We start from the raw sequence: 45,488 nt of genomic DNA, 5'->3' as shown, positions 1-45,488 counted from the left end.
GCGGGGGACCGACCACGTGCTGGGTGGTCAGCGTCCCGCCCATGACCAGCACGCGGCCGTCGCCGTCCAGCACCACGTACGGCACCGTCCAGGCGCAGTACGAGCGGAAGTCGGCGTTGCGCAGCCCGGCCCGGGCGAAGAGGGTGAGGTCGTAGGCGGAGGAGACCTGGCCGTCCATGTCGTAGCCGTCGGGGGAGACGACCTTGGTGTCGCGGGCCTGGAGGGTCCGGGCGCGCTCCTGCATCTCGGCGACGGTCCGCTGGATGCCGCCGTTCATGTGGGAGAGGACGTGGACGGCGTCGTTGCCGGAGCTGAGGAAGACGCCCCGCCAGAGGTCCTCGACCCGGTACGGCAGGTTCTCCTTGACGCCGACCAGGCTGCTGCCGGTGCCGAGACTGGCCAGCTCGGCCGTGGTGACCTTGTGCTCCAGCGCCCGGTCGAACTTGGGCAGCACGGTGTCGGCGAACAGCATCTTGAGGGTGCTGGCCGGCGGCAGCGGCAGGTGGGCGTCGCGGGCGGCGAGCACCTCGCCGGTGGCCGCGTCGGCGACCAGCCAGGAGCGGCCGGTCAGGTCGGCCGGCAGCGCGGGCGCCCCGGCCAGCGGCGCGAACTGGACGGACGGCAGGCCGAGCCGCGCCCCGCCGACGGCGGGGACGGAGTCCTGGGCGAGGGCCGACGGGGCGGCGACGGTGACCAGGAGGGCGGCGCAGGCCGAGGCGCGGGCGGCGGTGCGGGCGGCGGTGCGGACCGCGGTGGACGCCGCGGTGGAGGTCGCGGTCCCGGCGGCGGAAGACTTCGGCGGCACAGAGGTGGGGAACACACGGCGAACGTACCCGCGCCGCCGCCGGGCCGCCGGGCCTGCTGCTCCGTCCGGAGCCCTCCGGAGCCTTCCCGAGCTCTCCCGGACGGTGCCGTGCGGTACGGGAGGGACGGCCGACGACTTTGGTGGCGCCGGCCCGCACCGAAAGTCGGATGTCCGGCCGGCGGCGGGTTCCTAGGCTCGGTCGCATGAAGACCCTGCTCGGCTACCTCGGTTCCGTGTTGATCGTCGGCGGCGCCTCCGGCCTGCTGTCCACCTGGATCTCGGGCTTCCGGCTGTTCGGCTTCGTCCGGGTCCTGGTGCCGACGGGCCACGAGATCGCCGGCTACGCCGCCCTGGTGGTGCTCGGCGTCCTGCTCGCGCTCCCCGCCGCCCGGCGGGGTTAGAAGACATCTCATTTGGAGAGCCGGCGGAATCCGCTCAGCCAGGCCACGGTGCGCTCGACTATCCAGCGGTGGCGGCCGAGACGCTGGGAGGGCTCGATTCCTCGGCGGGCGATACGGGTCGGGATCTGCCTGCGGCGCAGGTAGGAGCGGATGAAGCGGTGGTCGTCGGCTTTGTCGGCGTGCAGGGGTGCACCGCGGCACCGAGAGGCGGTTGGCCCAGTCGAAGACGGTCATGGGACCGGTGACGTCGAGGGTTCCCATGTCGTCCGGCACGAGGAAGAGAGCGTTCCGGTTGTTCGTGGAAGGTCATGCAAGCCTCTTGCAGTGCCGAACACCAAGCTCAGCGGACGACAACAGCCCCGCGAGGCAATGGCTTCCGCGGCGACCTGGGCCGATCAGGACGGATATCCCACCCCTGAGGTCATCCGGCCCCTCGAACCTTCCGAACAAGCCGTGAGCGACGGAAAGCTGGGATTTGCCCAGGTTGCCCAGGTTGCCCAGGTTGCCCGGGGTGGCAGGGCTGCCCCCAGCTCCTTCCCGGCCCGGGACTCGGGCGGGGTTCCTCCGTCCGCGACGACCACGTAGCCGCCAAATACCCGTCAGGTCGGCCGGGACTTCACCGATTGACCGGCCGCCCAGGGAACATCTCCATCAACAACAATCAACAACAGCAGGGAACTTCAGTTGAAACCGACCATCCCTCGCCCTGCCCGAGTCCTTACCGCCGGACTCATCGCCGCCGGGTCCGTGATCTTTCCCGCCGCGCCCAGCGCCTTCGCCGCCGACACAAGCACTGTTCCCAGCTCGGCGACAGCCCCGGAGCCTCCTGAACGTTCCTCCGGCGGGAGCTCGACATTCGACGGAGCCCTGGCCGAGCCGGGCGCGACGACCACGTTCTACCGCGACACCCTCTGGCAGCTGACCCTCCCGGCCGGCTCCACCGTCCACACCACCCAGGAGGGCGGCATCCAGTTCGTCGACGCCCAAGGCACCGTCACCGCCCGGTACGCCCCCACATCCGTGACCGATACCTCGGGGACCCGCCACCCGATAACCTGGACCTTGAACGGCACCACGATCCACCAGCACGTCGACCTCACGGCCGGCTCCGTCCAGGGCCACCCCGACCCCGCGCTCAGCCCCCAGTCCCGCGGCTTCTGGGACTGCGTGGGCGAAACCGGCAAGGCCGGCATGGTCGGAGGCGCCGTCACCGGTTGCGTCGCCGGAGCGGAAACCGGATGTGCTCCCGGTGCGGCCGTCGGCGGCTTCGCCGGTGGACTGGGTGGCGTGGCCACCGGGCTCTTCAAGTGCTGACCGGCTCCCGCGCAAGGAGTGCCGCCTGATGGATGCTGACCCGAGCGAGCACCGAGATCGAACCGCCACGATCCTCGCAGTAACCCTCGCCTCCACCACATCAGCGGCCGTATCCCGCAGCCTCTCCGGCGGTCTCGGCCTTCTCCTGACCATCGCCATCGGCGCGGCGGTGGGCCTGCTGACGCGCTGGACACTGCACCAGGCTCGGCTTCGAGACCATCTTGACGGCGACGACCAGCACAGCTAGGAGCTGTCCGGCCCATCATGTGACTGTCGCATGGTCGGATCGTTGTCCTGCTGTATGGGGCGGGGTGAACGCGGCGATCTGTCGGACGCGGAGTGGGAGCGGTTGCGGCTGCTGCAGCAGGTCCAGGCCACGGCTGACGCGGCCGGGGAGATCGACTGGGACGTCTCGGTGGACTCCACCATTGTGCGCGCTCACCGGCACGCCGCCGACGCACGCACCGATCCGCCGCCGGCCCTCGCCAGTTCAATAGGGGACGAGATGGTGGAACACCAGGACGAGGCTCCGTGGCAGAGCCTCGTCGGTCGACTGGTGGAGGTGGTGCAGGAGGCGAGGGACTGGGGCGTAGTCACCCGTCCGCGGTGGCCCCCGCCGCGATGCCGTCGAGCAGGACGGCGAGTCCGGTGCGGAAGGCCTCGCGGTGGGTGTCCTGCGGGGCGCCGCCCCCGGTGCTCCGCAGGGCGACGAGCAGGGGGAAGCGCTGCGCGAAGTCCGGTGCCAGTTCGGCGAGTCGGGCGGAGCGGGTGGCCCACCAGTCCTCGTCGGAGACTCTGGTCGCGGCGGCCGCGCCGCGGGCGTCGGCGGTGGTGGCGGCCTGGCCGCGGATGAACTGCCAGAGCGCGGCGACCGCCCCGCGCAGTCGCGACGGTGCCAGGCCGGCCGGTCGCAGGGCGCGCAACAGGGCCTCCATCGCGGCGAGTTCGGCGGGGCCGAGGACGGGGCGGGCCTGCGAGACCTGGAGCACCCAGGGGTGGCGCAGGTAGCAGGCGTACAGGTCGTCGGCCCAGGCGGCGACGGCTTCCCGCCAGCCGTCGGCCGGGGCGGCGACCCCGGCGGCCTCGGTGACCCCAGCGCCCTCGGTGGCCCCGGCGGCCTCAATGGCGAGTTCGGCGAGCGCCCGGTCGTGCATCAGGTCGAGCAGTTCGGCCTTGCCGGGCACGTAGGTGTACAGCGCCATCGCGGTGCGGCCGAGCCGTTCGCCCACGGCGCGCATCGACAGCGCGGCCATGCCCTCGGCGTCGGCCACCGCGATTCCGGCGGACACGATCGCCTCCACGCTCAGGCCCGGCTTGGGGCCGCTGCGCCCGGCACGCGGCTCCTCGGGTGCGCCCCAGAGCAGGGCGAGTGAGCGGTGGGCGTCGCCCTGCCCGGCGTAGACGGTCATCCGGCATCTCCTTATGGCGTAAAGTATCGCTCCGACGGCAACTCTTTATGCCGTAAGCTTACCAATCGGAGGGGTTTCGCGATGACAATGCCCGTCACCTTCGTCGAGGTCGTCGAGGTCCACCGGATCACGCCGCGCACCGCCCGGATCACCTTCGCCGCCGAGGAGCTGCCCGACACCGTCGGCACCACCCCCGACCAGCAGCTCAAACTGTGCTTCCCGCGCCCCGGGCAGCGCGAGCCGCGGCTGCCGGCCCGGCAGGACGACCCCATGGGCTGGTACCGGGCCTACCTGGCGCTCCCCGAGGCCGAGCGCCCGCTGATGCGCAGCTTCACCCTGCGCGGCCGGCGCCCCGGCACCCGGCTGGTGGAGATCGACTTCGTGCTGCACGGCGACACCGGTCCGGCGGCCGCCTGGGCGCTGCGGGCCGCGCCGGGGGACCGGCTCGGGATGGTCGGCCCGTCCGCGCTGTACGCCCCGAAGGTGCCGTTCGCCGAGGCCGCGGCGGCCGCCGACTGGGTGCTGCTGGCCGGGGACGAGACCGCGCTGCCGGCGCTGGCGACGCTGGTCGGGGCGCTGCCCGAGGGGGTGCGGGCGTACGCGTGGATCGAGGTCGCCGACCGGACGGAGCGCCAGGACCTGGAGAGCCGCGCCGTGTTGGCGGTGGAGTGGCTGTACCGCGACGGCGCGGCCCCGGGCGCCCTGCTGGCCGGGGCGTTCCGGGACCGCGCACTGCCCGGGGGTGAGCCGTTCGTCTGGCTGGCGGGGGAGGCGGGGGCGGTCCGGGCCGTGCGCCGGCTCCTGGTGGAGCGGCACGGGGTGCCGAAGGCGGGCATCGACTTCACCGGCTACTGGCGGCACCGGCTGACCCAGGACGACGCGCCCACCGCCGAGGACCTGGCGGACGCCCGGGAGCGGTCGGCCGGGTACTGACCCGGGGGAACGGCCGGATCCGCCCAGGGCCGATCGGCTGAAAGATACGGATTCGGCCCGATTTCCTCCCGGAATTTTACTGATTGATGGTCAACTTTACTTTCTGATGGGGATTTACCCCCTTGTCGTGATCCTCTCAGGTGCGTTGGAATGCGTCAGCTATCCATGTGACGAGAGGATTTATATGATCGGCTGGCGGAAAACCCAGCTGGCGGCGGCCGTCACGGTCACCGCCGCGTCCATGGTCCTGAGCCTCGGGACCATCGCGAGCGCGGCCCCGGCCCCCGAACCGCAGAACGCCCGGGCGGCGTCCTCGGACGGGCCGCCGGTGCCGGTGATCGTCATCCTGAAGGACCAGGTCGCTGACGCCCCGGCCGACCACGGCCACCTCGGCGCCCGGCAGCAGAAGACCGCCGACGCCCAGGCGCCGCTGCTGAACAAGGTCAGGGCCGGCGGCGGCACCGATATCAAGAGCTTCGTGGTCGGCAACGCCTTCTCGGCCACGGTCAGCCCCGCGCTGCGCGACCGGCTCCAGGCCGACCCGGCCGTCGCCAGTGTGGTCGCGGACGCCCAGGTGAAGGTCGCCCCGGTGGCCGCCGCCAAGGCGAAGGCCGCCCAGGACGCCGCCGGTGCCAAGGCACCCAAGGCCGACGCCGCTCCGCAGGCCGTTTCGGGCAGCAACGGCCAGGCGGCGGAGGAGAACGCGACCAACACGGTCTGCCCCTCCGACCCGGGCAAGCCGCTGCTGGAGCCCGAGGGCCTGTACTCGACCCGGGCCGTGACCGGCAACGGCAAGCCCGGCGTGGAGGACCTGGCCACCGGCAAGGGCGTCAAGGTCGCCTACATCGCGGACGGTCTCGACCCGAACAACCCGGACTTCATCCGGGCCGACGGCTCCCACGCCGTGGTCGACTACCAGGACTTCGCGGGCGACGGCTGGGACGCGCCGACCGGCGCGGCGGAGGCCTTCGGCGACGCCTCGGCGGTCATCGCCCAGGGCCGCCAGGTCTACGACGTCTCCGAGTTCGTCAACTCCTCGCACCCGCTCCCGGCCGGCTGCAACATCCGCATCCGCGGCCTCGCCCCGGACGCCGACCTGGTCGCGCTGAAGGCCGGCGGCGAGATGATGTCCAACTCCTCGATCCTGCAGTCGATCGACTACGCGGTGCGGGTCGCCCACGTCGACGTGCTGAACGAGTCCTTCGGCGGCAACGTCACCCCGGACAGCGGCGCGCACGACACCATCTCGCTCTTCAACGAGCAGGCCGTCAAGGCCGGTGTCACCGTCGCGGTCTCCACCGGCGACGCCGGGATCAGCGGCACCATCGGCACCCCGGCCACGGACCCGTCCGTGATCGCGGTCGGCGCCTCGACCGACAACCAGAACTACCAGCAGACCGGTTACGCGGCCTCCCAGTTCTCCAACAAGACCTGGAGCGACAACCGGATCTCCGCGCTCTCCTCGGGCGGCTTCACCCAGGCCGGCCGGACCGTCGACCTGGTCGCGCCGGGCGAGTCGGACTGGGCGCTGTGCACCCCCGACACCGCCAAGTACACCGACTGCACCGGCTACAACGGCCGGCCCTCGCCGATCCAGCCGTTCGGCGGCACCAGCCAGGCGGCCCCGTTCGTCACCGGCGCCGCGGCCCTGGTCATCCAGGCCTACCGCGACACCCACGGCGGCGACTCGCCGTCCCCGGCACTGGTGAAGAAGTTCCTCACCGGCACCGCCGGCGACCTCGGCCTGCCGGCCGAGGAGCAGGGCGCCGGCCTGCTGAACGTCCGCGCCGCCGTCGAGGCCGCCCGCGGCTACGACGACGGTGACGGCACCGACGGCGCGAGGACCGTCGTGGTCGACACCGGCCAGGTCGACATCGCCGGGGCTCCCGGCTCGACCCGCACCACGGACGTGTCCGTCACCAACACCAGTGACACCACCCAGACGGTGAGCGCCTCGACCCGTAAGTTCGCCCCGCAGTCGGGCGACCAGCAGACCGTCCAGCTCGACCCGACCTCCAAGGACACCTTCAAGTACGCGACCAACGGCGCGGACTGGGTGCAGAAGCAGGTCAAGTTCACCGTCCCGGCCGGCGCCGACCGGCTGGCGGCCTCGATCGCCTGGCAGGGCGCCTCCAGCCCGGTCGCCAACGGGCCGGTGGTTCGGATGACGCTGCTCGACCCCTCGGGCCGCTTCGAGACCAACACCCGTCCGCAGGGCGGCGCCACTCCGGCGAACTTCGGCCTGGTGGACGTCCCGCACCCGGTGGCCGGCGAGTGGACCGCGATCCTCTACACCCCGGCGGGCAAGGCCGGTTACAGCGGCGCCGTCCAGCTGGGCACCGCCACCGAGCGCGCGGTGCCGGCCGGCGCCGTGAGCCCGAGCACCACCGACCTCGCGCCGGGCCAGACCAAGACCCTCAAGGTCCAGCTCACCACCCCGGCCACCAGCGGCGACTCCAGCGAGGCCGTCCTGGTGTCGGGCTCCGACGGCCGCACCACCAGCGTCCCGGTGGTGCTGCGCAGCCTCGTCCCGGTCAGCCAGGGCAAGGGCGCCTTCACCGGCACCATCACCGGCGGCAACGCCCGCAACGTCTCGCCGACGCAGAGCTTCTCGTACGCCTTCGACGTCCCCAAGGGCCAGCGGGACCTGCGGGTCGGCGTGACCGTCGCCAAGGACCCGAAGCTGCTCATGCAGGGCGCGCTGATCAGCCCGAACGGCACCCCGGTCGACATCGAGGGCAACGGGCAGTTCGACGCCCAGGGCAACCTGTCCGGCACCGGCAACGGCGTCTCGGCCACCGCCGTCAACCCGGCCGCGGGCCGCTGGCGGTTCGTCCTGAACGTGCTCGGCCCGGTCAGCGGCCAGGAGCTCGCCCAGGACTTCGCCGGCACCGTCGCGTTCAACCAGAACCAGGCCACCGCGGCCGGTCTGCCGAACGACGCGCACACCAGGCTGGCGGCCGGCAAGCCGGTCACCGTCCAGGTGAACTACACCAACAACACGGTGGCGACCCAGCGGATCGCCGCCGACGGCCGGCTGGACCGCCGGGCGGACCTCCCGCTGGTGCCGCAGGGCGCCTCGGCGACCGTCAGCCTGCCGCTGAGCCTCAGCTCCGCGGTGCCGTCCTTCCTGGTGCCGCCGGGCACCGACCGGCTCAAGGCCGTGGCGGCGTCCTCGACGCCGGCGCAGATCGAGCTGAGCGCCACCACCGGCTCGCCGGACCTCTTCGGCGACCTGAAGAAGGCCCAGGACGGCTCGACCGTCTCGGTCGTGACCGACAACGGCACCGCCGAGCAGCCGGTCGTCCCCGGTACCTGGGGCACCTTCGTCCAGCAGATCGGCCCGTTCGGCAACGGCGGCGCGCCGACCGGCACCTCCACCATCACGGCCACCGCGCACACCCAGGCCTTCGATCCGGCACTGACCTCCAGCACCGGTGACCCGTACGCCGCCTCGGTGGACGCCTCGGCTGCGGCCGCCACCCCGGTGACCGTCGCCCCCGGCGCCACCGGCTCGCTCCAGGTGACGCTGACCCCGACCGGCCCGAAGGGCAGCACCGTCAAGGGCGTGCTGTACCTGGTGTCCGGCCCGACCGGCGTGGCCACCGCCAACAACGCCCTGAACACCACCGGTTCGGTGCTCGCGGCGATCCCCTACAGCTACACGGTGAACTGACCCACGAGCGGTTCGCTCCAGGCACAGGACGCGCCCGAGGCCGTCCCGGATTCCCGGGGCGGCCTCGGCCGCGTCCACCGGCCGGGCCGGGAAGGGGTTCCGGGGCCGGCCGGCTGGGCAGGGTCGGGAGTGAACGAATGTCTTCACCGGATGGGGAGTTGCGAGTTGAACGACGCGATCAAGCACGGCGAGGTCGAGGTGAACGGCGTCCGGCTGCACTACGCGGAGCAGGGCGAGGGGCCGCTGGTCCTGCTGCTGCACGGCTTCCCGGAGAGCTGGTACTCCTGGCGGCACCAGTTCACGCCGCTCGCCGAGGCCGGGTACCGGGTCGTCGCGCCGGACCAGCGCGGGTTCGCCCGCAGCGAGCGGCCCGAACGGGTGGACCAGTACACCCTGCTGCACCTGGTCGGCGACGTGACGGCGCTGATCGGCGCGCTCGGCGAGGAGCGCGCGGTCGTGATCGGACACGACTGGGGCGCGCCGGTGGCCTGGGCCACCGCGGCGCTGCGGCCGGACCTGGTGCGCGGGGTCGCCGGGCTGAGCGTGCCGCCGCTGCCGGTGGGCGGGCCGCCGCCGCTGGAGGCCGCCCGGGCGGCCTTCGGCGAGGGCTTCTACCAGGTCTACTTCCAGGAGCCCGGCCGGGCCGACGCCGAGCTGGCCGCGGACGTCCGGGCCAGCCTGCGCCGCATCCTGTGCGGGAAGTCTCCGGACGGCACGCCGCGGGTGTGGGTCGTTCCCGAGGGCAAGGGGCTGCTGGACGGCATCCCGGAGCCGGAGCGCCTGCCGGACTGGCTCACCGAAGCGGACCTCGACGCCTTCGAGGCCGACTACGCGCCGCACGGCGGGAAGGCCTTCACCGGCGGGCTCAACTGGTACCGCAACCTCGACCGCAACGCCGAACTGCTGGCCGCCTTCACCGGGGTGACGGTCGACGTGCCCGCGCTGTTCGTGGTGGGGGAGCAGGACCTCGTCAACGCGATGGTCCCGCGCCCGGTGCTCGACCACCTGCTGAGCCGGGTGCCCCGGCTGCACGGCCACGTCCGGCTGCCGGACACCGGGCACTGGACGCAGCAGGAGCGTCCGGCCGAGGTGAACGCGGCGCTGCTGGACTTCCTGGCGCACCTGGACAAGTAGCCGCCGTACCCCTCCGGTCCGCCCCCGCCGCCGAGCCGCGCGCCGGGGGCGGGCCCGCCGAAGCCCTAGACGGGCAGCAGGCGGGCGATCAGTTCGCCCAGGCGGCGGGCGTTGCGGCAGGAGTGCATCTCCACCACGCCCGCGTAGGCGAGGGCGGCCGAGTCTCCGGTCGGCCAGAGCGAGGGCTGTTCGGGGTTGAGCCAGAACACCCGCCGGGCCCGGCCGGCGATCCGGCGCAGCGCCTCCAGGTTGGGGTCGCGCCGGTTGTTCCTGGCGTCGCCGAGGACCAGCACGCAGGTGCGCGGGCCGACGGCGTCCAGGTGCCGCTCGGCGAACTCGCCGAGCGCGGAGCCGTAGTCGCTGTTGCCGTGGTAGCCCGTCACCTTGGCCTCGGCGAGGATCCGGGCGGCCAGCCGGGCCGGGTCGTCGCCGGCCCGGAGCAGGCCGGTCACCTCGGCGGTGCGGTTGACGAAGGCGAACACCCGGACCTTGCTGAACTGCTCGCCCATCGCCTGCACCAGCAGCATGGTGAAGTCGGCGAAGCCGGCGACCGAGCCGGAGACGTCGCACAGCAGCACCAGCTCCGGGCGGGCCGGGCGGCGCAGCCGGTACGCGGGGCGCAGCGGTACGCCGCCGGTGCCCAGGGAGCGGCGCAGGGTACGGCGCAGGTCGATCTCGCCCCGGGCGGCGCGGCGGCGTCGGGCGGCCAGCCGGGTGGCCAGTTTGCGGGCCAACGGGTGGACGGTGCGGCGCAGTTCGGCGAGCTGGTCGCGGCCGGCGTACAGGAAGTCGACCTGATCGGCGGTCGGGGCGACGGCGCGTTCGGCGATCCGCTCGGGGCCGCGCAGCTCGGCGACCCGGCGGCGGGCCTCGCCGGCCGCCATGGCGCGGAAGTCCCGGATGCGGCGGCGGACCTCGTCGGCGAGCACCCGGTCGGAGAGGTCGGGGGCGTCCTGCCGCTCGCGCAGGGCGGCCAGGACGCGGGCCAGCAGCGTCTCGGGGGAGAGCCGGCCGAGGGCCTGCTGGGCGGACCAGCCGTCGGATCCGGGCGTGGCAGCGGCGCCGTACCGGCCGAAGGCCTCCACCACCTCGCCGGCCAGCCGGGCCTGGGCGGCGCGGTCGTCGTCGGCGAGGGCGGCGGCGAGGCGCTCGCGCAGCTGCTCGCGCAGCGGGTCGGGGCGGCCGAAGCGCGGCGGTTCGGGGGCGTCGGGGACGGGCGGCGGGTCGGCCCGGACGGCCTCCGGGGTGCCGACCCCGAGCGGGAAGAACAGGTCGAAGGCGGCGTCGAAGACGGTCCGCTGACCCTCCGAGCGCAGCAGGGCGGCGGCCAGGCCGGCCCGCATCCGCTCGCGGTCGGCGAAGCCGAGGACGTCCAGGACGGAGGCGGCGTCCACCGTCTCGGCCGGGCCGATCCGCAGGCCGTGCCCGCGCAGGGCGCGGACCAGGCCGGTGAGGCGGGCGGCGGTGTCGGCGCCGGCGGGCGTGGTCACGCGAGGGAGAGCTTCCGGGCGGCCTCGCGGACGTCGTCCTGGTGCTTGAGGATCACCCCGAGGGTGTCCCGCACGACCCTCTCGTCCAGGGTGCCGGCGCCCAGGGCGAGCAGGGTGCGGGCCCAGTCGATGGTCTCGGCGACGGACGGGGCCTTGCGCAGCTCCATCGCGCGCAGCGCGTTGACCACCCGGACCAGCGACTCGGCCAGCGTGTCGTCCAGCCCGGGCACCTTGAGCCGGACGATCCGGCGCTCCAGCTCGGCCTCGGGGTAGTCGAGGTGGAGGAAGAGGCAGCGGCGGCGCAGCGCCTCGGAGAGCTCGCGGGTGGCGTTCGAGGTGAGCAGGACGAAGGGGCGCCGGCTCGCGGTGATGGTGCCCAGCTCGGGGACGGTGACCTGGAAGTCGCTGAGCACCTCCAGCAGCAGGGCCTCCACCTCGACGTCGGCCTTGTCCATCTCGTCGATCAGCAGCACGGTCGGTTCCTCGCCGCGGATCGCGGTGAGCAGCGGCCGGGTGAGCAGGAACTCCTCGCCGAAGATGTCGGTGCGGGCCTCCTCCCAGCCCTCCTCGCGGCCGGCGGTGATCCGCAGCAGCTGCTTGGCGTGGTTCCACTCGTAGAGCGCGCGGGACTCGTCGATGCCCTCGTAGCACTGGAGCCGGACCAGCCGGGCGCCGCCGATCGCGGCCACGGCCTTGGCGAGTTCGGTCTTGCCGACCCCGGCCGGGCCCTCGACCAGCAGCGGCTTGCCGAGCCGGTCGGCGAGGAAGACGGTGGTGGCCACGGCGGTGGAGGCCAGGTAGCCGGTGGCGGCCAGCTGTTCGGCGGCGTCCGCCACCGAGGTGAAGAAGCCCGTGCCGTTGTCGCTCATCAACCCGCCCCGTTCCGGTTCGCCGTCTCCGTGCGGCGCCACCCTACCGGCCGGTCACTTCGCTGTCTCGGGAGTGCGGCGTGCCGCGTCGGGGCGGGCAGGCGGGCCTGGTGCGGCGGGTGCGGGTGCGGGTGCGGGTGCGGCACGGCGGCGTGCGGTCCCGGTGAGGGTGCCGCACGCCGCCGCCGTCTGTCGTCCGTCGTCACGCCGGGCCGCGCGGGCCCGGGTGTCAGTTGACGAAGAGGACCGGGCTGCCGGCGACGGAGCTGTCGACGACCGGGCCGTAGGTGGCGCTGAAGTAGCCGGTCGAGAAGCACAGGCCCGGGCCGGAGACCAGGGTGAACGGCTGGCCGGAGAAGCCGATGGTGTTGCCGGTGTTCGAGGTGGTGCCGTTGATCCCGGTGCTGTTCTGGTAGTTGCAGCTGATGCTGCCCAGGATGGTGTTGAGCACCACGGTGGTGCCCATCGGGCCGGCGGCGCCGGGGGTGAGGGCGACCGGGTTGCCGGGGGCGTCGCTGACCGTGTTGGTCCACGGCAGGTTGGTGACAGTGATGCTCTTGACGCCCGTGACGCCCACGACGTTGGAGGTGCAGGACCCGAAGGTCTGGGTGTCGAGCCGCTCGACGGCGCTGCCCGGGGCGGCCGGGTTGGCGGTGACGGTCGCCGAGAAGGAGGAGGCGGCGCACTTGACGCCACTCGTCCCGGTGGCGCTGCTGTAGAAGGTCGCGTAGGTGCCGGAGACCAGGTTGGCGGTCAGCACGTCGCCGACGGCGACGGCCGGGCCGCTGGAACTGCCGGTGGTCAGGACTGCCGAGCCGGCGGCCTGTGCGGGGGCCACGGCCGCGCCGGTGAGGGCGAGCGAGGCGAGGGCGGCGGTGGCGAGGGTGCGGCTGATGCGCATGAGGGTGCCTCTCTCCGTCCGGTGGACGGGTGGGGGAAACCCCGCGTGCGGGTGTGGTGGTGTGCACGGCGGGGGAGGTGCATGGCGTGCCTGGGGCTCGTACCGGAAGGGCTCGTACCGGTGGCCTCGGCTCGACGGTTCTTCGGCTCGACGGCTTCGGCTCGACGGCTTCGGCTCAGGCCGAGGGGCGGGCGGGCCCGGCGCCACGGGCCCGCCCGTACGGTACGGCGGTGCGGTCGTACGCAAGGAGGGGCGTACGGCGGTGCGGCCTTGCGGTGGAACTGCGGTGCGGTGGTGCGGCCTTGCGTACGGACAGCGGCGTGGAACACCGCGGTGCCGCGCGTTCGGTCGGGGACGTGCGGCGCCGTGGCGGCACGTCGACGGCTGCCACCGTCGCGGTCCCGCCTCCGCCGTGCTCCCGTGACCTGGGCGTTTCGCCCGGGCCCGGCGGAGCCCCCGGAGGTCCCGGCCGGTGAGGGCCTGCTCGCCCACCGGTTGGAAACCTGTCAGTGTTGTAAACCCGGTGTTACGTCAATGTCAATACAGGACACAGGAGTTGGTGATGGACCAAAACTACCTCCGCGGAGCCGACGTGGTCCTGCTGCCGGGTGCCCGGACCGGCCGTGATCCGGCCCGCTCGATCAAGCCGGGCCCGCGCCGGCTGCCCGCCGGCGTGGTCGCCGCGACCCAGCGCGAGCGGCTGCTGGACGGCCTGGTGCAGACCGTCGCCGAACGCGGCTACCAGCACGCGACGATCAGCGACATCTGTCGCGCGGCGGGCGTGACCAGGCCGGTCTTCTACGAGCTGTTCAGCGGGAAGGAGGACGCCTTCCTGGCCGCGCACCGGTACGGCACGGGTGTGGTGATCCGGCGGATGGCGGAGGCCTTCGCGGCCGAAACCGACTGGTGCCGGGGCATCCGCAAGGGGCTCGGCGTGATGCTCCAACTGCTCTCCGGTACACCGGCGTTCGCGAAGATGGCGGTGATCGAGATCGAGGCGGTCGGCCCGGCCGGCCGCTGGGAGCGGGCCCAACTGCTCACCAGGTTCCGGACGTTCTTCACCGATGTGCCCCAACTTCCGGGCGGCGTCGAGTCGAAGGAGATGGTGGACGCGGTGGTGGGTGGCGTCTACAGCACGATCTACCGGCGGATCGACTCCGGCCGGACGGAACAACTGCTCGACCTGTTGCCGGTGTTGAGCATGTTCTGCCTGTCGCCGTTCCTCGGACCGGCGGAAGCGGCCGAACGGCTGGGTGTACGGGACTGGCCGAAGCGGGTCGCGGATTGGTGAAGATCCTTCGTTCACGTGTATTGACCCGGCCAATACCGGGCAGTAGCTTCCCAGTTACTTACCGCGCGCCGACCGGATCCGCCCCGCTGCCGAGGGGCGGACGGCCCGGTCGCGCCGGGGAACGCTGTCCGCGCCAGGACAACGTGCCAGTGCCTGCACACCCATTCCATCCACAGGGAGCACACATGGCCATGTCCGAGGACGCCGCCACCGCGGCCGACACCCCGCAGACGCCGAGCGCGCCGAGAAGAGGCCGGGTTCGGATCAAGCGCACCGCCCTGATGGCCGTACCGGCCGTCGCGGCCGGCGGTGTCCTGATGGCGCTCACCGCCCAGGGCGTGCTCGCCGCCCAGTTCTCCATCTCCGGCATGCCGTTCACCATCACCGCCGACAAGCTGGAGGGCCAGGGCTTCGCGCAGTTCGGAGCGCTGGACTCGATGATCCCCGACAGCCCCAACGCGGGCTCCACCGGCGGCCAGGTGCTGGTCGCGGTGTCGGCGATCAAGAAGGCCGAGATCACCAACCTGTGCCAGAGCGTCGACCTCGGCGGTGTCAACCTGGTGATCCACGCGGGCGATGCCGGCACCCCCGTCTCCGCCACCGACCTCACCACCGACTCCGACCTGCTGTCCGGGGACGCGGAGTTCAACAACATCGAGATCGGCGGCGACGCCAGCACCTTCACCAAGGCCGGCCCGGTCGGCAAGGGCGGAGCCGGCGTGTTCGGCCAGCAGGCCGACACCGTCAAGCTGACCCACCTGAACCAGCACAACTACGCGAGCACCGCCGTCGGGTTCAAACTGCCGAACCTGCGGCTGAGCTTCAGCTCCACGGGCTGCTGAGCATGGCGGAGTCCGTACCGGAGCAGGCCGGAACCGGCGAGGGCGCCGCGGCACGGGCCGAGGGGGTGGCCGCCCAGGGGACGGCGGCCGCGCCCGCCCAGGCCGCGACGGACCCCGTCGCCGAGCCCGCCGCACGCCCGGCCAAGCGCGACTGGCGGGGCGGGCGACCGTTCTGGGGCGGGCTGCTGGTGACGCTCGGCGGGGCCGAGATCCTGTTCACCCTGAAGGCCCCGCTGCCCGTCATCCTGCACATCGGGATGCAGGGGCTGGCCGGGTACCTGGTCCCGGCGGTGATGCTGCTGTGCGGCCTGCTGATCCTGTTCAACCCGGCTCAGCGGCTGTTCTACTCCATCATCGCCGTGCTGGCCTCGCTGGCCACCTGGCTCACCTCGAACCTGGGCGGCTTCGTGATCGGGATGATGCTCGGGGTGATCGGGTCCTGCCTCACCTTCGGGTGGCTGCCCGACCAGCCGCTGCGCCAGGGCCGGCAGCGGCGGCTGGAGCGCCGGGAGGCGCGCCGGGCCGGAGTCTGACGACGGCGGTGCCCCGGGTCCTGGTGGTAGGAGAGCACCGGGGCGCGGGGCGCCTCTGCCGCGGTCCCGTCCTTTCCCGGCACCCCGTTCCGCGCGGACGGTCCCGTCCCTTTCCGCGCGGATCCGCGCGCGGTGGCCGAGAACCCTCCCGGTCCGCGCGTACCACCGCAAGGGGTCGTTGGTCCCGGGTCCGTCCGGGGCGATCGGCCCTTCTCGTGTCCGGCCGCCCGGCAGTTCACTGGGCGGGACATGGACAACAGCAGCAGCATGAGCACTGGCACCGCCACCGCCACCTCCTCCGCCGAGTACGACCGCCTGATCGCCCGCCATCACGCGATGCGCCTGCGACGCCAACTCCTCGCCCCCTCCACCTCGGCCGGCGGCGACCTCGGGTGCAGCGCGTACGGCGAGGACGGCGGCTACGACGGCGCCGCCGACCAGCACCTGATCAGGCGCGACCTCGACCTGATCTCCCCGCTCGCGGACCTGATCGACCACCTCTACCTGGTGATGTTCAGCCACCGCCCGTTCCTGCGATCGCTCTTCCCCGCCTCGATGGAGTTCCAGCAGCTCCACCTGGAACGGATCTTCCACCACCTGATCGACCACCTCGACCGGCCGGCCGAACTGGAGCGGACGCTCCGCCAGCTCGGCCGTGACCACCGGAAGCTGGGCGTCCGGCCGGTGCACTACGAGGCCTTCGAGGAGTCCCTGTGCGCGGCCGTCCGGCACCGGGCCGGCGAGCGCTGGACCGAGGAGCTGGAGGGCGCCTGGGTGCGGATGCTGCGCTTCGCCGTCGGCGCGATGGTGGCCGGCGCCGACTCCGCGCTCACCGAACCCCCGTACTGGCACGCCGTGGTGACCGGCCACGAGCGGCGCCGCCCCGACCTCGCCGTGCTGCGGGTGCGCACCGGCGAGCCGTACCCGTACCGCGCCGGGCAGTACGGCACCGTCGAGCACCCGGCGCTGCCGCACACCTGGCGGCAGTACTCGATGGGCTGCGCCCCGCGGTCCGACAACGAGCTGGAGTTCCACGTCCGCCGCACCGGCCCCGGCGGGGTCAGCTCCGCGCTGGTCGAACACACCTCCGTCGGCGACCGGCTGCGCCTCGGCCCGCCGCGCGGCAGCCTGCTGCCCGACGGCGACGCCCGGGACCTCCTGCTGGTCGCCGGGGGCACCGGGCTCGCCCCGATGAAGGCGATCGTCGAGGAGCAGTCCGCCCACCGGCCGACCGGCCGCCGGGTCCACCTGTTCGTGGGCGCCCGGGACCGCGGCGACCTCTACGACTGGCAGGCACTGGCCGACCTCGGCCTGCACAAGCCGTGGCTGAGCGTCACCCCGGTCACCGTCGGCGAACTCGCCGACGCCGTCGCGACGGCCGGGGACTGGCGCGAGCACCTGGCCTGCGTCACCGGGCCGGTCGGCATGGTCGGCTCGGTCCGCACCCGGCTGGCGGAGGCCGGGATGCCGCCGACGCAGGTGCGGTTCGACCAGGCGCTCTTCGGGTGACACCCGTGCTGCCGGCGGTGCCCGTGCTGCCGGTGACGCGGTCGGTTCCGGTGCCGCCCGAGCGGGCGGCACCGGTACCCGGTCAGCGGAAGCAGTAGGAGTCGGAGGAGGCGTCGCCGCCCGCCAGGTGGGTCTGGTGGACGCGCAGGCCCCGGAAGTCCGTGCCGTGCGGGAAGAAGCGCTCGTCGACGCTCAGCCCGCCCGCCACCGGGTCGGCGTCCAGCTTGACCATCCAGGGCTCGATGCCGTCCGGGTAGAACTGGTCGTCCCAGGCGCCGTAGAGCGAGTTGGTGAGGTAGACCCGCCGGCCGTCCCGGCTGAGCTCCACCATCTGCGGCGCCCCGCTCAACGGGCGGTCGGGCTCGGCCGGGTGCGGGGTGCGGGCGGCGATCCCGCCGAGCCGCACGGAGCCGGTCGGCCGGGGGTGGAACGGGTCCGAGACGTCGTACTGGAACAGCTCGCCGGTGCCCCACGCGGACACGTACAGCCAGCGGTCGTCCACCGACAGGTTGATGTCGGTGACCAGGGGCGGCACCGCGCCGAACGGCTGCAGCGCGGGCGGCAGTTGATCGGCCTTCGCCGGCTCGGCGGGGATCTCGATCACCTTGCGCGCGGTGAACGCCGCCCCGTCCCGGTACCAGAGCCAGACCGAGGAGGACAGGTCCTCGACGTTGGTGACGACCCCGGCGAAGCCCCACTCCGCCTGCGGGTCGTGCGCCGGGCGCAGCTCCAGCACCATCTGGTACTGGTCGCCGAGGTCCACCCGCTGGAGGTGGCGGCCGGAGTCCAGCTCCCAGAAGTGCAGCGCGTGGCCGTACTTCCGCCCGAGCAGGAGCTCCGGCACCACGCCGTCCTCGACCATCCGCGGCGTTCCCCACTCGCTGGTGATGCCCACGTTGGTGCCCAGGTGCCACCAGACGTCGTAGGCGAAGTGCTGCGGGCCGCGCTCGGTCTCCCAGGCGCGCAGCACGTCGAAGGTGGTGTGGTCGAGCAGCGCCACCCCGCCCGGGCCGTCGTCGCCCTCGGCGCCGCCCAGGCAGGAGAGGAACACGCCGTCGGGGCCGCAGTGCAGGGTGTGCGGGCGCGAGTAGCCGGCCTTCGCGGCGAGTTCCTTCGCCTCGATCGTCTTGACCAGCCGCGGGCGGACCGGGTCCGGCCGGGTGTCCAGCACGTGCAGCCGGGAGGAGCGCAGCCCGGGCAGCAGCAGGAAGCGCCGCTCCGGGTTCTCGTGGCAGGCGTGGGCCAGCGCGCTGGAGCAGGCGTTCCACCCGAAGTGGTGCAACTCGTCTCCGAGCGTGGGGAGTTCGGCGAAGTTCAGGACCTTGCCGTAGCTCGCCGAGTCCGGATCGGTGTCGACGCTGAGCAGCGCGTCCGGCCGCCGCCCCGCCCGGTCGAACCCGGCGACGTACGCCAGCTTCTCCGGCGGAGCCGCGATCGCCTCGGCGGCCGAACGGTAGAGCGACGGATCGGTATGCCCGTGCTGCATGCAAACTCCCCAACTCGCCTGGTCTGTCCGGGAAGCGTTCCACAGAACCACCGGCGCACAGCAGGCGCACGAGGGGCGGACGGCTACCCTTGCGGGGTGCACAACAGCATTCGAGGCGGGGCCTTCCACGCCCCGGTCGTCCAGACGGACACCGCACACGTGTCCCTCTCCGCCCGGCCGCCGACCATCGCCGGACTGCCACCGCTCACCACCGCCTTCACCGGGCGCGACCGGGACGTCGCGGAGCTGCGGGCGCTGTTGGCCTCGGACGGCCCGTCGACGGTGACGGTCACCGGCCTCGGCGGCAGCGGAAAGACGACGCTCGCGATCGCCGTCGGCCACACGCTCCTGGACGCCGGGCACTTCTCCGCCGCCCTCTTCGTCGACCTCCGCGGCTACGACGACACCCCGGTGGAGGCGGGCCGGGCCCTGGAAACCCTGCTCCGCGCCCTCGGCGTCCCCGCCGAGCACATCCCCCCGGACCCGGAGACCCGCGCCGCCCTCTACCGGGACCGGCTGGAACGGCACGGCGGCACCGTCCTCGTCATCGCCGACAACGCCTCCGCCGCGGACCAGGTCCGCCTCCTGCGACCCCCTTCCAGCGGGCACCGCCTGCTGGTCACCTCCCGGGAGACCCTGCCCAGCCTCGGCGCCCGCCTCCACCGCCTCGGCGTCCTCGACGCCGAGGCGGCCGTAGCCCTCCTCGACGCGGCCGTCCGCACCGCCCGCCCGGACGACGACCGCGTCACGGCGGACGCCGGCGGCAGCCACCGGATCGCGAAGTCGTGCGGGTACCTGCCGCTCGCCCTGAAGCTCGCCGCCGCCCAGCTCGTCCTCGACCGGCACCTGCGACCGGTCGAGCTCGCCGACGACCTGGTCCACGGCACCAGCCGCCTGGACCTCCTGCACGACGGCGAGACCGGGATCCGCCGCACCATCGACCGTTCCTACCGCCGCCTCACCCCCGAGCAGGCCGAGCTCTTCCGCTTCCTCCCGATCTGCGTCGGGCACGACGTGTCGACCGAGGCCGGCGCGGCGCTCGTCGACCGCGGGGTCCGGGAGACCCGGGCCCTGCTCGCCCAACTGGCGGGCGCGGCACTGATCGAGCAGAGCCCCGCAGGCGGCCGGTGGTCCATGCACGACCTCGTCAGGTTCTACGCCCTGGAACAACTGGGGGAGGACCTCGAACTCGGCGCGCGCGGGCTGAGCCGGCTCACGGAGTACTACGTGACGACCGCGCACGCCGCCAACCGGCGGGTCGCGTCGAGGCCCGACCGGCCGGACGCCGGCGTCTTCACGGAACCGGCCGCTGCCGTGGCCTGGTTGGACCGTGAACGGGCGAACATGGTGGCCCTGACCCTGGGGATGGCACTCGTCGGCATCCACCGGGGGGTGCTCCGCCTCTCGCCCGTCGTGATGCCCGGGTTGATCCGCAGCGGCAGCGCCGAGATGGCGATCGCCATCTCGGAGGCCGCCCTGCGGGCCGTGGGTTCCGCCGGCTCCGGGGCCGACGCGTCCGACGAGGCGAGCGCCTGGAACGACTACGGGATCTCGCTGCGCCTCGCGGGGCGCGCCGAGGAATCGGTCGAAGCCCACCGGCGGGCCCTCGCCGTCGCGGCCGGCCGTTCCGGCCCGTCGGGCTCGTCCGGTTCGTCGGGTCGGCTGGTCGCCCTGTTCAACCTGGGCGAGGTGCTCAGGACGGTCGGCCGCCCCGAGGAGGCCCTCGAACCCCTCGAACACGTCCGTGCGATCTGCCGGGACCACGAGGACCGGTACTGCGAGGCCGAGGCCTGGAAGAGCACCGGAGCGGCGCTCCGGGCACTGGGCCGCGACGACGAGGCGGCCCGGGCACTGGACCGCGCCTCCCGCATCCACCCGGCCCCGGGTGCGCCACCGGCACACGCCCACGAGCGGACCGGCCGGTGACACCCCCACCGCCGAGCGCCCCGCGGCTACCGGCCGGTATGGTCGGGGGTGGAACAGGCGGTCACCTGCCGTACGGGCAGGCGGAACAGAGAACGGGTGCGGCGAGCAGATGGAGTTCCGTGAAGACATCCTGGGTGCCCCCTACGAGGCCGCCGAGCTGACGCTGCGGCCCGACGACGAGGGCCCCGTGTGCGCGACGCTCGTCCGCCGGGTGGTGCCCGGGTCGGAGCGGGCCGTGCTGTACGTCCACGGGTACAACGACTACTTCTTCCAGACCAACCTCGCGGACCACTACACCGCGCTCGGGTTCTCCTTCTACGCCCTCGACCTGCGCAAGTACGGCCGCTCCCTGCGCCCGCACCAGTCGCCGAACTTCGTCCGCGACCTCGCCGAGTACGACGAGGAGATCGACGAGGCGGTCCGGATCATCCGGGAGCTGGACGGGCACCGGCAGCTGCTGCTGAACGGGCACTCCACCGGCGGGCTGATCGGAGCCCTGTGGGCCGGCCGCCGCGCCGGGCGCGGGCTGGTGGACGGGCTGTTCCTCAACTCGCCGTTCCTGTCCATGCCGGCCTCCCCGGCCGTACGGACCATGGGCGGGCCGGCCGTGACCGCGCTCGGCCGGCTCGCGCCGACCCGCGTCCTGCCGTCCGCGCTCAACCCGCACTACACCCACAGCCTGCACAAGGACCACCGGGGCGAGTGGGACTTCGACCTCACCCTCAAGCGCCCCGAGAGCTTCCCGCTGTACGCGGGGTGGCTGTCGGCGATCCACCAGGGCCACCGGCGGCTGCGGCACGGCCTGGGAATCGACGTGCCGGTGCTGCTGATGGCCTCCACCCGGTCCATCTCCACCACCACGTGGCACAACGCGCTGCACCACGCCGACGCCGTGCTGCGCGCCGACGACATCGCCGCGCAGGCGCCGCGGCTGGGCCGGCACGTGACCGTCGTGCGGATCAAGGGCGGGATGCACGACCTGGTGCTGTCCGGCGCGGAGGCCCGCGCCGAGGTGTTCGCCGAGCTGGACCGCTGGCTCGCGGCCTACCTCGACGTCGAGGCCGTCGACGCGCGCCCCGCCGGGGAGCACGCGTGACCTCCGAGCGGGATGCCCTCCCCGACGGGGCCGAGGCGCACGACGGGGCCAAGGCACATGACGAGTACGACAAGTACGACGAGCACGACGATCCGGATGACCCGGATGACCCGGATGACCCGGACGAGCCGCTGCCGGTCGGGCGGTCGACCGACCTGGGCTTCGCCAAGCTGATGCCCGACCTCGACCGGGACGGCGGCTGGCTGCTCACCCTGGACGGCACCCCGCAGTCGTACGTCGACCTCGCCGACCCGACCCACCTGGAGTTCGAGTACACCCGGCGCCTCGGCCACCTCGCCGACGCGCTCGCCCCCGCCGGGCAGCCGCTGGACGCGCTGCACCTCGGCGGCGGCGCGCTCACCCTGCCCCGCTACCTGGCCGCCACCCGGCCCGGCTCGCGGCAGCGGGTGGTCGAGGTGGACGGGCCGCTGCTGGAACTGGTCGCCGAACAGCTGCCCTGGCAGGGCCCCGGCGCGGACATCACCGCGACCGTCGGCGACGCCCGGACCGCCCTCGCCGACACCCCGGCCGGCTCCCAGGACCTGGTGATCGCCGACGTCTTCCACGGCTCGCGCACCCCCGCCCACCTCACCTCGGTGGAGTTCCTGCGGCTGGCGGCGGCCGCGCTGCGCCCCGGCGGCTGCTACGCGGCGAACCTGGCGGACGGCCCGCCGCTGGCCTTCGCCAAGGCACAGGCGGCGACGGTGCGGGCGGTGTTCCCGCACGTCTGCCTGGTGGCGGAGGCACCGGTGCTGCGCGGCCGCCGGTACGGCAACATCCTGCTGGTCGGCTCGACGGCGCCGCTGCCGGTGGCCGAGCTGACCAGACTGCTCGCGGGCGACATCTTCCCGGCCCGGCTCACCGAGGGCGACGACCTGGCGGAGCTCGTCGGCCGCACCGCCCCGGTCACCGACGCCGAGGCCACCGACTCCCCGCCCCCGCCGGACGGCGCCTTCAGCATCGGCTGACACCGCGCCCGTCGGCCCGGCCGCGGAAATCCGCTGGTCCCTCCCCGCGCACCGCCGCTAGCGTGCGGGGACGACCGGGGAGGTGGGACGGGTGCGGCCTCTGCTGCTGGACGTCGACGGGCCGCTGAACCCGTGCGCGGCGAAACCGTACCGGCGGCCCGACGGCTACGAGACCCACCGGCTGATGACGCCGCGCTGGCAGGCCGCCGAGCGCCACCGCCTCACCGCCTGGGGCCTGCCCCACAAGGCACCGAAGCCCCTGCGCGTCTGGCTCAACCCGGCCCACGGCCCGGCCCTCGCCGCGCTGCCCTTCGACCTGGTCTGGGCGACGACCTGGCAGGAGGAGGCGGACGCCTTCATCGCACCCCTGCTGGGGCTGCCGGCCCTGCCGCACATCACCTGGTCCGAGCCGCGGCCCGACCCGGAGGACGGGGTGTTCTGGAAGACCCCGGAGATCGTCGCCTGGGCGCGCGGCCGCCCGTTCGCCTGGGTCGACGACCTGATCACGGACGCGGACCGCGCCTGGGTCGAATCCCACCACCGGGGCCCGGCCCTGCTCCACCACGTCGACCCGGGGACCGGCCTGACCGCGGACGACTTCGCCCGCCTGACCGCCTGGTCCCGCGCGCTGGCGTGACGGCGCGCGACCGCCTGGTGCCAGCGGTCGCATGCGTCGCGGGTGAGACCTTCGTATGCGACAACTCGCCTGAGGGTGAAGCGAGTTGAAAGGAGGGATGAACGCTCGTGCGCGAGGGCATCATGAAGGCGGCCGCCGATCGCCCTCTGCGTGGGAGTGGGGCTGTGTGGAGCAGGTTCCGAGTGCCGTTCACGTTCTTGCTCATTCTGTTCACGGTGATCGTCACTGCCCTCATCCTCCACGTGCCCGTGCCGACCGGCCATGATCGATCAGATGATCCGGGTCACTCCGACCGGCCCGTCTACCGGCCCCCGGATCCTCCGCCGCCCCCGGTGCCTCCGCCGCCCGCACCGTGGCCGGGGTGGCCGGGGCCGCCGCCGTGGCAGGTGTACCGGTAGCCGTCCTTCGGCGCCGCACCTGATGCCCGACTCGAAGGGCGCCCCGGCGGAAGCGCCCTTCGAGTCACCCCGTTCTCCTCAGCGCCCTCTGAATGCGACTAGCGCCGCGCGCGATCCGGGTCGGTCATTCGTCCTGTTCGTGCGGGGAATTCTGTTCCGTGGCCTCGACCGGGTCAGGGACATTTCCTCAGGGAGCTGGCTTTGTTGTCGAAACCATAGGGGCTGAGATTGCCGTACCAGCCCGCCGGAACTGTCAGTCCGTCCCCCTGGTAATTCGTGCCGTCATAAAGGCACCACAAAGCTCCCGTCCGGTTCCAGACCGAGGAGATGTTGTTGTTCATGCCGAGGTTGGCGAGGTTGGCGTCGCCCGCCTGGAAGCGGGCCATGGTGCTGGTGCCGCCGGTGCCGGTCCAGACGCAGAACCAGTTGGCGGGGCAGTCCCCGTAGGCGGTGACCGAGGGGCCTTCCTCCGGGGGTGCGGTGGACGCCTGGGCGGCGGGCACAGAGGTCATCAGCCCGGCCGCAACGAGCCCCAGTGTGGCGCAGAATCCTGCGAGTCTTCGCATGGAGTCGGTCCTTTCCTTCGGTTGACGCAAGGCCGGGAGGTCGGCCTTTGCCTCGCTCTCCGTATGCGTGACCTTGCTGACCGGAAGAAATACCCTGGAAATATGCTGATTTTCGCGTGGATCGACCACCTTCACTCGAACAGGCGGCCACTCGCTCGACCAGATTCGTTCGTAGCCAAATTGCTCCGCGGGCGAGTTTGCCTGGGTCTGTATCCGTTGTGAGCCGGCATGGACAGCCCGGGCCGGGCCCGGGGGAGCGCGCATCGGCCGCGGGTACGTTCCGGCCGCTCGTCAGGGGGAGGGGTCGGGACGGAGTGACGCGATCCAGGACGCGAAGTCCGCGGACTCGACGTCGAAGCCCTCGGGGCCCAGGTCGCCCAGGTCCGAGGAGTACACGGCGGAGCGCGGGTCGCCGGCGCGCAGGAGGAACCCGCGGCCGCCGCTGTCGTCGCCGATGAGGACGAAGCCCGGTGCGTACTGCGCGACGTCGTAGGTGGCGTTGCGCTCGCCGATGCACCCGGCCGGGTACACGGTGACGCCGGCGTCGGTCATCAGACCGTCCGTCACCTTCCACAGGGCCGCCAGCGGCGCCGGGAGCCCCGGTTCGAGTTCGGCCCGGGCGCGCGCCACGTCGGCCGGTGCGGCGGCCGTCGACCCGGGGTGCGGTTCTGCCATGCGGATGTCACTCCTCCCGTCCCGCCGGGCTCGCGGCCGCGGGCATCCGGATCGGCCTCGGCCGTCATGACGTGTATCGGCCGTCATGACGTGTACGGGAACGGAGGCTGTCACCGGGGCCGGTTCCCGGGCAAGTCGCGTGCGCCGCCGGTCCGGTGCCCGGTCGGCACCGAACCGTCCCCGCCGGTCGTGCCGGTGGTGGGCGTCAGGCCCGCTGGAGCGGGGAGCGGGGAGCGGGGAGCGGGGAGCGGGACGGGCCCGCCCGGCGCGTGTCGTCCTCTGCGCGCCCCCTCGCGCCGGTCGGCGCGTCGGCGGATGGGGACATCCGGGCGGGGTGTCAGAATCGGCGGGTTCATGCCCATGACGGGAACGGGCTGGGCGCGCGACGGGACCACGTCCGAAGGAGCGAACGATGAGTGGCGACGGGGAACGGCCGGAGCTGGCGCCGGTGCCGGAGACGGCGCTGTGGACGCTGTGGCACCGGGCCGTGGAGGCGCGGCGGCCGGACACCGTGCTGCCGGACCCCAAGGCGGTCGAGCTGGTGGAGCGGATCGACTACCCGTTCGCGGCACGGTTCGGGGAGAACGCCCTGGTGAGCCAGCTCCAGGCGCTGCGGGCGGCCTGCTTCGACCGCGAGACCGCCGACTTCCTGACCCGCTGTCCGCGCGGCACCGTGGTCGGGCTCGGGGACGGCCTGGAAACCCAGGCCTGGCGGGTCGACAACGGGCGGGCGAGCTGGCTGTCGGTGGACCTGCCGGAGACCGCGGCCCTGCGCGGTCGGCTGCTGCCGCCGGACGAGCGGCACCGGATCGTGGCCCGTTCGGCCACCGACCAGGCCTGGATGGACGAGGTGGACCCGGCGAACGGGGTGCTGATCAGCGCCGCGGGGCTGCTGATGTACCTGCGCCCGCCGGAGGTCCGGGCCCTGATCGCGGCCTGCGCCGAGCGGTTCCCCGGCGGGGCGCTGGTGCTGGACGCGGTGCCGCGCTGGTTCAGCCGGCGGGCCGTCGAGGGCAAGCTCCGGGACCGGCACTTCCAGGCGCCGCCGATGCCGTTCGGGATGGACGCGGACGAGCGCGGGGGGCTGGTCACCGCGCACCCGAGGGTCACCGACGTGCGCGAGGTCTACCCGGAGGGCGCGCGCTGGCCGGTGAGCGCTGTGCTGCCGGTCGCGCGCTGGATCAAGCAGCGCCCGTCCGTGGTCGCACTGCGTTTTGCCGAATCTTGAAGAAACGCCGGAGGACCTGGAACCATGGTGTGGGGGCGTACGTCGTAACCACGGGTGATCGGCCGGGGGGACAGGCCGCCCGGCACGTTAGGCTCGCTCCGGGGGAGCGGCCGGCGTGCCGCCATCGGACGAACTGCCGGGACGGGCACGCGGCTCCAGGGGGAGCGCGGCCGGTCCCGTCCTGCCACGGAGGGACTGGCCTTGCACATCGACGCCTGGATCGAGGGGATTCCACCGACGGCGGTGTACGCCGTGATCGGTCTGATCATCGGGTTCGAGTCGCTGGGCATTCCCCTGCCCGGCGAGATCGCCCTGGTGACGGCGTCCCTGATGGCCGTCAAGGGTGTGGTGAGCCCGTGGGGCGTCGCGATCTGCGCGATCGCCGGCGCGATCATCGGTGACTCGATCGGCTACTCGATCGGGCGCAAGGGCGGCAAGCCGCTGTTCGAGAAGCTGGGACGCAAGTTCCCCAAGCACTTCGGGCCCTCGCACCTGGCCACCGCCGAGCGCTCGTTCCAGAAGTGGGGCATGTGGGCGGTCTTCTTCGGCCGCTTCATCGCCCTGCTGCGCATCTTCGCCGGCCCGCTCGCGGGCGCGCTGAAGATGCCGTACTGGAAGTTCCTGATCGCCAACGTGCTGGGCGGCATCGTCTGGGCCGGCGGCACCACGCTGCTGGTCTTCAAGGTCGGCAAGGCCATCGAGCCGTGGCTGGCCCGGTTCTCCTGGGCGGGCCTGGGCGCGGCCCTGGTGATCGGTCTGCTCTCGGCCTGGATCATGAAGCGCCGGGCCGCCAAGACGCACGCCAAGATCGAGGCGGAGGAAGCGGCCAAGGCCGCCGCCGCGGCCAAGGAGCCGGTCGCCGACTGACGCCCTCCGGCCGGCCCCTCCGGCCGGTCGTCCACCGCCCCTCCCGGCCGGCCCCCTCGGCCGGTCGTCCACCGCCCTCGTGGTGCCCTCGGGCCCTCGGAGTAGCATCGGCCGGGTATCCGCCGATCTTGCACTCTGGAGGGCCCGATGTCTTCGCAGCCGACGTGGGACGCCGTCGACGCGTACTTCTCCGAGCGGCTGGTGGGCCACGACCCCGCGCTGGAGGGTGCCACGGCCGCCGCCGCGGCGGCCGGGCTGCCGGAGATCGCGGTGGCCCCCACCCAGGGCAAGCTGCTGCACCTGCTGGCGCTGACCCAGGGCGCGAAGCGGATCCTGGAGGTCGGCACGCTCGGCGGCTACAGCGCGATCTGGCTGGCCCGGGCGCTGCCCGCGGACGGCACCCTGCTCACCCTGGAGCTGGACCCCCGGCACGCCGAGGTCGCCCGGGGCAACCTGGCCGCCGCCGGGCTGGCCGGAGTCGCCGAGGTACGGGTGGGCCGCGCCGCCGACTCGCTGGCCGAGCTGGTGGAGCAGGGCGTGGAGCCCTTCGACCTCGTCTTCATCGACGCCGACAAGCCGAGCAACCCGGAGTACTTCCGCCGGGCGCTCCAGCTGACCCGGCCCGGCTCGCTGATCATCGTCGACAACGTGGTGCGCGGCGGCGCGGTCGCCGACGCGGACAGCACCGATCCGGCGGTGGTCGGCACCCGGGCGCTGCACGACCTGATCGCGGCCGAGCCGAAGGTCACCGCCACCTCGGTGCAGACCGTCGGCAGCAAGGGCTACGACGGCTTCACCCTGGCCCGCGTCCAGGGCTGACCGCGCGAGCCCACCCCTCTCGCTTCCACCCCCCTCACCTGCCATTCAATCGTCATCGGAGAACGGAGACATCGTGCGGATCGGACTGCTGGGAACCGGCCCCTGGGCGGAACGGGTGCACGCGCCCGTCCTGGCCGAGCACCCCGGGCTCGAGTTCACCGGCGTCTGGGGCCGCCGACCGGAGGCGGCCGAGGCGCTCGGCGCCGCGCACGGCGTGCCCGGGTACGCCGACCTCGACCGGCTGCTGGCCGAGGTGGACGCGGTCTCCATCGCGCTGCCGCCGACCGTGCAGGCGGGCCTCGCGGTGCGGGCCGCCGAGGCCGGCTGCCACCTGCTGCTGGACAAGCCGGTCGCGCTGACCGTGCCGGATGCCGAGGCCGTGGCCGAGGCGGTGCGCGAGCACAAGGTCGCCTCGGTGGTCTTCTTCACCGTGCGCTTCGGCGGCGAGCAGATGCCGTGGATCGAGCGGCAGTCGGAGCTCGGCGGCTGGTTCACCGGCCGCTCGGACTGGCTCGGCTCGGTGTTCGCCCCCGGCAGCACCAGCCCGTACGCGGCCTCGCCCTGGCGGGTGGAGAAGGGCGCGCTGTGGGACGTCGGTCCGCACGCGCTGTCCGTGCTGCTGCCGGTGCTGGGCGACGCGACCCGGGTGACGGCGGAAGCCGGCCCGCTGGACACCGTCCACCTGGTGGTCCGGCACGCCGGCGGCGCCTCCAGCACGCTCGCGCTCAGCCTGACCGCGCCGCTCGCGGCGGGCGGGACGGGCATGGAGCTGCGCGGCGAGCACGGCGTGGTGCAGCTGCCTCCGCGCGGCGAGGGACCGGCCGCCGCGCTGCACCGGGCCCTGGACGCCCTGCAGGCCTCGGCCGCCTCCGGTGAGCCGCACCCCTGCGGGGTGGACTTCGGCCTGCGGGTGGTGGAGATCCTGGTCGGCGCGGAGCGCTCGCTGGCGACCGGCGGGCCGGTGGACGTCTGAGCGGGAGCCGCCGCTGACGGCGGCGGCTGCGGCAGGGCCCGGTGCGGATCTTCCTCCGCACCGGGCCCTGCCGCGCTTCCGGTGTTCCCCGCGTCTCCCGTCCCTCCCGCGCCTTTCCCGTGCTTCCAGTCCCTCCCGCGCCTCTCCCGCTCCTCTCCCGCGTCTCAGACCGGCGGCAGCGGCGGGACCGAGGACGGGCGGCGGTCGGTGGGGCGGGCCGGCGGGACGACCGGGGCGCGGAAGTCGCGCGGGCCGGTCCACAGGGCCGGGACGGCGTCGCTGCGGCGGGCCAGTTCGTACGCCAGGGCCTCGTAGTTGACCCGCCAGCCGTGGAAGTGCGCCCAGGCCTCCTCGACCGGGCGCTCGCGCGGGAAGCCCGCCGCGGTGATCATCGCGACGGCGCCCAGGAACTCGGCGTAGGTCAGCCGGATCGGGACGTCCGGGTCCGGGTCCGCGTCGAAGTCGAACCGCAGCGAGCGCGCGATGTCACGCATGGCGGTGAAGCCGGCCCGGAGCACCAGCCGGGCCTCGGGCGGGGCCGAGCGCGGGCACAGCGCCAGGTGCAGGGCGGCGGCGTCCATCACGGCGATCAGCCCGACCACCCAGCTGCGGTTGGGCTGGGGGGAGCGGAAGGCGAGCAGCACCGGGTAGTTGGAGTGGCTCTCGCCGATGTCGGCGGCCAGCCGCTCCCAGTCCCGGTAGAGCTGGGGGAGTGCGGTCTCGGTGTCCACCAGGGACTGGCGGGCCAGCAGTTCGGGGCCCCAGGCGGGCTCGCCGGCCCGGGACTGCAGCAGCGTCACCTCGGTCTCGCGGCGCTGGTAGGCGGCGTAGAGGGTCGGCAGGTAGGAGATCTGGAGGGCGATGACCAGCGGCCCGCTGGCGGCCGCCAGGAAGTCGATGGCGGAGAGCTGGAGCCGCTCGCCGCTGGCGAAGCCGAGGGTGAACAGGCTGGACCCGGCCTCGCGCACGGACACCGACCAGCTGAGCTCGGAGGTGCCGTGCAGCAGCAGGGTGTAGGCGACCAGCATGCAGCCCAGCCAGACGCCGAGCATGCCCAGCAGCACCAGCGGTGCCAGCCAGGTGAGCACCCGGTCCTGCGCGTGGTAGCCGCGGGACGGCCCGGCGGACAGCCGCAGCAGCGTGCGCAGCACCCGCCAGAGTCGCATCACCAGCGCCGAGTAGAGGCCGCGCGGAACGACCAGCGTGCGCAGGATGCTGCCGACGACCAGTAGGAGCAGCAGGGCGCCGAGCGCGGTCTGGATCATCCTCATGGCGCCATTCTGGCGGCAGGTCGGGGCTGCCGCGGACCGGTTCCGTCGCGGGTCGCCCGGCCGCGGGCCGTCCGTCCCGGGTTCGCCGCCCCGTCGGCTGCCCAGCCCCCGCCCGCTGCTCCGCCGTCCGTCCCTTCACCCACCGCCCGTCCGGGCCCGGGCGCCGCCCGTCCGTGCCCCGTCGCCGCCGGGCCCGGCCGCGTCGAGTATGACCATGGTCACACCGAAGCCAGGCCTACGTACCGATGTTCTCACCGCGTCTATGTATGCGAAGGGTCAGTCCCACGAGCGAATCGGAGACCGGACTGTGCGTGCTCAGCGAGACGGCGCGGCCGAGGAGGAGAACCCCGGGCGCCGGCGGTGGCGGTTCGCGCCGCGCCGCGGGCCCTTACGCGGGGCACGGCCGACGCGGGTGCGGCGCCCGCTCCCGCGGATCGACTACCCGCGCCGCGGCCGGCGCGGGGTCCGCCGCTGGCTCCCGTCCTGGCGGCAGCTGCTGCTGGTGGCCGGGACGGGTGCGGCGACGCTGACGGGCTGGCTGACCTGGTTCTACGTCACCACCGCCGTACCGGAGGACCTGAACTCCTTCGCCACCCAGCAGAACAACGTCTACTACTGGGCGGACGGCACCGAGATGGCGCGGATCGGCCCGACCAACCGGCAGGAGGTGCCGCTCGGCCAGGTTCCGGAACCGGTGCGGTGGGCAGTGCTGGCCGCCGAGAACGAGACCTTCTACACCGACCCGGGCATCTCCGTGACCGGCATCGGGCGCGCCGTCGTGACGATGGTCACCGGCGGGGAGACCCAGGGCGGCTCCACCATCACCCAGCAGTACGTCAAGAACATCTACCTGAACCAGCGCCAGGACGTCTCCCGCAAGCTCAGCGAGATCGTCATCGCGATGAAGCTCGACGACCGGATGACCAAGCAGGACATCCTGGCCGGCTACCTGAACACCAGCTGGTTCGGACGCGGCAGCTACGGCATCGAGCGCGCCGCCGCGGCCTACTACGGCAAGGACGTCTCCGAACTCGACCCCAGCGAAGGAGCCTTCCTGGCCGCCCTGTTGAAGGGCGCTTCGCAGTACGACCCGGCGATCGGCGCGGAGAACCGGAAGCGGGCCGAGGAGCGCTGGTCCTGGATCCTGGACCGGATGGTGGAGGTCGGCAAGCTCTCCGCCGCCGAACGCGCCCGGTACACCGCCTTCCCCGAGCCCAAGCCGCAGCCGAAGTCGGCCGGGCTGAGCGGCCAGACCGGGTACCTGGTGGACATGGCCCGCGCCTACGTGGAAAGCCACAGCGGCATCACCCCGGCCCAGTTCGACCTCGGCGGACACCAGATCCGCACCACCTTCGAGAAGCCGAGGGTCGAGGCCCTGGCCGCCGCCGTGAAGGAGGGGACCGCGGGGACCGACCCGGACAACCGCGAGTCCGACAGGCTCCTGAAGGTCGGCGCCGCCTCGGTGGCCCCGGACGGCCGTATCGTCGCGCTCTACGGCGGCCCCGACTACCTGAAGCAGGGCTTCAACAACGCCAACACCACCACGGTGCCCATCGGTTCGGCCTTCACCCCGGTGGTGTACGCCGCCGGGCTCGACCAGGGAACGCAGCGCCAACGGGGCGGCAACCGCACCCCGGTGACACCCGCCACCCCCTACAACGGCGACAACGGCGTGAACGTGATGACCCCCGAGGGGCCGTACTGGGGGCGGGACGGGAAGATCGTCAAGACCGCCAACGACGGCAAACGGAACTGGGGCACCGTCACGCTGCGGAGCGCGGTCGAACAGTCCGTCAACGGGCCGCTGATGCAACTCGGCATGGACGTCGGCCTCGACCGGGTCCAGAAGACCGCCACCGACCTCGGCCTGCTCCCCAACAGCCTGGGCGAACTCGTCCCCGCCCTCGGCGTCGGCAACTCCACCCCCAGCGCGGTCCGCACCGCCGACGCCTACGCCGCCTTCGCGGCCGGCGGCAGCCACACCGACCCCTACTCGGTGCTCAGGATCTCCCGCAACGGCGTCGAGCTCCCGCTGCGCCTGCCGGCCGCCACCCAGGCACTCGCCCCGGCCGTCGCCGCCGAGGTCGACGCGGCCCTCAAGGGCTCCGTCCGCGACGGCGCCGCCAAACCGGCGGCCGAGGCCGGCCCCGACCTGGCCGCCAAGCCCGGCACCACCGCGGACCGTACGGCAGGATGGTTCGTCGGCTACAACGAGCAGCTGTCGACGGCGGTCACCGTCTTCCGCGCGGACCTGAAGGACATGAAGCTCCTCTCCCTCGAAGGCCTCGCCGGCGCCGCCCCCGACACCTCCGACGCCACCCTCCCCTCCCGCATCTGGACCGCCTACATGAAGACGCAGACCGCCCGGTCGCCGGGGCGGCGGCCGCGGGGACCGGGGAAGGCGGCCCCCGCGGCGGTCGGAGAGAGCGCAGAACGCGGCTGCGGGGCGGCGGGCCCGATCGTCAGGGGGTGGAGAGGCTGCGGCTTCGGTGCGTAGGGCCGGTGGCTGAGGTTGATCGGTGTCCGGACTAGTGTCATGGTCGTGCCGCGGTCGGCCCGGTGCGCCCCGAGGGGGGTGGCGGGGTCGGGCCCCGGTGCGGTCGTGAGCTCTGAGGGACTGAAGCGGATGAGAATGACGTTCGGGCTGCTGGGGCCCCTGACGGTCGGAGTGGACTCCGTGCCGCAGGCGCTGCCGCGGGCCACCGTGCTGCGGGGGTTGCTGGGGGCGCTGCTGCTGGCGGAGGGGGAGCGGCTGCCCGCGGGCCGGCTGCTGGAACTCGTGTGGGCGGAGCAGGCGGACCGGGTCGGCCGGGGCGCCGTGCACACCGGGATGTCGCGGCTGCGCACCTGGCTCGGGCGGTTCGGGGACGAGGCGGTCGTGCTGGAGTCCGACGCCCAGGGGTACCGGCTGGTGACCGGGCCCGACGCGGTGGACCTCGGACGGTTCCGCAGGCTCGCCGCCGACGGTGAGCCGGCCGGGGCGCTCGCGCTGCGGCGCGGCCCGGTGCTGGCCGGGCTGGAGCGGATCAGCCGCGAGGACCCGCTGGTGACGTCCGTGGAGGGCGAGGTGCGGGCCACGGTCCTGGCCCTGGCCCGGTCCGCGGCGGAGGCCGGGGCGTCCCGGGCGGCCGTTCCCGCCCTGACCGCGCTCGCCGAGGAGCACCCGTTCGACGAACCGGTGCACGCCGCGCTGCTGGAGCTGCTGGCGGCGGACGGCCGGGCGGCCGAGGCGCTGCGCCGCTTCCAGTCGCTGCGCCGGCGGCTGTCCGAGGAGCTCGGGATCGAGCCGGGCGAGCAGGTGCAGAACGTCTTCCTGGCGCTGCTGGCGCAGGACCGGGAGGGCTCCCGGACGGACCCAGGACCCTCCCGGGTGCCCTCCCAACTCCCGCGCGACATCCCGGACTTCACCGGCCGCGACGAACAGGTGCGGCTCGTTCTGGACGCCCTGGCGGCCGGCCGGGTGCCGGTGGTCGCGGGCATGGGCGGCATCGGCAAGACGGCGCTCGCCGTCCACACCGCCCACCGCGCCGCCGCCGACTACCCCGACGGCCGGCTCTACGCGGACCTGCGCGGAGCCGACGAGACACCCGCCGACCCGGCCGGCGTCCTGGCCGCCTTCCTGCGCGCCCTGGGCGCCGACCCCCGGGAGATCCCGGCCTCCCTGGACGAACGGTCCGCGCTCTACCGCACCCTGCTGGCCGGCCGCCGCACGCTCGTCCTCCTCGACAACGCCGCCGGCGAGCAGCAGATCGGCCCGCTGCTCCCGGGCACGCCCGCGGACCGGGCCGACCGCACGGACGCCCGCCCGGCCGTCCTCGTCACCAGCCGCACCGCGCTCACCGCCCTGCCCGGCTCCCGCCTCGTCGACCTCCAGGAACTCGACGCACCCCACGCCCGCACGCTGCTCGGCCGCATCCTCGGGGACCACCGGGTCGCCGCCGAGCCGGTGGCCGCCGCCCAGATCGTCGAGCTGTGCGGCGGCATGCCGCTGGCGGTCCGCATCGCCGGGGCCCGCCTGGCCGCCCGCCCGCGCTGGACCCTGGCCCGGCTCGCGCACCTGCTGCGCGACGAACGGCGACGGCTCGACGAACTGTCCGCCGGGAACCTGGCCGTACGGGCCGGCTTCGCCGTCGGCTACGCCCGGCTGTCGGAGCCGACCCGCCGCACCTTCCGGCTTCTCGGACTGCTCGACGCGCCCGACTTCGCCCCGTGGGCCGCGGCCGCCCTGGCTGACATCCCGCCCGAGCAGGCCGAACGGCAGCTGGAGGAACTGATCGACGCCCAACTCCTCCAGGAGACCGGCACGGAGCCGCACCTGCGCTACCGCTTCCACGACCTCGTCCGGCTGTACGCGCGCGAGCACGCCGAGGCCACGGACGCACCGGCCGACCGCACGGCTGCGCTGGAACGGGCCTTCGGCGCCTGGCTCTGGCTGGCCGAGCAGGCGGCCGACCAGGTGCCCGGGCCGTGCTTCGCGCCGATCCACGGCTCCGCGCCCCGCCACCCGATGCCGTCCGGCGTCGCGGCGGCCCTGCTCGACGACCCGATGGCCTGGTTCGACGCCGAGCAGCCGGCCCTGAACGCGAGCGCCCGGCAGGCCGCCGCGCTGCGCATGGTGCCGGCGGCCTGGGACCTCGCCGCCTGCCAGGAGAAGTACTGCGACGTCCGCGGCCTGTACGACGACTGGCGCACCACCCACGTGGCCGCCCTCCAGGCCTGCCGCGCGGCCGGCGACGGCCTGGGCACCGCCGTGCTCACCCGCGGCCTGATCGAGGTGACGACCTGGACCACCCCGGCCGACGGCTGCGGGACCGCCGTCGAACTGGAGGGCGGCACCCAGACGATGGTCGCGCTGGAGGACCACGCGCGGCACCTCCAGCGGCTGTTCGAGCAGGTCGGGGAGGAGCGCGGGACCGCCGACGCCCTCGTCCTGACCGCCTGGAGCCTGGTGGCCCAGGGCCGCGAGGAGGAGGCCCTCGACGCCGGCCGCCGCGCCCTGGCACTCGCCACCGCCCACGACCACCCGGGCGGCGAGGCCAAGGCGCACCAGATCATCGCCATCGCCCACGGCGAGACCGACCTCGACCGCACCATCGAGCACCTCACCGAAACGCTGCGGCTGGCGCGGATGATCGGCAACACCCGCTTCGAGGCGACCGCGATCCAGTTCCTCGGCGCCGCCCACGGCCGGGCCGGCCAGGTGGAGCGGGGCACCGAACTGCTCCTCCGCTCGCTCGCCATGGCCCGCTCCCTCGACGACCGCTACGTGGAGGCGTTCTCGCTGCTCTACCTGGCCGTGCTGTACGCGGGCACCGGCGACGGCCGCGCCCGGGACACGGCCGAGGCCGCGCTGGCCATCGCCCGCCGCTTCGACCTGGGGCACCACCTCGCCCAGGCCCTCGGCATCCTCGGCGAGCTGGACCTGGCGGCCGGGGACCACGCCTCGGCGGTCGCCCACCTGGAGGAGTCGGTCCTGATGTGGCGCGCCCGCGGCTGGCGCTCCTTCCTCGCGGAGGCGCTCCGCACCCTCGGCCGGGCGTACGAGGCGGCCGGGCTGCCGGAGTCGGCGGCGCGGGTGCTGGCGGAGGCGCGGGAGCTGAGCGACATCCGGTAGGGCGGGGCGGGGCCTCTCGGTGGCAGCGGCGTCAGCGGTGGCAGTGCTGTTGACGGCAGAGCCGGGAGTGCCGGCGGCGCCGGCAGCGGTGAGCGATCGGTAAGCGAACGGTAAGGCGCCCCCGCCTAGGCTCGGTCCCCACGGCACAGGACAGGCACACGCACCAGGCCCCAGGCCCGGTCGACGCGCCCGTCCCGTACGCACCGCATGGGCAGCCGGTCGGGTCCGCGCAGGGGACGGACCCGGCCGGAGGTGCGGTGCGTCCGGCGGGGGCTCAGACGAGGGCGGCGTCCAGGACGGCGTGCCAGGCCGCGTGCTCGTGCTTGCGCTCGTGCTCGTGCTCGTGCTCGTGCTCGTGTGCGTTCGCGGACCCGTACGAGCGGGCGGCGCGCGGGTTCGTCCCCCGTGCCGCCCGGCGCGCGCCGCCCGCCTCCGCCAGGCCGTTCGGGCCCTGGCTCAGATCTTCACGGTGAGCCAGGCGCCCAGGCCGGCGCAGCCGCGGGCGTCGTAGGTGGTGCTGCGGTAGCCCGCCGGGATCGGCGAGTACGGGCAGGTCCAGACGCCGTTGCGGACCAGCTCGTGGAGCCAGGCGCCGACACCGCTGCACCCCTTGACGTCGTAGTTCGTCAGGACGTAGCCGGAGACGATCGGCGAACCGGAGCAGGTCCACAGCCGGTTCTGCGCGGGCTGCTGGAACCACGAGCCGTGGTTGCCGCAACCGCTCGGGTTGTACATGGTGATGACGTAGCCGGCCGGGACGGGCGCCCCGGAACAGCTCCAGCCACCGGCGGCGGAAGCCGTCCCGGCGCCCGCCGTGCCGGTCAGCGCGGCCGCGAGGACGGCGACGATGGCGGCCGCCCGTCCCGTACGGGTCATCAGCTTGCGGAGGATCCTGGTCACGGCGACACCGTTCCGATCGGTCGTCTCCCCTCGGCTCGTCCTTGGTCCTTGGTCCTTGGAACGGCAGGGGAGGGTGGAACAACGGGGACGCGCCGCACCCTAGTGGCGGCGATCACGTCCCTGATAGATCCAGATCAACAGATCGACACACATGACCGAAAGCGATCGATCCACGGCGCGGCCGACCCGCCGTTGGCCGATCCACCATCAGACCCGGCACCTAGGGCGTGTCTGACAATTCCCGCCGGGCGTGCGACGCCGGGGCACGCACCTCGCCGCGTTGTCGTCGGTCGCCAATGCTCCGCAGTGGCTCCCTCCTCCGCCTTGCGATGCACGCACCCCAACGCCGCACGCTGATCCGACGCCAATTGTCAGACACGCCCTAGGAGTCCTCCGGGGCGCAGCGGCTGACGGCACGACGGCCGGGGCCGCATGGGCCGGAGGACCGGGGGAGGCGTGGAGCGAGTCCCCCCGGACTCGCTCCACGCCGCCTCGTCGCGCGGCTTCGGCGCTGCCGCTCCCCCCGACACCCCGGCAAACCCGCCGTTCCCCCCTGAGCCACACCCTCCGGCGAGAGCGGTCCGCACAGGCCCCGGCGAGCCCCCACCTCCGGGGACGTCGTTGATCTCAAACTAACAAACCGCGTGGTTGGTTTGTCAATAGTGGAATCCACGAAACATCCACATCGTGATGGAGGGCTCCACGGGGCCCGGAAAGGCCCGGGACCAGGGCTTTGCGTTCCCGTCAGGCCGGTGGCGGCCCGATTCGCCCGCACAGGACGGGCGGCGGCGGACGGTGGGCGCGGGATCGGAATCCGACATTCCGAGCATGATGGCAGTACGCAGTGACACCGGACGGGCGCCCAGCGCAGCCGACGGGGCCCAGTGCAGCCGACGGCGCTCAGCGCGGGCGGAGGAAGGAGGGATCGGGAGCGGGCCGGCGCTCAGCGCAGCAGTCGGCGTTCCTTCGCCACCGCCACCGCACCCGCCCGGGTGTCCACGCCCAACTTGTCGTAGATCCGGCCGAGGTGCGTCTTCACCGTGGCCTCGCTGATGAACAGGGCCCGGGCGATCTCCCGGTTGCCCAGCCCCTGCGCCAGCTGTTCGAGGATGTCCTGCTCGCGCTCGGTGAGCTGCGGCGCGGGCGACCGCATCTGCGCCATCACCCTGGAGGCGACCGGCGGCGAGAGCACCGTGCGGCCCTGGGCGGCCGCGTGCACGGCGGCGAACAGCTCCTCGGGCCGCTCGGCCTTCAGCAGGTAGCCGGTGGCGCCGGCGGCGATGGCCCGGGTGATGTCGGCGTCGGTGTCGTAGGTGGTCAGCACCAGGACGTGCGGCCCGCCCGGGTCGGCGGTGATCCGCCGGGTGGCCTCCACCCCGTCGATGCCGTCGCCGAGTTGGAGGTCCATCAGCACGACCTGCGGCACCAGCCGGGCGGCCAGGGCGACGGCCTCCTCACCGGTGCTGGCCTCGCCGACCACCTCGATGTCGCCGGCGCTCGCCAGCAGCGCCAGCAGTCCGGCACGCACCACCGCGTGGTCGTCGCACACCAGCAGCCGGACGGGGGCGGGCCGGACGGGAGTCGTGCTCATCGGTTCTCCAGGGGGATCGCTGCGGAGACGACGGTGCCCTCGCCGGGCGTGCTCTCCACGGTCAGCCTGCCACCCAGCTGCCGCAGCCGGGCACGCATCGCCGGCAGGCCGTAGCCGCGCCCGCCGCCAGGGCCGGCCGCGTCCGGCTCGAAGCCCTGCCCGTCGTCGGCGACGTCCAGCACGGCCTGGTCGCCGAGGAAGGACAGCGTGATCGCGGCGGCCGACGCTCCGGCGTGCTCGCGGACGTTGGCCAGCGCGCCCTGGGCGATCCGCAGCAGGGCGGCCTGCGCGGCGGCGGGCAGCGGGACCGGCGTGCCGTCCAGGTGGAAGCGGACCGGCAGCCCGCTCTCGGCGGACTCCCGCTCGGCCAGCGCCCGCAGCGCCCGGTCGAGGGTGCGGCCGTCGGACAGTTCCGCCGGGGCGAGGTCGTGGACGAAACGGCGGGCCTCGGCCAGGTTCCGGGCGGCCACCTCGGCGGCCGTGCGGACGTGGGTCCGGGCCGTCGCCGGGTGGGTGTCCCAGGTGCGTTCGGCGGCCTGGAGCAGCATCTGCTGGCTGGACAGGCCCTGCGCCAGGGTGTCGTGGATCTCCATGGCGAGCCGTTCGCGTTCGGCCAGGGTGCCCTCCCGCCGCTCGGTGGCGGCGAGTTCGCGGCGGGTGCGGACCAGGTCGGCGATCAGCGCGCGCTGCCGGTCGGCCTGCCGGGCCATGAAGAGGAAGACACCGGTCGCGAGGCCGGCCACCGCGGGCGGCAGCAGCACCAGGGTGGCGTCGACGCCGCCGGGCAGCCGGATCTCGGCGATCACCACCAGCAGGGTCAGCGCGCCGACCAGCGGGATGGCCGCCTTCGCGGGCAGCGCCCGGAGGGCGGTGTAGATCAGCGGGACGGCGCACCAGGCGAAGCTCGGCGCGAGCAGCACCAGCACCACCCAGAGCACCACCACCAGGGCCGAGGGCCACCGGCGGCGCCGGCCGGGGGCGGCCGGGCGGCGGTGGTCGAGCCAGGACCCGGCCGGCTGGGCGACGGCGAGGGCCGCGCTCAGCCCGATCACCCAGGGGGCCTGCGGGCTGCCGGAGTGGTGGCTGAGGTAGCGGTTGAGCGAGGCGGCGAGCAGCAGCAGGAAGGCGGAGTCCAGCAGCAGTGCGAGCCGGCCCGCGTCCGGATCGCCGGCGTCGCGGCCGAGGACACCGCCCCGGGCGGCACGCGCACCGGCGGCACCGGCAGACGCGCCGGCACCGGCACGTGCTCCGGCACCGGCGCGGTCCGCGGCGCGACGGCCGGCGGTCGGGCGGGGCTGCTGCACGGGTGGCTCCTGGCTGAACGGGTGGTGCGTGCGCGGTCGGCGCCGGCCCGTACCGGCCCGTCGTTCCCGCCGGCACCGACCTGCGGCGACCCCTCGATGGTGACCCGTCCGGCCCGGGGCCGCATCAGCCGATCGGTTGACGGCAGGGTCGACCATCACGCCCGCGGGCCCGCGCCGGACCGCCGATGTGGCGGGCCCTGCCCCGGCCGGAGGATCGAAGCACGCCGCCGGGCGACCCCCCCGACGCCCCGGCGGCCCCCCGAACCCCCGCCCCACCCCGCAGATCCGCTGAGGAGTCGGACCATGAAGAAGACCTCCGTTCGCACCCGGGTGCTGACCGGCACCGTCGCCGCCGCCGCGCTCGCCGCCGCCACCGTCGGCGCCGTCTCGGCCAGCGCCGAGTCCACCGAGACCCCGGCCGTCCCGGCCGCGGCGAAGGCCGACACCCAGAACAAGAACCTGGCCCCGAGCAGCGGCCTGACCATCGACGCCGCCACCCGCGCCGCCCAGGCCGCCCTGGACGCGGCCACCAAGGCCGGCCAGCACGTGTCGGTCGCGGTCGTCGACCGGGACGGCGTCACCCGGGTGCTGCTGAAGGGCGACGGCGCCGGCCCGCAGGCTCCGGTCTCGGCCGAGCGCAAGGCCTTCACCGCGGTGTCCTGGAACGCCCCGACCTCGGAGCTGGCCAAGCGCCTGGCCCAGGCGCCGAACCTCAAGGACATCCCGGGCACCCTGTTCCTGGCCGGCGGTGCCCCGATCCAGTCGAAGGGCGCCCCGATCGCGGCCGTCGGCGTCGCGGGCGCGCCCAGCGGCGACCTGGACGAGCAGTTCGCGCAGGCGGGCGTCGCCGAGCTGGCGAAGTGACGGGAGCCCGGCCGGCCCGGCCCCGGGCCGGCCGGGCCACGGTCTCGTTCGGGTGAACGCCGGGAGGGTCGCCGCAGAACACGGGATGACCCTTCGAAAAGCCGGTGCCGCTGTCAGTGCCGCGTGGCAGGCTTCCCGGTATGACGGCGTGGACCCTCAACGACATCGAACGTGCGATCCGCTCCTCCTGGGGTGTCGACACCTGTGCGCCCGAGGATCTGGCCCACTGGCGTCCCGACAATCCCGCCCGCGGCCAGTGCGGGGTGACGGCGATGGTGGTGAACGACCTGCTCGGCGGCGAGCTCATGATGGGCGAGGTGTACGTCGACGGCGTGCGTACGGACCTCCACTGGTGGAACCGCTTCGCCACCGGCTTCGAGATCGACCTCACCCGCGAGCAGTTCGGGCCGGACGAACTGGTCGGTCCCGGCCGTCCGGTCGCCCGCCCGGTCCGCCCCGGCCGGCTCCAGGCCCAGTACGAGCTGTTGCGCGGCCGGGTGGCCGCCGAGCTGGAGCGCGGCGCGGCCGCCGACCGCACCCGGATTCCGACCCGCGCCGCCCGCGCCCGCGCCTGCGCGTGAGCCGCCGCCCGGCCCCGCCCGGGTATCGGGCGGGCCCGCGGACCTCCTGACGTACAGTCGGTCGCACACGAGCGACGGCGACGAGGGGAGTACGCGGATGACCGGGCGGACGATCGGATTCGTGGGGCTGGGCTCCATGGGGCGCGGCATGGCCGGGAGCCTGCTGCGGGCGGGTCACACCGTACGGGTCTGGAACCGCTCGCCCGAGCCGGTGGCCGCCCTGGTGGCCGAGGGCGCGGAGGCGGCCGGCTCGCTCGCCGAGGTGTTCGCCGCCGACACGGTGGTCTCCATGCTCGCCAACGACGCGGCGTTCGAGCAGCTGCTGCTCGACCCGGCTCTGCTGGCCGGCGCCGCGGCGACCCTGCACGTCAACATGGCCAGCGTCTCGCTCTCCCTCGCCGACCGGGCCGAGGCGCGGTACGCCGAGCATGGCATCGGCTACGTCGCCGCCCCCGTGCTCGGCCGGCCGCCGGTCGCTGCGGCGGGCCGGTTGAACATCCTGGCCGCCGGCGCGCCCGAGCTGCTGGAACGGGCCGAGCCGCTGTTCGCCGCGATGGGCGAGCGCACCTGGAACTTCGGTGCGAGCCCCCGGCAGGCCAACACGGCCAAGATCAGCACCAACTTCCTGATCGCCTGCGCGATCGAGTCGATGGCCGAGGCGTGCAGCCTGGCCGACGCGCACGGGATCCGGCCGACCGACCTGGTCGAGATGCTCACCGCCACGCTCTTCCCCGGGCCGATCCACACCGGCTACGGCTCGATGGTGGCCGAGCGCCGCTACGAGCCGGCCGGGTTCGGGCTGCCGCTCGGGCTCAAGGACGTCAATCTCGCGCTGGACGCGGGCGCCGCCCGCAACGTCCCGCTGCCGTTCGGCAGCATCCTGCGGGACGCCTTCCTGGACGCGCTGGCCCACGGCGACGGGGACAAGGACTGGGCGGCCGTGGCCGAGGTCGCCCGCCGACGGGCCGGGCTGTCCGACTGACCGCCGCCCGTGGCGGCCCCGGCACTCCGGGGCCGCCAGGGGGTTCGGCGCGGGTTCCGCCCGAGTGGCCCGAGCGGCCCGAGTGGAATAACCGGTGCCCGGCGGCTGCTCACCCTGCGTTCGCACCGTACGTACGACGGGGGAGTCCTGATGGCCGATCAGTCGTCCGGCGCCGAGGCGCCGCGCCGTTTCCTGTTCCTCGACGCCAGCGCGCGCACCGACGGCAACTCGGCCCGGCTCGCCCGGCTGGCCGCCGAGGCGAGCCTGCCGGCCGGCGCCGAGCAGCGCTGGCTGCGGCTGGACGAGCACCCGCTGCCGCCCTTCCGGGATCTGCGGCACAGCGGCGACGGTGGCTACCCCGCGCCGGTCGGCCACGAGCGGACGCTGCTGGACGCCACTCTGGCGGCCACCGACCTGGTCTTCGTCGCGCCGCTGTACTGGTACTCGCTGCCCACCAGCGCCAAGCTCTACCTCGACCACTGGTCGGCCTGGTTCCGGGTGCCCGGGGTGGAGTTCCGCGAGGGGATGCGCGGCGGCACCGTCTGGGGCGTCACCGCCCTCGGCACGGAGGAGGAGAAGGCCGAGCCGCTGATCGGCACCCTCCGGCTGACCGCCGAGTACATGGGGATGCGCTGGGGCGGGGTGCTGCTCGGCAGCGGCAACCGCCCGGGTGACGTGCTGGGCGACGAGCGGGCGCTGATCGCGGCCAAGTCCTTCTTCGCGGGCTGAGCCGGGCGGGCCCGGCTGGACCCGGCGGGCCCGGCTGAGCCCGCCGCCCCCGCCGGGAGCCGTGCGGTACCGTCGTCCGGACGTGTACCCGTCACCCTTCGGTCATCCTTCGGTAAAGCGCAAAAGCCCTACGAGTGGCCAGAGTTGGATGATTCGGGCAGCCTCCTCCCGCGCCCGGACCGAAGCGCGCCACCCGCCTTCCGGGCCGGTCGGATCGTTCGGTACTCTCCGTCGGACTTTCAGCTTCGCGGGGGGTTCGCGGCGTTCACGGCCGCCCCCTCGCGCCCGGGCCTCGCCCGGACACTTCCGTGAGGTCTCCCTTGTCCATACGTCGCAGTCTTGCCCTTGCCGGGGCCGCCGCGCTCGCGTCCTCGCTCGTCCTGGCCGGCGCCCAGGGCGCCATGGCCGTCGGTGTCACCGGCACCCCGTCCGCCGCCGCGTCGCCGGCCGACAAGGCGTCGCACGCGAGCCTCGACCTCTCGCTGAACGGCGTGCCCGGCACCTTCATCGCCGGCGGTGACGCCCGCGAGTTCACGTTCAGGATCGACAACCGGACGAAGCACGACTTCGTCTTCATCCCGCTGCTCAAGTTCAAGAGCAAGGCGGGCTCGCTCCAGGCGAAGGACCTCAAGGTCCAGTACCGGCTCCCCGGGGGCGAGTGGCAGACCGCCGTGGTCGCCCCCGACCAGAGCGGGGAGAAGAACGACTCCGTCCTGATGCTGCTCGGTGCCCTCGACGGCGCCGGAAACCCGACCGCCGAGGACCTGCTCGGGGTGAACCGCGGCAAGAACGTCCCGATCAAGGTCCGGGCGTCCTTCACCGACGGTGCCCCGCTCGGCCGGGCCGGCGTCGTCCCGGTCGTCTTCGCCGCCGAACTCGACGACTCCAGCCACCAGCCGGTCGACAACGGCCACCTCAGCTGCGACGGCGGCGTGGGCTTCGTCATCAAGGCGCCCGGCGGCAAGCCGACCCCGACGCCCACCTCGTCGCACACCGGCAAGCCCAGCCCGACGGCGACCCCGACCCAGACGGGCAAGCCCAGCCCGACCGCGAGCGGCTCCCCGACGGCCACCCCGACGGCCACCTCGACCGCCACGCCGACCGAGAAGCCGACCGGCACCCCGACCGAGAAGCCCACCGAGAAGCCGACCACCCCGGCCACCGGTGAGCCCTCCGGCTCGGCCAGCGCCCCGGCCCCGGCCGAGAGCGGCGGCGACACCGCCGGCCCGATCGACTTCCCGGTGGAGCCCCCGGTCATCACCCCGCCGCCGCTGACCCCGGCGGCCGTCGACAAGGCCAAGGCCGCCGCGGACGGCAACGACAAGGCCCTGGCCCAGACCGGTGGCGGCAGCCACACCACCGCCATCGCGGCCACCGGCGGCGCCGTCCTGGTGGCCGGTGTCGGCACCCTCATCGTGCTGCGCCGCCGCAAGTCCGCCCAGCAGGGCTGACCCGTCGCACGCTGACCCGTCGCACGTCGAGCCGTCGCACGCCGAGCCGTAGCGAACCTGCCGGAGCGCACCGGGCCGATCCACACCGGCCCGGTGCGCTCCGATCCTCGGCGCGCCGAGTGCCCCCGTGCCGCCCGCACCGTCCCTCCGGGACGGATCCGCGGGCGGCACGGGCGGTTCTCGTCCGTCACATAGGATGTCCGGCCGGAGGGGGGCGGAACGGCGGGGAGAGGACAGGTGCGGGTAGCACGCACGGCACAGGCCACCACCGACTACGAGGCGACGACCGGTCGGATCGCAGGTCTGCCGCTCCGGAGGCATCACGTCCTGCTGGCCGCCTGGACGGTGCTCTGGTTCTTCCTGGTCGAGCCCAGCGGCGGCTTCTCCTGGCACTACCTGCGCCAGGGCGAGCAACTGCTCTTCAGCGGCCAGGCCGACGGCGGCCTGTCGCTCTACGCCCACCACCCGGAGCTCCAGATCGGCCCGGTCAGCCTGGCCGCGGCCCGCCTCACCGCCCCGTTCGCACCGCACACCGGGCAGTTGATCGCCGAGGCGGTGAGCGCCGGGCTGGGCCTGGTGATGCTGGTCGTGGTCGGCCGCACCGCGGCCCTGTACTACCTGGGCACCGGGACCAACCACCGGCGGCTCCAGCAGCGGCTGCTGATCGCGGGGCTGGCGTTCATCCCGATGTGGGTCGAGGTCTCGGTCCGCTTCGCGCACCTGGACGACGTCCTCGCACTGTTCTTCACCACCCTCGCCGCGCACGCCCTGGCCCGCGGCAAGCCCGTCCAGGTCGCGGTCTTCCTGGCACTGGCGGTGGACTCCAAGCCCTGGGCGGTGGCCTTCGCCCCGCTGATCCTGGCGCTGCCCCGGCCGGCCTGGCTGCGCACCGCGCTCTGGTTCTGCGCCCTGGTGGCAATCGCCTGGCTGCCGTTCTACCTGGGCAACCTGGACACCATGGCGGCCGCCAAGTTCACCATCCCGAACCAGCCGGCCTCCGCGCTGCGCTGGTTCGGGGTCACCGACCCGGCCACCCCCTGGTGGGACCGGCCGACCCAGTTCGCGCTCGGCATCGGGCTCGGCTGCGTCGCCGTCTGGCGCGGCCGCTGGCCGGCCGTGGTGCTGCTGGGCGCGGACGCCCGCATCCTGCTCGACCCGAGCGTCTACACCTACTACACGGCCTCGATCCTGCTCGGCACCCTGCTCTGGGACGCGGTCGGGCAGAAGCGGCTCGTCCCGTGGTGGAGCTGGATCGCGCTGGGCGCGCTGTACGGCGGCACGCTGCTCCTCCCGTCCGACGCGGCCCGCGGCTTCGTCCGGCTCGCCTTCGTGGTGGTCTCCGCCGCGTACGTGCTGTTCTGGCCCACCCAGCGGTCCCGTCTGCTCAACTACCTGTCCCTGCTGGGCTGGTCGCTGGCCGAGGACCGCGACCTGTTCGACATGGACGAGATGGTC

At 73.9% G+C, this 45,488-nt stretch carries 37 protein-coding genes and 3 pseudogenes; 27 read left to right on the top strand and 13 right to left on the bottom strand.

The window, feature by feature from the left end:
- Positions 1-697: pseudogene (locus AB0E96_RS06515) on the bottom strand (hypothetical protein); the annotation flags it as partial.
- A 311-nt stretch (positions 698-1,008) separates the two neighbouring features.
- Between AB0E96_RS06515 and AB0E96_RS06510 the strand changes: the two are divergent.
- Positions 1,009-1,206: a hypothetical protein gene (locus AB0E96_RS06510; protein WP_359819328.1), complete on the top strand. Its 198-nt coding sequence runs from the start codon at positions 1,009-1,011 to the stop codon at positions 1,204-1,206.
- Between the two features lie 14 nt (positions 1,207-1,220).
- Here the strand turns inward: AB0E96_RS06510 and AB0E96_RS06505 are convergent.
- Positions 1,221-1,391, bottom strand: a pseudogene (locus tag AB0E96_RS06505) (IS5/IS1182 family transposase); the annotation flags it as partial.
- Positions 1,392-1,953: 562 nt separating this feature from the next.
- On the opposite strand from AB0E96_RS06505, the gene AB0E96_RS06500 reads away from it, so the two are divergent.
- From AB0E96_RS06500 to AB0E96_RS06490, 3 genes and pseudogenes are all read left to right on the top strand, one after another.
- The gene (locus AB0E96_RS06500) at positions 1,954-2,520 is read left to right on the top strand and encodes a hypothetical protein (RefSeq protein ID WP_359819327.1); all 567 of its coding nucleotides are present in this window, start codon (positions 1,954-1,956) and stop codon (positions 2,518-2,520) included.
- 28 nt (positions 2,521-2,548) lie between these two features.
- On the top strand, positions 2,549-2,767 hold the full coding sequence (locus AB0E96_RS06495) for a hypothetical protein (RefSeq protein WP_359819324.1): 219 nt from the start codon (positions 2,549-2,551) through the stop codon (positions 2,765-2,767).
- Positions 2,768-2,872: 105 nt separating this feature from the next.
- Positions 2,873-2,983, top strand: a pseudogene (locus AB0E96_RS06490) (transposase); the annotation flags it as partial.
- A 130-nt stretch (positions 2,984-3,113) separates the two neighbouring features.
- Here the strand turns inward: AB0E96_RS06490 and AB0E96_RS06485 are convergent.
- A complete protein-coding gene (locus AB0E96_RS06485) occupies positions 3,114-3,929 on the bottom strand; it encodes a TetR/AcrR family transcriptional regulator C-terminal domain-containing protein (RefSeq protein WP_359819322.1) in 816 nt (271 codons plus the stop codon).
- Positions 3,930-4,010: 81 nt separating this feature from the next.
- Between AB0E96_RS06485 and AB0E96_RS06480 the strand changes: the two genes are divergently transcribed.
- From AB0E96_RS06480 to AB0E96_RS06470, 3 genes are all read left to right on the top strand, one after another.
- Positions 4,011-4,862, top strand: a complete 852-nt coding sequence (locus AB0E96_RS06480; protein ID WP_359819319.1) for a siderophore-interacting protein — start codon at positions 4,011-4,013, stop codon at positions 4,860-4,862.
- 184 nt (positions 4,863-5,046) lie between these two features.
- A complete protein-coding gene (locus tag AB0E96_RS06475) occupies positions 5,047-8,538 on the top strand; it encodes a S8 family serine peptidase (protein ID WP_359819316.1) in 3,492 nt (1,163 codons plus the stop codon).
- A 165-nt stretch (positions 8,539-8,703) separates the two neighbouring features.
- Positions 8,704-9,672: an alpha/beta hydrolase gene (locus tag AB0E96_RS06470; RefSeq protein WP_359819314.1), complete on the top strand. Its 969-nt coding sequence runs from the start codon at positions 8,704-8,706 to the stop codon at positions 9,670-9,672.
- A 65-nt stretch (positions 9,673-9,737) separates the two neighbouring features.
- Here AB0E96_RS06470 and AB0E96_RS06465 read toward each other — a convergent pair whose 3' ends face one another.
- The 3 genes from AB0E96_RS06465 to AB0E96_RS06455 all read right to left on the bottom strand — a co-directional run bounded on the left by AB0E96_RS06465 (position 9,738) and on the right by AB0E96_RS06455 (position 12,932).
- Entirely contained in the window at positions 9,738-11,162 is a 1,425-nt protein-coding gene (locus AB0E96_RS06465; RefSeq protein WP_359819311.1) for a VWA domain-containing protein, read from the bottom strand.
- On the bottom strand, positions 11,159-12,031 hold the full coding sequence (locus AB0E96_RS06460; RefSeq protein WP_359819308.1) for a MoxR family ATPase: 873 nt from the start codon (positions 12,029-12,031) through the stop codon (positions 11,159-11,161). The genes AB0E96_RS06465 and AB0E96_RS06460 overlap by 4 nt, the downstream gene beginning before the upstream one ends.
- A 229-nt stretch (positions 12,032-12,260) precedes the next feature.
- Entirely contained in the window at positions 12,261-12,932 is a 672-nt protein-coding gene (locus AB0E96_RS06455) for a Tat pathway signal sequence domain protein (protein WP_359819305.1), read from the bottom strand.
- A gap of 562 nt (positions 12,933-13,494) precedes the next feature.
- On the opposite strand from AB0E96_RS06455, the gene AB0E96_RS06450 reads away from it, so the two are divergent.
- The 4 genes from AB0E96_RS06450 to AB0E96_RS06435 all read left to right on the top strand — a co-directional run bounded on the left by AB0E96_RS06450 (position 13,495) and on the right by AB0E96_RS06435 (position 17,107).
- On the top strand, positions 13,495-14,223 hold the full coding sequence (locus tag AB0E96_RS06450) for a TetR/AcrR family transcriptional regulator (RefSeq protein ID WP_359819302.1): 729 nt from the start codon (positions 13,495-13,497) through the stop codon (positions 14,221-14,223).
- Between the two features lie 185 nt (positions 14,224-14,408).
- On the top strand, positions 14,409-15,065 hold the full coding sequence (locus tag AB0E96_RS06445; RefSeq protein WP_359819299.1) for a DUF6230 family protein: 657 nt from the start codon (positions 14,409-14,411) through the stop codon (positions 15,063-15,065).
- A gap of 2 nt (positions 15,066-15,067) precedes the next feature.
- On the top strand, positions 15,068-15,598 hold the full coding sequence (locus AB0E96_RS06440) for a DUF6114 domain-containing protein (protein WP_359819296.1): 531 nt from the start codon (positions 15,068-15,070) through the stop codon (positions 15,596-15,598).
- A 267-nt stretch (positions 15,599-15,865) separates the two neighbouring features.
- Positions 15,866-17,107: a globin domain-containing protein gene (locus tag AB0E96_RS06435; protein ID WP_359819293.1), complete on the top strand. Its 1,242-nt coding sequence runs from the start codon at positions 15,866-15,868 to the stop codon at positions 17,105-17,107.
- Positions 17,108-17,189: 82 nt separating this feature from the next.
- Here the strand turns inward: AB0E96_RS06435 and AB0E96_RS06430 are convergent, their stop codons facing one another.
- Complete coding sequence (locus tag AB0E96_RS06430) at positions 17,190-18,593, bottom strand: selenium-binding protein SBP56-related protein (protein WP_359819290.1); 1,404 nt, start codon at positions 18,591-18,593, stop codon at positions 17,190-17,192.
- A 96-nt stretch (positions 18,594-18,689) separates the two neighbouring features.
- Here AB0E96_RS06430 and AB0E96_RS06425 point away from each other — a divergent pair, with 96 nt between their 5' ends.
- From AB0E96_RS06425 to AB0E96_RS06410, 4 genes are all read left to right on the top strand, one after another.
- Entirely contained in the window at positions 18,690-20,519 is a 1,830-nt protein-coding gene (locus AB0E96_RS06425; protein WP_359819287.1) for a tetratricopeptide repeat protein, read from the top strand.
- A gap of 109 nt (positions 20,520-20,628) precedes the next feature.
- Entirely contained in the window at positions 20,629-21,615 is a 987-nt protein-coding gene (locus AB0E96_RS06420) for an alpha/beta hydrolase (RefSeq protein ID WP_359819284.1), read from the top strand.
- Between the two features lie 173 nt (positions 21,616-21,788).
- Positions 21,789-22,583: a fused MFS/spermidine synthase gene (locus tag AB0E96_RS06415; RefSeq protein WP_359819335.1), complete on the top strand. Its 795-nt coding sequence runs from the start codon at positions 21,789-21,791 to the stop codon at positions 22,581-22,583.
- Between the two features lie 91 nt (positions 22,584-22,674).
- Positions 22,675-23,220 carry an HAD domain-containing protein gene (locus AB0E96_RS06410; RefSeq protein WP_359819281.1) on the top strand — a complete coding sequence of 182 codons (546 nt, stop codon included), beginning with the start codon at positions 22,675-22,677 and terminating at the stop codon, positions 23,218-23,220.
- A 571-nt stretch (positions 23,221-23,791) separates the two neighbouring features.
- Here AB0E96_RS06410 and AB0E96_RS06405 read toward each other — a convergent pair.
- Together AB0E96_RS06405 and AB0E96_RS06400 are read right to left on the bottom strand one after the other, a co-directional pair.
- Entirely contained in the window at positions 23,792-24,319 is a 528-nt protein-coding gene (locus AB0E96_RS06405; protein ID WP_359819278.1) for a peptidase inhibitor family I36 protein, read from the bottom strand.
- Positions 24,320-24,475: 156 nt separating this feature from the next.
- Entirely contained in the window at positions 24,476-24,859 is a 384-nt protein-coding gene (locus AB0E96_RS06400) for a hypothetical protein (RefSeq protein WP_359819275.1), read from the bottom strand.
- A 412-nt stretch (positions 24,860-25,271) separates the two neighbouring features.
- Here AB0E96_RS06400 and AB0E96_RS06395 point away from each other — a divergent pair, with 412 nt between their 5' ends.
- From AB0E96_RS06395 to AB0E96_RS06380, 4 genes are all read left to right on the top strand, one after another.
- Positions 25,272-26,087 (top strand): class I SAM-dependent methyltransferase, encoded by an 816-nt coding sequence (locus tag AB0E96_RS06395; protein ID WP_359819272.1) that lies wholly within the window; start codon positions 25,272-25,274, stop codon positions 26,085-26,087.
- Positions 26,088-26,288: 201 nt separating this feature from the next.
- The gene (locus AB0E96_RS06390) at positions 26,289-26,954 is read left to right on the top strand and encodes a DedA family protein (RefSeq protein WP_359819269.1); all 666 of its coding nucleotides are present in this window, start codon (positions 26,289-26,291) and stop codon (positions 26,952-26,954) included.
- 147 nt (positions 26,955-27,101) lie between these two features.
- Complete coding sequence (locus AB0E96_RS06385; RefSeq protein WP_359819266.1) at positions 27,102-27,773, top strand: O-methyltransferase; 672 nt, start codon at positions 27,102-27,104, stop codon at positions 27,771-27,773.
- Positions 27,774-27,846: 73 nt separating this feature from the next.
- Positions 27,847-28,746, top strand: coding sequence for a Gfo/Idh/MocA family oxidoreductase (locus AB0E96_RS06380; protein ID WP_359819263.1), 900 nt, complete (start codon positions 27,847-27,849; stop codon positions 28,744-28,746).
- 164 nt (positions 28,747-28,910) lie between these two features.
- On the opposite strand, the gene AB0E96_RS06375 is transcribed toward AB0E96_RS06380, so the two are convergent.
- Positions 28,911-30,017, bottom strand: a complete 1,107-nt coding sequence (locus AB0E96_RS06375) for a hypothetical protein (RefSeq protein WP_359819260.1) — start codon at positions 30,015-30,017, stop codon at positions 28,911-28,913.
- Positions 30,018-30,429: 412 nt separating this feature from the next.
- Between AB0E96_RS06375 and AB0E96_RS06370 the strand changes: the two genes are divergently transcribed.
- Both AB0E96_RS06370 and AB0E96_RS06365 read left to right on the top strand, forming a co-directional pair.
- Positions 30,430-32,514: a transglycosylase domain-containing protein gene (locus tag AB0E96_RS06370; RefSeq protein ID WP_359819257.1), complete on the top strand. Its 2,085-nt coding sequence runs from the start codon at positions 30,430-30,432 to the stop codon at positions 32,512-32,514.
- 129 nt (positions 32,515-32,643) lie between these two features.
- The gene (locus tag AB0E96_RS06365; protein WP_359819254.1) at positions 32,644-35,631 is read left to right on the top strand and encodes a BTAD domain-containing putative transcriptional regulator; all 2,988 of its coding nucleotides are present in this window, start codon (positions 32,644-32,646) and stop codon (positions 35,629-35,631) included.
- A gap of 456 nt (positions 35,632-36,087) precedes the next feature.
- Here the strand turns inward: AB0E96_RS06365 and AB0E96_RS06360 are convergent, their stop codons facing one another.
- The 3 genes from AB0E96_RS06360 to AB0E96_RS06350 form a co-directional block, all read right to left on the bottom strand.
- Positions 36,088-36,531: a hypothetical protein gene (locus AB0E96_RS06360; protein ID WP_359819251.1), complete on the bottom strand. Its 444-nt coding sequence runs from the start codon at positions 36,529-36,531 to the stop codon at positions 36,088-36,090.
- A gap of 943 nt (positions 36,532-37,474) precedes the next feature.
- Entirely contained in the window at positions 37,475-38,122 is a 648-nt protein-coding gene (locus AB0E96_RS06355) for a response regulator transcription factor (RefSeq protein ID WP_359819248.1), read from the bottom strand.
- The gene (locus AB0E96_RS06350; protein WP_359819333.1) at positions 38,119-39,264 is read right to left on the bottom strand and encodes a sensor histidine kinase; all 1,146 of its coding nucleotides are present in this window, start codon (positions 39,262-39,264) and stop codon (positions 38,119-38,121) included. The genes AB0E96_RS06355 and AB0E96_RS06350 overlap by 4 nt, the downstream gene beginning before the upstream one ends.
- 465 nt (positions 39,265-39,729) lie before the next feature.
- Here AB0E96_RS06350 and AB0E96_RS06345 point away from each other — a divergent pair, with 465 nt between their 5' ends.
- From AB0E96_RS06345 to AB0E96_RS06320, 6 genes are all read left to right on the top strand, one after another.
- Positions 39,730-40,290 carry a heme-binding protein gene (locus AB0E96_RS06345; RefSeq protein WP_359819245.1) on the top strand — a complete coding sequence of 187 codons (561 nt, stop codon included), beginning with the start codon at positions 39,730-39,732 and terminating at the stop codon, positions 40,288-40,290.
- Positions 40,291-40,430: 140 nt separating this feature from the next.
- On the top strand, positions 40,431-40,871 hold the full coding sequence (locus AB0E96_RS06340; RefSeq protein ID WP_359819242.1) for a hypothetical protein: 441 nt from the start codon (positions 40,431-40,433) through the stop codon (positions 40,869-40,871).
- A gap of 46 nt (positions 40,872-40,917) precedes the next feature.
- Positions 40,918-41,853 (top strand): NAD(P)-dependent oxidoreductase, encoded by a 936-nt coding sequence (locus AB0E96_RS06335; RefSeq protein WP_359819331.1) that lies wholly within the window; start codon positions 40,918-40,920, stop codon positions 41,851-41,853.
- Between the two features lie 150 nt (positions 41,854-42,003).
- Positions 42,004-42,582 (top strand): NAD(P)H-dependent oxidoreductase, encoded by a 579-nt coding sequence (locus AB0E96_RS06330; protein ID WP_359819239.1) that lies wholly within the window; start codon positions 42,004-42,006, stop codon positions 42,580-42,582.
- Between the two features lie 320 nt (positions 42,583-42,902).
- Positions 42,903-44,033 carry an LPXTG cell wall anchor domain-containing protein gene (locus tag AB0E96_RS06325; protein ID WP_359819236.1) on the top strand — a complete coding sequence of 377 codons (1,131 nt, stop codon included), beginning with the start codon at positions 42,903-42,905 and terminating at the stop codon, positions 44,031-44,033.
- Positions 44,034-44,270: 237 nt separating this feature from the next.
- A partial coding sequence (locus tag AB0E96_RS06320) for a hypothetical protein (protein ID WP_359819233.1) occupies positions 44,271-45,488 on the top strand: 1,218 nt, incomplete at its 3' end.

This window comes from Kitasatospora sp. NPDC036755 (assembly GCF_040636595.1).
GTDB lineage: Bacteria > Actinomycetota > Actinomycetes > Streptomycetales > Streptomycetaceae > Kitasatospora.
Note: the sequence above shows the minus strand (reverse complement) of the source record. Positions and strands in the feature narration are given on the sequence as shown.

What these genes read in the sequence shown, in the direction of transcription:
- AB0E96_RS06495 (WP_359819324.1), top strand. Translation starts at nt 2,549, where the DNA reads ATGGATGCTGACCCGAGCGAGCACCGAGATCGAACCGCCACGATCCTC.
- AB0E96_RS06440 (WP_359819296.1), top strand. Translation starts at nt 15,068, where the DNA reads ATGGCGGAGTCCGTACCGGAGCAGGCCGGAACCGGCGAGGGCGCCGCG.
- AB0E96_RS06475 (WP_359819316.1), top strand. Translation starts at nt 5,047, where the DNA reads ATGATCGGCTGGCGGAAAACCCAGCTGGCGGCGGCCGTCACGGTCACC.
- AB0E96_RS06510 (WP_359819328.1), top strand. Translation starts at nt 1,009, where the DNA reads ATGAAGACCCTGCTCGGCTACCTCGGTTCCGTGTTGATCGTCGGCGGC.
- AB0E96_RS06430 (WP_359819290.1), bottom strand. Translation starts at nt 18,593, where the DNA reads ATGCAGCACGGGCATACCGATCCGTCGCTCTACCGTTCGGCCGCCGAG.
- AB0E96_RS06460 (WP_359819308.1), bottom strand. Translation starts at nt 12,031, where the DNA reads ATGAGCGACAACGGCACGGGCTTCTTCACCTCGGTGGCGGACGCCGCC.
- AB0E96_RS06415 (WP_359819335.1), top strand. Translation starts at nt 21,789, where the DNA reads ATGCCCGACCTCGACCGGGACGGCGGCTGGCTGCTCACCCTGGACGGC.
- AB0E96_RS06435 (WP_359819293.1), top strand. Translation starts at nt 15,866, where the DNA reads ATGAGCACTGGCACCGCCACCGCCACCTCCTCCGCCGAGTACGACCGC.
- AB0E96_RS06485 (WP_359819322.1), bottom strand. Translation starts at nt 3,929, where the DNA reads ATGACCGTCTACGCCGGGCAGGGCGACGCCCACCGCTCACTCGCCCTG.
- AB0E96_RS06395 (WP_359819272.1), top strand. Translation starts at nt 25,272, where the DNA reads ATGAGTGGCGACGGGGAACGGCCGGAGCTGGCGCCGGTGCCGGAGACG.
- AB0E96_RS06355 (WP_359819248.1), bottom strand. Translation starts at nt 38,122, where the DNA reads ATGAGCACGACTCCCGTCCGGCCCGCCCCCGTCCGGCTGCTGGTGTGC.
- AB0E96_RS06345 (WP_359819245.1), top strand. Translation starts at nt 39,730, where the DNA reads ATGAAGAAGACCTCCGTTCGCACCCGGGTGCTGACCGGCACCGTCGCC.
- AB0E96_RS06455 (WP_359819305.1), bottom strand. Translation starts at nt 12,932, where the DNA reads ATGCGCATCAGCCGCACCCTCGCCACCGCCGCCCTCGCCTCGCTCGCC.
- AB0E96_RS06420 (WP_359819284.1), top strand. Translation starts at nt 20,629, where the DNA reads ATGGAGTTCCGTGAAGACATCCTGGGTGCCCCCTACGAGGCCGCCGAG.
- AB0E96_RS06480 (WP_359819319.1), top strand. Translation starts at nt 4,011, where the DNA reads ATGACAATGCCCGTCACCTTCGTCGAGGTCGTCGAGGTCCACCGGATC.
- AB0E96_RS06400 (WP_359819275.1), bottom strand. Translation starts at nt 24,859, where the DNA reads ATGGCAGAACCGCACCCCGGGTCGACGGCCGCCGCACCGGCCGACGTG.
- AB0E96_RS06330 (WP_359819239.1), top strand. Translation starts at nt 42,004, where the DNA reads ATGGCCGATCAGTCGTCCGGCGCCGAGGCGCCGCGCCGTTTCCTGTTC.
- AB0E96_RS06340 (WP_359819242.1), top strand. Translation starts at nt 40,431, where the DNA reads ATGACGGCGTGGACCCTCAACGACATCGAACGTGCGATCCGCTCCTCC.
- AB0E96_RS06365 (WP_359819254.1), top strand. Translation starts at nt 32,644, where the DNA reads ATGAGAATGACGTTCGGGCTGCTGGGGCCCCTGACGGTCGGAGTGGAC.
- AB0E96_RS06445 (WP_359819299.1), top strand. Translation starts at nt 14,409, where the DNA reads ATGGCCATGTCCGAGGACGCCGCCACCGCGGCCGACACCCCGCAGACG.
- AB0E96_RS06375 (WP_359819260.1), bottom strand. Translation starts at nt 30,017, where the DNA reads ATGAGGATGATCCAGACCGCGCTCGGCGCCCTGCTGCTCCTACTGGTC.
- AB0E96_RS06385 (WP_359819266.1), top strand. Translation starts at nt 27,102, where the DNA reads ATGTCTTCGCAGCCGACGTGGGACGCCGTCGACGCGTACTTCTCCGAG.
- AB0E96_RS06450 (WP_359819302.1), top strand. Translation starts at nt 13,495, where the DNA reads ATGGACCAAAACTACCTCCGCGGAGCCGACGTGGTCCTGCTGCCGGGT.